The sequence below is a fragment of the Kocuria sp. CH-021 genome (genome assembly GCF_049716185.1).
In the GTDB taxonomy this organism is placed as follows: Bacteria; Actinomycetota; Actinomycetes; order Actinomycetales; family Micrococcaceae; genus Kocuria; species Kocuria cellulosilytica.
Genome location: NZ_JBNAFK010000012.1, coordinates 57672 through 112034, shown reverse-complemented (window position 1 = coordinate 112034; position 54363 = coordinate 57672). Strand labels below are relative to the sequence as shown.

Here is a 54363-nt window from a genome sequence, read left to right as displayed (position 1 = left end):
GCCCCTGACCCCGCAGTACCGGGCGGGGATCGACGCGGGGATCCTCGTCTCCGCGGGACCGTTGCGGGCGGTGACGCCCGAGGGCGTCCTGCTCGCCGACGGCCGTGCGGTCCGGGCGGACGCGATCCTGTGGGCCACCGGGTTCCGCCCCGCCCTCGACCACCTGTCCCCCCTGGGGCTGCGCGAACCGGGCGGCGGCATCCGCACGGACGGGATGCGGGTGCTCCGGGAGCCGCGGGTGCTGCTGGTCGGCTACGGCGCCTCGGCCTCGACCCTCGGCGCCACGCGCGCGGGACGGGCGGCCGCCCGCGAGGCGGTGCGGCTGCTGTCCACGGCTCCGGCCGGGGCCGTAGGCTGAGGGCACCAGCCCTCCCGACGAAGGAGCCCCCAGTGAGCGAGCAGCCGACCTCCGGCCCGGATCCCATCGAGGACGCGGCCTCCAACGACGACGCCGACATGTCCACCGAGATGACCCCAGTGCCGCACGAGCACGGGGACGCCAAGAACGAGGAGTCCGACCAGCAGGACTGAGCCCGTTCCGGGCCCCGCGGTTCGAGGCGGGCCCCCGGTCACGGCGGAGCACGGACGAGCCCCGGCGCAGCGGTGCGCCGGGGCTCGCGCATGGGTGCCGGGCGTTCCGTTCCCGTCCCGCCCGCGACGTGACGCGCGCTCGGGACGCCGGATCCCTGCTGCCGGCACGGGCAAGTGCAGGCGGGCCGGACCGGCGTGCGTGGTGGGAGCGGTTCCACATGCAGACCGTGGGAAACAGCCCTCGTCAGGGCTCCCCCCTTTATCAATAGCTATCGCCATAGGTCAATTCTCGTGCTTGACAATGTGGTGCACCTCACGCACAGTAGGCACACGGGTGAGAGCGCTCCCACACTGTGGGCGCCGCTGTCGACCGGCACGTGCGGGGCCGCGGGAAGCAGCCTGTGCGCGGTCCGGTGCCGGCAGGACCCGTCCCGTTGACGATGAAGGAGTCACCTGTGCGCACCAGAGCACGCACCACCGCCCTCTCGGCCGCAGCGGCCTGCCTGACCCTGACGCTGACCGGCTGTGGTGCCGGGGCCGCCTCCGAGGACGCCGGGGTGGACGGCGAGACCGGCACCGAGGACGTGACCCTCACGGTCGCCACGTTCAACGAGTTCGGCTACGAGGAGCTCTTCGAGGAGTACGAGGCCGAGAACCCGAACGTGACCATCGAGCACAAGAAGGCCGCGACCTCCAACGAGGCCCGCGACAACCTCACCACCCGCCTGGCCGCGGGCTCGGGCCTGTCCGACATCGAGGCCATCGAGGTGGACTGGCTGCCCGAGCTGATGGAGTACCCGGACCAGTTCGCCGACCTGACGGACCCCGAGGTCGAGGGACGCTGGCTGGACTGGAAGACCGAGGCCGCGACCACGACCGACGGCCGGCTGATCGGCTACGGCACCGACTCCGGCCCGGAGGCGGTCTGCTACCGCGCCGACCTCTTCGAGGAGGCGGGCCTGCCGAGCGAGCGCGAGGAGGTCGCCGAACTGCTCAGCGGGGACTGGGAGAACTACTTCTCGGTGGGCCGGGACTTCGTGGCCCAGAACGAGGACGTGGCCTGGTACGACTCCGCCGGGGCCACCTACCAGGGCATGATCAACCAGGTCCAGAACGCCTACGAGGAGGAGGACGGCACGGTCATCGCCGCCGAGAACCCGGAGGTGAAGGCCGTCTACGAGCAGGTCCTGGAGGCCTCCACGGAGGACGACCTCTCGGCGCACCTGGGCCAGTGGAGCGACGACTGGGCCGCCGGCTTCCAGTCCGACGCCTTCGCGACCATGCTGTGCCCGGGCTGGATGCTCGGCATCATCGAGGGCAACGCCGCCGGCGTCGAGGGCTGGGACATCGCCAACGTCTTCCCCGGCGGCGGGGGCAACTGGGGCGGGTCCTACCTGACGGTGCCCACCCAGGGGGGGCACCAGGCCGAGGCGAAGAAGCTGGCCGACTGGCTGACCGCCCCGGAGCAGCAGGTGCAGGCCTTCACCGCGAAGGGCAACTTCCCGAGCCAGGTCGAGGCGCTGGAGAGCGAGGAGCTGCTGAGCCAGACGAACCCGTTCTTCCGCGACGCGCCCTCGGGGGAGATCTTCGCCGAGCGCGCCCAGGCCGTGGAGGTCACCCCGTTCAAGGGGCCGAAGTACTTCCCGATCAACGACGCCATGCAGCAGGCCCTGACCCGCGTGGACGTGGACCGCACCGACGACGCCGCCTCCTCGTGGGACAAGTTCGTCACCGCGGTGAACGCGCTCTGACCCGTGGCTGTCACCGATCTCCGACCTGCGCCCCCCGCCCGGCAGCGTCGGCCGGAACGGCCCCCGAAGGCCGTCCGGCGCCTGGCGTTCTCCCAGCGGATGTCCCGGTGGGACGTCAAGCTCTCGCCCTACCTGTACATCTCGCCGTTCTTCGTCCTGTTCGCCCTCACCGGGCTGTTCCCGCTGCTCTACACCGCGTGGGTGTCCCTGCACGACTGGGACTTCATCGGCGGGCAGGGCACGTTCACCGGCCTGGAGAACTACCAGTTCGTCCTCGCCCAGCCGTTCTTCTGGAACGCCCTGGGGAACACGTTCAGCATCTTCGTGCTCTCCTCGGTGCCCCAGGTGGTCCTCGCGCTGACCATCGCTGCGGCCCTCGACGCGAACCTGCGCGCCAGGACCTTCTGGCGGATGGGCGTGCTCGTCCCCTTCGTGGTGGCGCCCGTGGCGGTGGGCCTGATCTTCAACAACCTCTACGCGGACCAGTTCGGCCTGGTCAACGAGCTGCTGACGAGCGTGGGGCTGGACCCCGTCCGGTGGCACTCCGAACCCCTGGCCAGCCACTTCGCCATCGCCACGATGGTGAACTTCCGCTGGACCGGCTACAACGCCCTGATCTTCCTCGCGGCCATGCAGGCGATCCCGCGGGATCTCTACGAGGCGGCGACGATCGACGGCGCCGGGCGGCTGCGCCAGTTCCTGTCCATCACCGTGCCGATGCTGCGGCCCACCATCATCTTCGTGGTCATCACCGCCACCATCGGCGGGCTGCAGATCTTCGACGAGGCCCGGGTCTTCGACCAGTACGGCCTGGGCGGGGCGGACCGACAGTGGCAGACCCTGACCATGTACATCTGGGAGCTGGGCTGGGGCCAGCGCGACTTCGGAAGGGCCTCGGCCGTCGCCTGGCTGCTGTTCCTGCTGATCGTGCTGATCTCCCTGGCCAACTTCCTCATCACCCGGCGGATCGCCCACCAGGGAGGCCGAAGATGAGCACCTCTTCCCCCGAAGCACCGCTCGAGCGCATCGCGGGCGGCGACGCCGTGCGCGGCGCCGCCCGCGGCCTCCGCGGCCGGGGCCCCCGCGGACGCGGACGGCGCCCCGGCCCGGGAGCCGGGATGCGCCGGCCCGGGTTCCTCACCTACGGCTTCCTGGGCGCGGTGGTCCTGGGCGCCCTCTTCCCGCTGTACTGGTCCCTGCTGGTCGGCAGCCACGACAGCACCGTGCTGAGCCGGGGCGTGCCGCTGGTGCCGGGCGGGAACTTCCTGGCCAACGCGGCCCAGGTCATGGACAGCATCCCGTTCTGGAAGGCCATGGGCAACAGCGTCCTGGTCTCCACGGTCACCGCGGCGTCGGTCGTGCTGTTCTCCACGCTCGCCGGGTTCGCCTTCGCCAAGCTCCGCTTCCGGGGCAGCAAGGGGCTGCTGGTCTTCGTCATCGCGACCATGGCCGTGCCCACCCAGCTCGGCGTGGTCCCACTGTTCATCGTCATGGCGAAGTTCGGGTGGACCGGGTCCCTCTGGGCCGTGATCGTGCCCGGCGTCGTCACGGCCTTCGGGGTGTTCTGGATGACCCAGTACCTGCGGGACGCGCTGCCGGACGAGCTCATCGAGGCCGTCCGGATGGACGGCGCGTCGATGATCCAGGCGTTCTGGCACATCGGCCTGCCCGCCGCCCGGCCGGCGGCGGCGATGCTGGCCCTGTTCACCTTCGTGGCCACCTGGACCAACTTCTTCTGGCCCTTCATCGTGCTGGACCCCTCCAACCCCACCCTCCCGGTGGCCCTGCAGCTGCTGCAGTCCGCGCACTTCGTGGACTACTCGGTCGTCCTGACCGGAGCACTGCTGTCCACCGTCCCGCTGCTGCTGCTCTTCGTGGTCGCAGGCCGTCAACTCGTTTCCGGAATCATGCAAGGAGCAGTCAAAGGATGAGCACCACACCGCTTACGTTCCCCGAGCACTTCGTCTGGGGCGCCGCCACCGCCGCCTACCAGATCGAGGGCGCCGCCCACGAGGGCGGCCGGCAGGACTCCATCTGGGACGTCTTCGCCCGGGTCCCCGGGGCCGTGGCCGACGCCCACAACGGGGACGTCGCCTGCGACCACTACCACCGCTCCGCCGAGGACGTGGCCATGATGCAGGAACTGCACCTGCAGGCCTACCGCTTCTCCACGTCGTGGGCGCGGTGCGTGCCGGACGGCGTCACGCCCAACCCCGAGGGCATCGCGTTCTACTCGCGCCTGGTCGACCAGCTCCTCGAGGCCGGGATCCAGCCGTGGCTGACCCTCTACCACTGGGACCTCCCGCAGGCTCTCGAGGACCGGGGGGGCTGGACGAACCGGGAGACCGCCCACCGGTTCGCCGAGTACGCGGCCGTCATGCACGAGGCCCTCGGGGACCGCGTGCGGATCTGGACGACCCTCAACGAGCCGTGGTGCTCGGCCTTCCTGGGCTACGCGGCCGGCGTCCACGCCCCGGGCCGGCAGGAGCCGCGGGCGGCGCTCGCGGCGGCCCACCACCTGCTGCTCGGGCACGGCCTGGCCGTGCAGGAGCTGCGGCGGCGCGACCCGGAGGCCACTCTCGGGATCACCCTGAACCTCACGGTGCCCGATCCGCTGGACCCGGCCAGCGCCGCGGACCGGGACGCCGCCCGCCGCATCGACGGGCAGTTCAACCGCATCTTCCTGGACCCGCTGTTCCGGGGGGAGTACCCGGCCGACGTCCTCGAGGACGTGCGCCACCTCGGCCTGGCCGACCACGTCCAGGAGGGTGACCTCGGCGTCATCGCCGCACCGCTCGACGTGCTGGGCATCAACTACTACCACGGGGAGGCCCTGACCACGGCCGCGCCGGACGCCCCCTCCGCGCCGGACGCCCCCTCCGCGCCGGAGGGCCACACTCCGCCGAGCCGTCCCGTCTCCTCCCCGTACGTCGCGGCCGACGGCGTGCGCTCGGTGCCGCGGGGTCTGCCGGTCACCGGGATGGGCTGGGAGGTGCAGCCCGAGGGACTGCGCCGGCTGCTGAACCGGGTGCAGCAGGAGTACACCGGTCCCGCCGGCATCCCCGTGTTCATCACGGAGAACGGCGCGGCCTACGACGACGCCCCCGACGCCTCGGGGTTCGTGGACGACCAGGACCGGCTGCACTTCTTCGACGCCCACCTGCGGGCCGTCAAGGACGCCATCGACGACGGCGTGGACGTGCGCGGATACCTCGCCTGGTCCCTCATGGACAACTACGAGTGGGCGTGGGGCTATCACCAGCGCTTCGGCCTGGTCCGGGTCGACTACGAGACCCAGCGCCGCATCCCGAAGGCCAGCGCCCGCTGGTACGCCTCCGTGGCCGCGGCCAACGCGGTGCCGGCGGCGGCCTCCCAGGAGCCCGCGACGCCGGCGGGTGTCGTATCGTCTGCATGATGAACACTGAGCGGATCCGGCCGGGCCACGCCGGCGCGGGGCGGTCCAGCCCCACCCTGGAGGACATCGCCACTGCGGCGGGCGTGTCCCGGTCGACCGCCTCCCGCGCCATCAACGGCGGGGACCGGGTCAGCCCGCAGGCCCAGGCGGCCGTGGACGCCGCCGTCGTCGAGCTCGGCTACACGCCCAACCGCGCGGCCCGCAGTCTCGTCACCCGGCGCACCTCCTCGATCGCGCTGGTCATCCCGGAGCCGGACATCCGGATCATGGCGGACCCGTTCTTCGCCGTGATCATCACGGGCATCACCGACGCACTCCGGGAGACCGACGTGCAGCTGGTCCTGCTCATGTCCCGCATCGGGGACGACTCGGGACGGGCGCTGCGGTACCTCCGCGGCGGCCACGTGGACGGCGCCATCGTGGTCTCCCACCACGAGGCCGACCCCTGGTCCACGTCCCTGCCGGGCACGGGCCTCCCCACGGTGTTCGTCGGACGCCCCTGGGACGCCCAGCCGGGCGTCACCTACGTGGACACCGACAACTACCAGGGCGGCCGGCTGGCCGCACGGCACCTCGCGGCGCAGGGCCGCTCCCGGGTCGGGACGGTCGCCGGCCCCCCGGACATGACGGCGGCCGCGGACCGGCTCGCCGGGTGGCGGGAAGGACTGCGCGAGGCCGGTCTGCCCGAGGGGCCGGTGGCGCACGGGGACTTCACCACGGCCGGCGGCAGGGCGGCCGCCCTGCGGCTCCTCGAGGAGGCTCCCGAGCTCGACGGCGTCTTCGCCGCCTCGGACCTCATGGCCCTCGGGGTCATCGAGGCCGTGCGCGAACAGGGCCGGTCGGTCCCCGAGGACGTCGCGGTGGTCGGCTACGACGACCACGCCCTGGCGGCGACCGCCGTGCCTCCGCTGACGACCGTCACCCAGCCCATGCAGGCCATGGCCGCCAAGGCCTGCGAGATGCTCCTCGAGGAGATCGACTCCCCGGGGGTGCACCCGGCGCCGTGCGTCTACCCTGCCCAGCTGGTCGTGCGGGAGAGCAGCGGTGCAGCGCCGGCCCCCGCCTCCTGAGCGGGCAGGGTGCGGTCCGGACGCGGCGACGTCCTCGTGCCCGGACCGCGGGCGGACCGTGCCCGGGGACGGGCGAGCAGGTCCCTCCGGTCAGGCGGCCGTCCCGAAGAGCGAGGCGCGGAGCTGGGACAGCGGCGGTGCGTGCTCGGCCAGCTCCTCGAGGTAGCCGAGATCGTCCAGGTCGCCCAGGGCGGCGGCGAGCTCCTCGCGGGTCAGCTGGGTGTTCTCGGCGACGGCGTCGAGGGCGGGGGCCTCCTCGGCGGTGACGTGCTCGGCCAGGGCGTCGAGGACGACCACGGCGTCGACGCTGACGTGCTCGTCGTGGATGGCCTCGGCGAGCAGCCGCTCGGCGGCGTAGAGCGGCGCGGCGAACATGTGGGGGACCGGGGTGTGCATCGAGGACTTCACTGCCGGAACACTACTCCGGGTTCATAAGAGTTCGCTGAGACGGCACGGGCCGCCGCGGGCCCAGGGCATCACCGGGAGATCGGCAGCGTCCCGTCGCGGCGCTCGCCGTGGGCCCGGCACCGCGCCCGGAGGGTCCGGCCGAGCACCAGCAGGAGCACGACGACGACGATCGGCGCGACCACCCACGGCTGCTCCAGCCACGCCCAGACGACCGCCATGCCCACGGTGCCGTAGACGACTCCCCAGATGAGGGTGCCCACGAGCATCGCGGGGATCCAGCGGCGCAGGGGCATGCCCGTGACGGCGGTGGTGAGGATGACGGCGGTCTGCAGGCCCACGGTCAGGAAGCACGCCGGGACGGCCAGGACGCCCCAGCGGTGCACGAGCTTCTGGGCCCGCCGGTAGACAGCGGTGTCCATGAGCCCGCGGACGCGGTCGGAGCGCCGGCTCCCGCCGGTGGCGGCGGCGCGGCCCAGGGCGAAGATCGTGGTGGTCCGCACGACGGCCCCGGCCCAGAAGAACAGGATCGCGGCGCCGAGGGGGAGGGACTCCAGCCAGGCCTGCACCCGTCCAGTCTAGGGAGGGGCCCTGACACCCGCTGACGACAGGTTGTCACTGCGAGCGGGGTCCGCCCGGGCCGGGGAGGGGCGGATCCGGCCCGCCGAGGAGGGTCGGCTCCGGTCCCGCCGCGGCGGCCGGGGGTACTCTCGCCCTACGTCCGGCCGGCTCCGCAGCGCCGGAGACCCGACCGAGGAGGACGCATGAGCGTGGAGATCGACGAGCACGGGACCGTGACCGCCAACGGACGTCCCGTGGACTACGCGACGGCCTACGCCTGGTGCGTCGACTCGCCCGAGACGATCACCGAGCTGGTCCAGGACACGAAGGCCTTCGCCACGGTGATCGCCGCCGCCGAGCACGCCGGCCCCGAGGAGCAGGCCGAGGCCGTCCGGCAGGCCTTCGTCGCGGGCGTGCCCCGGGAACCGGGCGCCTCGTGGACCGACGCGGTGCCGCCGGAGCCGGCCACCGGAGAACCGGCCGCCGACGAGCCGACCGCCGACGAGCCGACCGCCGGAGAGTCGACCACCGACGAGTCGACCACCGACGAGTCGACCACCGACGAGCCGACCACCGATGCACCTTCCGCCGATGCACCGTCCACCGGGGAGCTCGGTCCCACGGGCGGCGACCCCGTCCCGACGTCCTCGGGACCGGAGTCCTGACCGGGCCCGCAGGAGCAGGAGCGCCGGTGGGCCGGGACGGTGGCCTCAGCCCCGTCAGCCCCGGACCAGGTTGACGGCCAGGGCGAGCATCACCAGCCCGATCACCAGGTCCACCACCCGCCAGGTGCGCGGGCTGCTGAGCACTCCGGACAGTGCCCGGGCGCCGTAGCCCAGGGCCGAGAACCACACGACGCTGCCCACCACGGCCCCTGCCGCGAAGACCCACCGCGTGTCGGGGCCGTGCTGGTTGGCGAGGCTGCCCAGCAGCACCACGGTGTCCAGGTAGACGTGGGGGTTGAGGTAGGTCAGGGCCAGGGTGGTGGCGACCACCGATCCGCGGGACCGCGGGGCCTCGGCGGTCAGGGACGACGGCTTCACGGCGGAGACGAAGGACCGCACGGCCCACCACGCCAGGTAGGCGGCGCCGCCCCACCGCAGGACGTCCAGGACCCCCGGGAACCGGGACACCAGTGCTCCGATCCCGGCGGTGCCGCCGAGGATCAGCACCGCGTCGCTGACCATGCACAGCGCCACCACCACGCCCACGTGCTCGCGCCGGATGCCCTGGCGCAGCACGAAGGCGTTCTGCGCGCCGATGGCGATGATCAGTGCCAGGCCGCTCATCAGCCCGGTGCCCCAGATGCTCCACATGGCCTCGACGCTAGTGAGCCCCGCGGGTTCAGACAAACGAATGATTTGACGGGTGCGTTAGCTTTGCTTCATGAATCTCGAGCACCTGCGCGCCCTGACCGCGATCGTCGACGAGGGCACCTTCGAGGCCGCGGCCGACGCCCTGCGGATCAGTCCCTCGGCGGTCAGCCAGCGGATCAAGGCCCTGGAGACCTCCGTGGGGCAGGTCGTGGTGCGCCGCGGCGTGCCCTGCGTCCCCACCGAGGCGGGAGCCGTGCTACTGCGCACCGCCCGCCAGATGCAGGTCCTCGAGGCGGAGGCCCTGCACGCCCTGGGCCACGGCGCCTCCTCCCGGACGGTCACCCCGGTGGCCGTCAACGCCGACTCCCTGGCCACCTGGTTCGTGCCCGTCCTGCACGAGGCCGCCGGCTGGTCGGACACCACCCTGGACCTGCACGTGGAGGACCAGGACCACAGCAGCCGGCTCCTGCGCCAGGGCGACGTCATCGGCGCCGTCACCTCTGATCCCGCGCCCGTCAACGGGTGCCGGCTCGAGCGGCTGGGGTTCATGCGCTACATCCCCGTGGCCGCCCCCGCACTGCGGCGGCGGTTCAGCACCGAGGCCGGCGTCGACTGGGCGGCCATGCCCGTGCTCCGGTTCAACGCCAAGGACGACCTGCAGCAGCACGCCCTGCGCGTCCGCGGCGTCGACCGGCTCCCGCCCACGCACACGGTCCCGTCCGCCGAAGGGTTCCTCGCCGCCGTCCGGGCCGGCCTGGGCTGGGGCATGCTCCCGGAGCTGCAGCTGGGCACGGACCTCGCCGACGGGTCCCTGGACCTGCTGGAGGACCACGCGCACCACGACGTCGCGCTCTACTGGCAGAGCTGGACCCTGGACTCGCCGCGGCTGCACCGCATCACCGAGTGCGTCCGCCGGGTCGGCCGCGCGCACCTGCGCGGCAGGGACCAGGACGGCTGAGCGGCTGCGCCTCCCGCGGCGCGGACCGCCTCGACGGCGGCGGCCGCGCCGTCGGGATCGGGGTCGCACTGGTGCGGCGGCGGGGACGGACGGGTCAGGCGTCGTACTGCGCGAGGGGGTCGACCTTCACCGGCGGCTCGCGGAGCGCCAGCTCCCGCGCGATGGCCGGGATCTCGGGATCGGCGAGGAACCCCTGGTAGTCCTCGAGCTCCCAGTCGAAGAGGACCCACACCCGGTGCGGGTCATCGGGATCCCGGAACACGTGGGCGCCCCGGCACCCGTGCTGCCTCCGCTTCTCGACGCCGATGGTCGAGAAGGTCCTCAGGAACTGATCGAGGTCGGCGACCTCGGCGACGGTGGCGAACACGGCCCTCTCACCTTCTCCTGCGGGGGGGACCGCTGCCGGGGTGCCCGAGCGCGGGCGGCCCCGGGGCTCGGTCCGGCGGTCCGGCTACATCTTCTCGCCGGGCAGCCCGGCGGCCTGCTCGATCCAGGACCGCAGCCGGGCCTCGTCCAGCTCGTCGGTCTCACGGATGTCGAGGTAGCGGACCTCAGGGTGCTTGGAGGCCTTGGGCGGCGGCGGCTCCAGTGCGGCTCCCTTGAAGAACTGCACCTGCACGTAGTGCGTGTAGCACCGGAAGGCCAGGAACCAGCCCTCGTCCTGGAGCCCGTAGAACGGCTGGTTCCACTTCACGGCCTTGTGCACCTGGGGGACGGCGCGCACGATCAGGTCGTCGAGGCGCCGGCCGAGGTCCCGTTTCCACCCCGGCATGGCCGCGATGTACTCCTGCACCGGGCCGTCCCCCTCGCCCTTGGGGATCTGGGGGTTGCCTCCCGAGAGCAGCTTCGGTCCCGCGTCGTCCTGGTTGCGGTCGGTCATCGGATCACGCCCCTCGAAACGGTTCGTGGCAGCCGCCGAGCTGTTCCGCAGCTGCCTCGACGCCACCCAGTGTAGTCCCGGGGTCCGCCTCGGCTCAGTTCGCGAAGACGTCCTGGAGCCTGTCCTCGTCGGTCCACAGGGCGACGGAGTCGCCGCCGTTGTTGAGCACGGACCCCGTTCCGCCGTTGTAGTAGGCGCTGCCGGTGTCGGTCCCGGGCCCGGTGTGCACGCGCAGCTGCGCGCCCGGGGCCAGGGCGTAGCCCTCGCCCACCACCAGGGCGTTGTTGGCGGCGTCCCGCAGGAGCCATCCGCTGACGTCCACGGTGCGGTTCCCGGTGTTGGTGAGCACCACGTGCTCACCGGTCTCGGGCTGGACGTCGTTGCCCGGGACGTCGTTGACCGCGTCGGTGATCTGCACCCCGTGGTCGGCGGGGTAGGGGTCCTGCCCGTCGAGGTAGCGGTCGGTCTGGATCGGGAAGTCCCCGGTGATCATGTCCACGCCGAGATCGATGACGTGCTGGACGGCCTCGGGCGAGTTCACGGTGTAGACCCCCAGATCCAGGCCGGCGGCGTCGACGCGGGCGACGCCCGCGGCGTCCAGGGCCCGGTAGTTGGTGCCCACGGAGTCCACGAACCCGGCCCACCGTTCCAGCGTCGCGGAGTCGGGAACGGTGCCGGTGAGCTGCTGCAGGGGCACCTCGGGGGCGAGCTCGGCGAAGGTCCGGTTGGAGGTCTCGTCGAAGCCGATGACGGTGACCTTGCCGGCCTCGAGCAGCTTCGCCCAGTCCTGGTCCTGTTCCAGCGCGTCGGCGACGACCTGTTCGATGCCCGGGGAGTGGGTGGGGGACTTGATCTCGATGTAGACGCCGGTGTTGACGGTGGCGATCCTCGCGGCGTCGTCGAGGTGCGGGATCCGCTCGCCGGCGAACTTCCCGTCGAAGGAGGAGCCGGCGTCGAGCTGCTGGAGCTCGGCCCAGGTGAAGGACGTGATCGGGTCGTGCTCACGGCCGGGGAAGACCTCGGCGACGTCCGTGGTGCGTGCCGGGGTGTTGTCGTGGAACAGGAAGGGCACCCCGTCGGCGCTGAGCTGGACGTCGATCTCGAGGTAGTCGACCCCGGCGGCGCGGGCGTCCTTGAACGCGGACACGGTGTTCTCCGGCGCGGTGCCGGCAGCACCCCGGTGGCCGATGACCAGAGGGCGGTCCTGCGTGGTGGTGGAGGCGGCCGGGGGCTCGGCGACGGCGGGCCCGGTGGGGGCGGCCGCAGCGGGGGCCGCCACGCCGAGCAGGCCGGCGGCCGTCAGGGCGCCGGCGGCAGCGGCGTGGAAGGGGCGGAACGCGGGGCGGGGGATGCTCATGGGGGGTGTCTTTCCGGTCGGCAGTGGTGGCACAGCCAGCCAACGGGACGGAGAAGACAGCAGGATCAACGCGAGGTGAAGCGCAGACGAGGTCCGGGCGACGTCGATCCGACGAGCAGGCCGGGCCCGAGCGGTGGGACGAGCGGGCCGGGCCCGAGCGGTGGGACGAGCGGGCCGGGCCCGAGCGGTGGGACGAGCGGGCCGGGCCCGAGCGGTGGGATCAGGCGAGGACGACCACGACGTAGAGGCCCAGGCAGCCGAGCACGACCGTGGCCGCCGTGACACCGAGCACGCCGCGGACGTCGGCGGCGACGCGTTCGGTGGTGATTCCCGAGGAGCTGCGGGCGTAGCGGGCCCGCTGGGTGAGATAGATCGCCGTGCCGGTGAGGACGGCGACGGCGAAGAGCGCCAGGACGAACGGCCCGTGGTGGGAGACCCAGCGCAGGCAGACGGCGGCGGCGGTGATCAGCGCCAGCACGGTGCGCCCCCAGGCCAGGACGGTCCGTTCGGGCTGCAGGCCGGGGTCGTCGTGCGCCGGCGCCGGTGTCCGCGTGCCCGGGGACTGCGGGGAGGAGCTGATCATCGAGTGGTCCCGGTCAGGTCTGCAGGACGAACACGACCAGGGCCCCGGAGGCGATGGCCCCGCCGATGCCCAGCAGGGGCGCGATCAGCGGCAGCGGCAGGGGCGTTCGGCGTCGCAGGCTGCGCTCCACCCCCACCCAGCGCCAGGCGGCGCCGGCGCTGATGAGCACCCCGAGCAGCAGCAGGACCACGGCCAGGGAGGTGCGCATCGGTTCGGGGAAGAGATCCTCCGTGAACGCCTCCACCGCGATGCCGCCGGCCAGGAACGCCAAGGAGGTGCGGATCCAGGCCAGGAAGGTGCGCTCGTTGGCCAGGGTGAACCGCGGATCCGGTTCCGTCCCGCCGCCCAGCACGCGTGCCGAGAAGCGGGGGCGTTCTGCCACGGACTCATCCATGCGATGCCTCCCCGGCTCGTGCTGGACGCGACGTCCGCGCCCGGGGGACCAGCAGGAGGCGCATCAGCTCGTCCGGGTCAGCGGCGTCAAGCGCAGGGGCATGCGGGCGAAGCCGCGCAGCACGTTGTGGACCCACGGGGAGGGCTCGCCGGTGAGCTCGATCCGGTCCACCCGCTTGGCCAGTGCCTGCAGGACGAGCTCGATCTCGATACGGGCGATCGGCTGCCCCACGCACTGGTGCAGGCCCATGCCGAAGGCCACGTGACCGGAGGCGCTGCGGTCGAGGTCGAAGACGTCGGCGTTCTCACCCCACTTGCGGGGATCCCGGTTGGCCGCGCCCATGAACAGCAGGATCTTCGCGTCCGCGGGGATCCGGACCCCTCCGATCTCGGTGTCGACCGTGGACGTGCGGTGGAACATCTGGAACGGGGACTCGACGCGCAGGGCCTCGTCGACGGCGAACTTGGCCAGCTTGGGGTCGGCCTTGAGCTTCTCCCACTGCTCGGGGTGCCGGGCGAGGCTGTAGAGGGTGTTGCCGATGCCGAACACCGTGGTGTCGACTCCTGCCGAGAGCAGGGCGCGCACCAGCAGGGTGGCCTGCTCCGGGGCGATGCGCCCCTCCTCGGCGACCTTCCAGATGTCGGCGCCCAGACCGGTGATCGACAGGTTCTCGCGGGCGCAGCTGTCCATGATCCAGGCGGCGACCTTCTCGCCCTCGGTGAAGGCCTCCGCGCGGATCTCGTTGTCCGCGCCGAAGGCGTTGAACACCATCGCGCCGTAGGGGAGCAGGTTCTCCCGGCCTTCCGGGCGCAGGCCGACCGCGTCGGGGAACACCTTCAGGGGGTAGGGCTCGGCGATGTCCTTGATGCCGTCGACGTCGCCCCGGGCCACCACCTGGTCGGCGAGCTCCTCGGCGAAGGGGCTGAACTGTTCCCGCAGCCGGCGCATGGTGGACGGGGAGATGACTCCGGCCAGGCCCCGGCGCATCACGGTGTGCGTGGGCGGGTCGGACTCCAGGATCGAGGGCGGGCGCCACTCGGCTTCCTTGCGGATGTCCTTGGGGCCGAGCCCGCCACTGGAGCAGTAGGACTCGAAGTCGGTGAGGATCTCGTAGACCCACTCGTAGCGGGTCACGGCGTAGCAGTCGTACTTCTCCAGCCAGACCACGGGACCGGCGTCCCGGAGCTTCTCGTGCAAGGGGTAGGGGTCGGAGATGTTCTCGACGGAGAAGGGGTCGTCGGGCAGGGACACGGCCTCGTGCCTCGTGGCGGTGACAGTCATGGTGGCTCCTGTGGCGGGTCGGTGGTTCAGAGTTCCAGGGTGAGCTTGCGGCACCCGGCGGCGGCTCGGGAGACGCAGATCATCATGGCGTCGCCGGAGTGCTTCTCCTCCTCGTTGAGGATGGCGTCCCGGTGCTCGACCTCCCCTGACACCACACGGGTCTCGCAGGTGCCGCACACCCCGGCGCGGCAGGAGGAGAGCACGCGGACCCCGTGCTCCTCCACCACGTCCAGGACGGTGCGGTCCGGGGGCACGGTGACGGTCCTGCCCGTGTCGGTCAGCTCCACCTCGAAGGGCTCGGCGCTGGCCCCGGCATCGAGGTTGGCCGCGACGAAGCGCTCCAGGTGCAGAGCACCCGGGGGCCAGCCCATGCAGTAGTCCTCGATCACGCGCAGCAACGGATCGGGACCGCACGCGTAGACGAGCATCTTCGCCCGGGGCAGGGCCAGCAGGCCCTCCAGGTCGATGCGGCCGACCTCGTCCTCCGGGTAGAGCAGGACGCGGTCCCCGTACCTGGCCACCAGCTCGTCGGCGAAGGCCATCGACGCCCGGCTGCGTCCGCCGTAGGCCAGGCGCCACTCGCGGCCGGCGGCCTCTGCGGCCTCGATCATCGGCAGGATCGGCGTGATGCCGATGCCCCCGGCCACGAACAGGTACTTGCGGGAATCGAGGAAGGGGAAGTTGTTGCGGGGGCCGTTGATGTGGACGGTGTCGCCCTCGGCCAGATCCTCGTGCACGTAGGCGGAACCACCACGGGAGTCCCGGGTGCGCAGCACCGACACCTGGATCCGGCTGCGGTCGGCCAGCGGCGAGCACAGGGAGTACTGGCGCATGTGGTGGGGCAGGATCAGGTCGATGTGCGAGCCGGGTTCCCACTGCGGGAAGTCGGAACCGTCGGGCAGGCGCAGCGTCACGCGGCGGACGCCCTCCGCCACGGTCTCGAGCCGGTCGACGAGGACCTCCTCGACCTCGTGCCGGTAGCCGTTCGCGGGCTGACCCCCGGTGACGGGGCTGGGAACGGTGTTCACGGTGGTCATGATTCCTCCACTCAGGCGGTCACGGACAAGGACGCGGCCACAGCGCGGTGCGCGCTCAGGCCGCCGTCCACGCAGACGTCGGTGCCGTTGATCCAGGCGGCCTCCGGGCCGACCAGGAAACCGATGGTGCGGGCGATGTCGGCCGGCTGACCGGCACGGCCCAGCAGGGCGACGGCGCCCTCGACCTTGTCCCGGCCGTGGTCCGTCTTGAAGTCCTCCAGGATGGGGGTCTGGACGGGACCGGGGCTGACCGAGACGACACGCACCGTCCCCAGGGCGGAGGCGGCGGCCTCCAGGGTCAGCCAGCGGACGCACTCCTTGGAGAACCGGTAGGAGTTGCCGGTGACCTCGGGGTCCGCGCCGGCCAGGTCGAGGGCCGCCTCCCGGTTCTCGGCGGCCGTGAACGCCATGATCTGCTCGCGGCGCTCCGCCCAGCCGCTGGCCACGTTGGAGGCCAGGTTGACGACCACACCGCCCTGGACGAGCTTGGGCAGCAGGGCCCGGGTCAGGTCGCGGACGCCGAAGACGTTGACGGACAGCACGAGGCGCCACGGGGCGGTGCCGGGGACGCCGGCGATGTTGAGCAGGCCGGTGATGCCCTCCGGGATCTGCCCGGCGGCCGCGGCGACGCCCTCGGCCGTGGAGAGGTCCGCCTGGACGAAGGCCCCCGGGAAGTCGGCGGCCGTGTTGCGGTCCACGCCGATCACCTCCGCACCGGCATCGCGCAGCAGGGCTGCGGTGGCAGCACCGATGCCGGAGGCGGCGCCGGTGACGACGAAAGTCTGTCCGTCGAGAGTCATGGACGTGGTCCTTCCAGGAGGGTGGCCCCGCAGGCTCGAGAGGTCCGTCGCGTGCGGTTCGGCTGTTCTCCTCCACTATGTGGCGTGGCGCACCCCGGTTCATCTCTGCTTTTCACTGGGTGGAAGATGGCGTGTGTCCGGTCACAGGGGAGCTCGATGCTGGAGACAGGGAAGTCCGTCCGCCGGCCGGTGGGCACTTCCGGAACACGATCGAGAAGGAGATCCGGTGCCTGCCACCTACGAAGTCATCGACCCGGCCACGCTGGACCCTGTCGGAGAGGTGCCTCTGCACCGGCCCGAGGACGTCGAGCGGGCCATTGCCGCCGCGGCCACGGTCTCCCGCCCCTGGGCCGCGGACCGTGAGGCCCGCCGTGCCGCACTGCGCCGGGCCTCCGAGGCCGTGCTGGCCGAGGCGGACGACCTCGGCCGGATCCTGTCGCTGGAGCAGGGCAAGGTCTGGGCCGAGGCCACCCAGGAGTTCAAGGCCGCGGCGGGGCTGCTGCGCCACTACGCCGACCTCGACTGGGACCTGGTCGAGACGCTGCCCCAGCGCGACGGCCGCTCCGTCCAGGTCCAGTACGCCCCCGTGGGGCTGGTGGGCGCCATCACCCCCTGGAACTTCCCGATCTCCCTGCTGGCGGTGAAGCTGGCCCCGGCGCTGGTGGCAGGGTGCACCGTGATCGCCAAGCCGTCCCCGTCCACCCCGATGTCCACCCGCGCGCTCGCCGAGGTGCTCAACCGGTTCCTGCCCGAGAACGTGCTGCAGGTCGTCACCGGCCGCGGTGTCCTCTCGAAGGCGCTGTCGGAGCTGCCGGGGGTGCGGAAGATCTCCTTCACCGGGTCCACGGAGATCGGCGCCGCCATCATGGCCCAGGCCGCACCGACCGTGAAGAAGGTGACGCTGGAGCTGGGCGGCAACGATCCGGCGATCGTGCTCCCGGACGCGGACCTCGAGCTCACGGCCGCCCGGATTGCCGGTTCGGCCTTCCGCAACGCCGGCCAGGTGTGCATGGCGGTCAAGCGGGTCTATGTCCCGCGTGCGCAGGCGGCGGCCCTGACCGAGGCCCTCGTACAGGCGGTCTCCGCCCTGCGGGTCGGCCACGGTGTGGCCGAAGGGACCACCATGGGGCCGATGCACACGAGCGGACAGCAGCAGCTGGTGAAGGACTACGTGGCGCGGGCCGTGGCCGAGGGCGGGCGCATCGCCCACGGCGGGGACCAGGGCACCGATCTGCCGGGGTACTTCCTCGAGCCGACCGTCGTGGCCGACGCCCCGCAGCACACGGATCTGGTGGCGTGCGAGCAGTTCGGCGCGGCGCTGCCGGTGGTGGCCTACGACGACCTGGACGCCACCGTGGACGAGCTCAACGCCCAGGAGTTCGGTCTGGGGGCCTCGGTGTGGTCCCCGGACCTGGAGCGCGCCCACGAGGTGGCCTCACGGCTCGAGGTCGGCACGGCGTGGATCAACCAGCACACCGTCGTGGAGTTGGACGCCCCCTTCGGAGGGTGGAAGGGCTCCGGCCTGGGGCGTGAGCGCGGCCGGTGGGGGCTGGAGGAGTACCTGGAGCCCCGCACCGTCAACGCCCGCCCGCACGCCGGCTGACGCCGGCGGCACGGACGACGAAGGGGCCGCTCAGGCCTCGATGCCCAGCCGGAGACGCTGCTTCTGCTGGTTGACGAATGCCAGGGCGAGCACGCCGAAGACCGCCAGCAGGACGGCGGTGACCTGGAAGGCCAGCCGGTAGCCGTCGGCCGGGGTGGCGGCTCCGCCGATCAGGAAGCCGCCGACGGCCGGGGCGAACACGCCGCCGGTGGTCAGCACGGCGTTGGCCACGTTGAGGTGCCCGCCGCGCTGGGAGATGGTGGTCAGCTCGCCCACGACCAGGTAGGTGATGGCGAACATGGCCGGCGCGGTGCCGAAACCGATGCTCATGAGCGCCACCCCGAGCACCGGGGAGGAGACGAACGTGGAGGCCAGCAGGGCTGTGCCGGCACCGGCCCCGGCCAGGCCCAGGGTCCACCCGCGCGAACGGCGGCTGGGCACGCCCCGCTGGTCCATCCGCTGGATCAGGATGCTCAGGCCGATCGTGGCGACGACGCCCCAGGCGGCCGGCAGGGCGATGAGGGAGCCGGCCTGCTGCCCGCTGAAGCCCATGACGTTCTGGAAGTACGCCGGGCCCCAGGACATCGCCAGGGTGAAGGTCCAGTAGGCGAAGAACGAGGCCATGACGGCGAAGATCCACGTCGGGTTCATGATGCTGCGGAAGAAGGGGACCTTCTCCTCGTTGACCCGGGAGGCCCCGGGTGCGGAGACCACGATCTCGGTGCCCTCGATCTCGCGCTCGGCCGCCAGGGAGGTGTACGGCCCTTCCTTGCCGAGGATCATCCACGCCGTGCACCACACCACGCCCACCACGGCCAGGGCGACGAACGCCGTGCGCCACCCGTGCTGGGCGATGACCCAAGCGAGCACCGGCGCGAACGCCACGATGCCCAGCGTCACTCCGGAGGAGGCCACCGCGGCCGGGGTCGCCCCCTTCTTCGAGGGGAACCACTTGTAGACCGCGTGCATGAGCACCGGAGCGAGCGGGCCCTCACCGGCGCCCAGCGCCAGCCGGGAGACCCACAGCGCCGGCAGGGTGGCGAAGACCACGACCGGCATCACGGACAGCGACCAGATCAAGCACAGGACCAGCAGGATGCTCTTGGCCCTGAACTTGTTCGCGAGCGGGGCGGCCACGAGTTGGGCGAGCCCGAAGGTGAGGAACATGGCGCTGGCGACCAGGCCGAACTGCTCCGGGGTGATGTCCAGCTCCTCCATCAGCGGCACCGCGGCCAGGCCCAGGACGGCCTTGTCCGCCCAGCTGAGCATCATGAGGAACAGCAGGAGGAACGTCAGCATCCAGGCGTAGCGGGAACGCTTCTTGCTGCTCCAGCGGCTCGGGTCCTTGGGGTCGATGCCCGCTCCCGGCGGGGCCGGCTGGGCGGATCGAGGTGCGGCAGTGGTGGTCATGGTGGTGATCTCCCGTCGTGCACCCACAGGAGTGCGGGCCGTGGTGAAGTGTCCCTGCGAATCTAGGAGCCTGTGAACTGGAGCACATAGGACGTTTTCCGGTCAGTGAAAATCGCGCATTTCCCCGCCCCGGCGGCTCGGGCAGAGTGGGACCACTTCGCCTGCCCGTCCGTGCAGGACGCGTCCCGATCGGAAGGCCCCCCCATGACTGACCGCGCTGCCCTCGACACCCCTCTCGACCAGGCCCGCGGGCTGCACGTGGTCACGCTCGGAACGGCCGCCGGGCCCGCGATCCGTTCGGAGTGCCCCGGCATCGCGACCGCCATCGTGGTGGACGGCCGGTTCTACCTCGTGGACTTCGGTCTCGGGGTCACCCGGGCCGCCCATGCGGCGGGCCTGCGCGGCGAGAACCTGATGGCCTGCTTCGTGACCCACCTGCACTCGGACCACGTGGCCGAGATCCCCGCCTACCTGCTGTGGAACTGGGGCCGGCCCGTGCAGGGCTTCACCGGGCCGGTGCAGATCCTCGGCCCCGGCCCGGCCGACCCCCGGGCCGGGGCGGTCGGGATCGCGGGTCTCGTGCAGCACGTGCTGCAGGCCTACTCCTACGACATCGACGTCCGCATCGTCGACGAGGGCCGTCCGCCGCTGTACGACCTCGTGCAGGTCGAGGAGATCGAGCTGCCGGCGTCCGCGGCCGGAGCCGACGGCGAGCACACCCCGGAGATGGACCCGTTCGTGGTCTACGAGGACGAGTTCGTGCGGGTGAGCGCCATCCTCGTGGAGCACCCGCCGATCTTCCCGGCCTTCGCCTTCCGCTTCGACACCGCCTACGGGTCGGTGGTGGTCTCCGGGGACACGACGGAGAGCCGGAACACCGCCACGCTGGCCGACGGCACGGACCTGCTGGTGCACGAGGCCGTCAACCTCGACTTCTACCGGGCCCGGGACTTCGGCCCGGAGTTCCTCAACCACCAGGAGATCTCGCACACCACCCCGGCCGGGGTGGGCCGGGTCGCCGCCCGTGCCGGGGCCGCCCGGGTGGTCCTGTCCCACCTGGCCGGGGTCGCCACCGACGCGGAGTGGACCGCCGGTGTCGCGGCGGAGTACGCCGGGCCCGTGAGCGTGGCACGGCCGGGCGAGGTCTACGCCGTCGTGCCTGCCGAAGCCCCCGCGACCAGTTCTGCCTGACCCGCCGGGCGGGGTGTCAGGCGGGGACGCCCAGCGAACGGGTGATCGCCGCGGACGCCACCTGCAGCGCAGGAACGATGCGCTGGGAGTCCTTGATCCTCGCCAGGGTGACGATGCCCAGAGCGGCGATCACGTCGCCTCCGGCGTCCCGGACCGGCACCGCGAGGCCGTGCGCACCGGGGGAGTGCTCCCCGTCGGTCGTCGCGTAGCCGCGTTCGCGCACCGAGGCCATCTCCCGCTCCAGCCGGGAAAGGTCCACGATGCTGCGCGAGGTCTCCCGCACGAGCGCCTGGGTGCAGGCCTCCCACAGCTCGGCGGGCCCGTAGGCCAGCAGCACCTTTCCGCCGGCGCTGGTGTGCAGCGGCAGCTTGTCCCCGGGGCGGGCGATCGGAGCGCCGACGTGGGTGCCCGCGATCCGGTCCAGGAGCAGCGCCTCCGTGCCGTCCAGCACGAAGAGGTTGACGACCTGGCGCGTGGCGAAGAGGACGTCCTGCATGTAGGGAGCGGCCACCTGGCGGAGCCCCCGCTGCATCGGGGCGAGCATCCCCAGCTTGGCCAGGCGGGGCCCCACCGTGTACGTGCCGTCCGGCCGGCGGCTCACCGCTCCCCACCCGGACAGCTCCTTGAGGAGCCGGTGGCAGGTGGCCACCGGAATCCCGCTGCGCCGTGAGATCTGGGACAGGGTCTGCCTGGTGTGCGTGGGATCGAAGGATCCGAGCACCTCCAGGACCCGGGAGGTGACGGAGCGCCCCGGGGTGTCCGCGTTCCCAGCCATGCTTTCCTCTTCCACTGGATGGAAATCTGGGGCCAGTCTAGTGCGGCGCCCGCCCACAATGAGCCCCATGGACCTGCAGACCGCCACCGACGCCGTGGCCGCCGTCGCGGTGCCGCTCTTCGCGGTCACCAGCATGGTCGCCGTGGGCCTGGGGCACACGGTCCAGCAGTTCCTCGCACCGCTCAAGGACGTGCGGCTGGTGCTGGCGGGCATGGCGGCGAACTTCGTCGTCGCCCCGGCCGTGGCTTTCGGCGTCGTCTCCGCACTCGGCATCCCGGACGAGGCCCGTATCGGGCTGATGGTGCTGGCCTGCGCCGCCGGGGCGCCGTTCGTGCTCAAGCTGTCGAAGCTCGCGCGCGCGGACATGGCCGTGTCCTCGTCCTTGCTGGCGGTCATGCTGCTCGCCACCATCGGCTACATGCCCGTGGCGCTGCCGGTCCTGCTCCCCGGTGTCGAGGTCGCCCCGGGCGCCATCGCCTCCGTGCTGCTGCTGACCATGTTCCTGCCCCTGGTCGGGGCGGTGCTGCTGCGCCAGTTCACCCCGGCGGCCGCGCGTCTGGCGCAGGGGCACGTGGGGCGGCTGAGCCTCGTGGCCATGGTCGTGATGCTGGTCAACCAGTTCGTCGCCGACCACCGCGAACTGGCCGGTCTGGCCGGCACCGGGACCTTCGCGGCGATCCTGGCCTTCATCGCCCTGAACTTCGGGCTCGGGTGGGTCCTGGGCTCCTGGAGGTCGGGCGGTGGGGCTGTCCTGGGCATCTCCGCCTCCCAGCGGAACATGGGCGCGGCCACCGTGGTGGTGCTCGCCAACTTCGAGGACTCCCTGGCGGTGCCGACGGTGGTGCTGGCCGGCTTCCTCGCCCTGATCGTGCTGGTGCCCGTGGCCCGCTGGCTCGGGCGTGGCGCCGAGCCGCCGGTCGGCGAGGCGCTGGCCGCTCACTGAGCGAGCCGTCCCGAGCGTCTGTCCGCAGGAGTGCCGCCGGCTTCCCAGGGCGGCGCAGGAGGTGCCGGCCACGACACGCGTCACTCGCAGGCCAGGCCCTCGACCCCACCCCGGTCCAGCGCGGGGCGGTAGCCGGGCTGGTCCGAGCGCAGCGGGGCCGCGCCGGCCGCGCGCACGGCGGCGCAGTCCGCGTAGTAGACCTCGCCCGTGGCGGAGGAGCCCGTGGCGGAGGACCCGGCGGCCGCGGATTCCGTGGCCGGGGAGCCAGTGGCCGAGGACTCCGCGGCGGACGGCTCCGCCGGGGCGGCGTTCCCGGCGGGCGGCGTGGCGCCGGGCAGCTCCTGCTCCGGGCAGCCGGCCAGCACCTCCGCCATGGCGTCCCGCTCGGCGACCGTCACGGACAGTTCGTAGCGGGTCTTGACGGCGATCTGCGTGGCCACGTACTCGCAGCGGAACGCATCGTGCGGCGGCAGCCACTCGGCGGCGTCGGAGGCGGACTTCTCCCCGTTGGTCGGCCCGTCCACGGCCCGCAGGTTCAGGGGGTCGTTGGCCAGGGCCGTGCGCCCGTCCGGGTCCAGCCGGTCGGCCCCGGAGACCCACGCGTTCCGCAGCGCCACCACGTGGTCGATCTGCACGTCGGAGGAGGTCAGAGGACCGCGCTGGAACGCGATCGTCCGGCCCGTGTAGGGGTCCTCGAGGGTCCCGGAGAGGACCGTGCACCCGTCGTCGTCGACCACGTCGCCGGTCAGGTCCCGGGCCAGGACGTCGTTGCGGGCGTCGCAGCCGTTGCCGTCGGGATCGGCCCAGTCCCCGAACTGGTCGAGCCGGTCGTAGTCCTCGCCGCCGGCGGCGTCCTCGACGGACAGGGCGGCGAGCGCGCGCTCGGCGGGGGAGGAGCCCTGCGGGGCCGGCGGGGTGCACCCGGCCAGGACGCCCACGGCGAGCGCGAGCGGGACGAGCACCGCCCTCCGGGTACGGGGCTGCGGGGCTGCGGTCCTGCGCACGGTGCTCCCTCCGCTTCGGCCGGTGCTGTCGGGTCTCCCATTCTCGCAGGTCAGCGTGCAGGGTAGATTGCAGCACCGGAGGGGGGCAGGAATGAGACGAGGCTTCGCCGCGGCCCGCGTGCTGGCGGGCCTGGCCCTGCTCGCGGCCGTGGCCGGGCGGCTGCAGGCCTATCTGCGGTTCTGGATCGAGCGCGGGGACCAGGCCCTCGCGGTCGACGTCGCGAACTTCTTCTCCTACTTCACGATCCAGACGTCGCTGTTCCACGCCGTGGTCTTCGGGATCGGGGCGTGGTTCCTGCTCGCCCGGCAGGGCGCCGAGCCGGGCCGGTTCGCCGCCCTGCGGGCCGCGGCCACGACGTACACGGTCACCACCGGGGTGGTCTACAACGCGCTGCTGCGCAGCCTGCCGCAGGAGGTGGGCCTGGAGCAGCCGTGGGCCAACGAGGTGCTGCACACGATCGTGCCCGCCTACGCGCTGCTGGACTGGCTGTTCGCGCCGGGCCGGAGCCGGGTCCGGTGGCGCACGGTCGCGGGCATCGTCGTCTACCCGGTGCTGTGGGCGGTCTACACCCTGGTGCGGGCGCCGTGGGTGCTGGACGAGGGCACGGGCAACCCCTGGTGGTACCCCTATCCGTTCCTGGACCCCAACGAGGCGGCCGGCGGCTACGGGGCGGTGGCGGTCTGGATCGCGGTGCTCGCGGTGGCGATCACGGCGACGGCCGCGGTCCTCGTCGGCGTCTCCCGACGCGGAGCACCGGCTGCCGACGGCCACGAGGACGACGGGGGCGGACGCCGCCGCTGACGGACCGGGCTGCCCAGGCCCCGCCCGCACCGGGTCACAGCTGCGGCACGCACTCCCCGGCGCCCAGCTCGGCGAGTCCGGCCCGGTCCCCGGCCGCGAGCACGGTGGCCCCGCCCCCCGGGTGCATGAGCTGGGCGGGGTCGTCGACGTGGGTGAGCCCCACGACGTGCGCGAGCTCGTGCACGATGGTCGCGCGGACGTGGGCCGCGCCGTCCGGGCGGTCCAGCACCTCCGTCAGCCCGGGGGCGTCGAGGGTGACCTGGCCGGTGACGTAGACGAACGGCCGCCCGGGCGCCTGCCGGGGCGTGCTGCCGCCCAGCCCCACCACGTTCCCGGCCAGGTCCGGGACCTCGGCGGCGTCGGACCACGTGATGAGCACGGGCGCCCACTGCCGCCCGTAGCGGTCCGGCTGATAGGGGGCGCGCTGGGCGGACGGGGCCTCCGTCGTCGTCCCGTCGGCGACGAACCGCAGCCCGGTGGCCGCGGAGATCTCGGCCACGGCTTCCTCGACGAGCCGCTGACCGCCCGGCGGGGCGCCGTCCGGGCGCACGACGTAGTGCACGGGGCGGCAGGGGTCGTAGGCGACCATCGGCTGGCCGGGGTCCGGGGAGTCCATGAAGCGGTAGCCGCCGGTGTCCGCGACCGCCGGGGGCGTGCCGAGCGGCGCCCGCGCGGCCTCGACGCCGGGCGGGGGCGCCGACGCGCCGGGGAAGTACGGGCGGAGGACCGGCAGCGCGTAGTCCTGGAAGAGCCCGGGCGTGAACCAGAGCATCAGCAGCACCACCACGCCCACGGCCGGCGTGGCCCGCCACGCCCTGCTGCGGCTCCGGGGCACCTTCGCCCAGCGGCGGGCGGAGCGCCGGGCGGCACGGGCGGCGCGCCGCGCCCGGCGCCGCCGTGCGCCCGGGCTCAGCAGGGCCTGCTGCCGCTGCTCCAGGGCGTCGTCGAGCACCCACTGCGGGGTGCGCCCGCTCGGTGACGTCCGGAGGCGTGCGCCGGCAATGCGCTCGTCGCGGTTGCGGGGCGACGCTCCCCGATGCGGCGTGGCGCCACCGGGCTGGGGCATGCTTCCTGGCTTCTGTGCGCGGGCGGGCGGTCGTGCCGGCCGTCTTGAAGTGTACGAAAGCAAATCACCGGGGGCATCCTCTCCGCGCTCTGTAACGGGGATCCGCCTGTCCACAGTCCTGCCTACACTGGCCCGACGCAGCCCCGACCGCGAAGGAGCACCGCAGTGCAGACCACCCCGCACCAGAACGTCAGCTTCCCCTCGGCCGGCGGGCAGGCCCACGGCTACCTGGCGCTGCCGCCCGCCGGACGGGGGCCCGGGGTGATCGTCATCCAGGAGTGGTGGGGGCTGACCGACCACATCCGGGACGTGGCCGACCGGCTCGCCGCCGAGGGCTTCGTGGCCCTGGCCCCCGACCTCTACGGCGGGTCCGTCACCCACGACGGCGAGGAGGCCGCCGAGATGATGTCCCGGCTGCCCGAGGCCGAGGGCGTCCGGCTGCTCGCCGGGTCCGTCGACTTCCTGCTGGGCCACGAGGCGGTCACCAGCTCCACGGCGGGGGCCATCGGCTTCTGCATGGGCGGCGGCTTCGTCCTCGCCCTGGCCGCCGACCAGGGCGGGCGGATCGGCGCCGCGGTGCCGTTCTACGGGGTCGGCCAGGGCGTGCCGGACGCCTGCCACGGGGTGCGCGCGGCGGTGCAGGGCCACTACGGCCGGGAGGACACGGCCTACCCGGTGGAGCAGGCGGAGGCGCTCGAGGAGCAGCTGCGCCGCGAGTCCTCCGCGCCGGTCGTGGAGTTCCACTACTACGACGCCCCGCACGCCTTCCACAACGACCGGAACCGGCCGAACCACCGCCCCGAGGCGGCGACCGCGGCCTGGGAGCGCGCGGTCGCCTTCCTCCGGGAGCACGTGCGGTAGCCGACGACGACGCCGGTCCCCGCCGGCCGGTGCGGGCGCGGTCCCGGCGGCGCCGAGGCGCGGTCCTGGCGTAACCGGGCGCGGAGCCGGCGCGGCCCGGCCGTTCCCAGGGCGGGCCCGCCCCGGTAGCGTGCGAGGCACGGCCCTGAGCTGAGCGGAGGCGGCATGACCGAGATCTGGCCCGTGGTCCACGCCGAGCGCCGGGCGCTGGCCCGGGACCTGGCGAACGTCCCGGCCTCGCGGTGGGCCACCCCCTCGCTGTGCCCCGGCTGGGACGTGCACGACGTCCTGGCCCACCTCGTCGACGACGCGAGCACCACGCGCCTGGGCTTCCTCCGCCGGCTCGCGGCCGCGGGCTTCGACTTCGACCGCTGCAACGCCCGGGGCATCGCGCGGGAGCGCCGCGCCGACCCGCGGGACACGCTGGCCGCGTTCCGTGCGGTGAGCGGCCGCACGACGAGCGCGCCGGCGCCGCCGGCCACCCGGCTGGTCGAGGCGTTCGTGCACGGGGAGGACATCCGGCGCCCGCTCGCCCTGACCCGCCGATATCCGGCCGGGCCGGTCCTCGAGGCCCTCCGGCACCAGCTGCGGACCAGCGGCAGGCTCGGCGGCGGCAGGGACCGGGCGGCGGGGTTGCGCCTCGTGCCCGCCGACGCCGACCCCGGCGCCGTCCTGGGCGGCGGGATCGGCATCGGGACCGGCCCGGAGGTGCGCGGCAGCGCCCTGGCGCTGCTGCTCGCGGTCTCCGGTCGCCCGGTGGACCCCGGGGAGCTCACCGGCCCCGGGGCCGGTGAGCTGACGCGCTGAGCACCGGCCTCCCGACGCCGCAGCCGGACGACACACCACACCCGCTCCCGAGTGTGATCCTTGACACCCGCACCGGGATGTCCCTACTCTCCTAACACGTGTCAGGAACCTGACACGTGTTAGTTCAGCAAAGTGAGGACACGCGGATGACTGCAGCGAGCAGCATGACCCGTCGCGCGCTACTGGGGGTCGGCGGCGTCGCCCTGGCCGGAGCCACGGTGGGGGCGTGGCCGCGGCTGACCGGCTCCGACATCCCCGGCCGTGGTGAGGACGTCCTGACGATCGCGATCCAGGGCACGTCCCAGGACGCCGCGAAGCGCCAGCAGCTGGTGGACGAGTTCCGGGCCGAGCACCCGGACATCCCGGTGCGGATCCAGGCCGTCCAGAGCGCCGACTGGGGAGACTTCTTCTCCAAGATCCTCACCATGGTCGCGGCCGGCCAGGCGCCGGACCTGGTGTACGTGGCCACGGAGGGCACCCAGCTGTTCGCCGACCGGCTCGCGGTGCCCCTCGACAGCTTCGTCCAGCGGGACGCCGCCACGATGGGCGAGTACTTCCGCGACGTGCACCCCAGCCTCGTGGAGGCCTTCATGTACAAGGGGAACCTGTACCAGCTGCCGCTGGAGTTCAACGCGGCCAACATGTACCTCAACACGGCGGCGCTGCGCCGGGCCGGGGCGGAGCGGCCCGCCGACGACTGGACCAAGGACGACTTCACGGGGCTCATGCGCGCCATGCAGCGCTCCAACGAGGGCTCCTTCCGCCCCTACTACTGGACGAACCGCCTGTTCGGCGGCGTGGTCCCGTGGCTCTACGCCAACGGCACCAGCTTCCTCACCGAGGAGAAGGCCCCGGGCGGCGGCTGGCTGTGGAACAGCTTCTACGGGGACCACCCGGCGGGTGCCGACCGCAGCGGCGGCTACCTGTGGACGGGCTCGAACGTCCGGGACGAGCGGGTCACGGAGACGTTCGACCACCTGCGGGAGCTCGTGCAGGAGGACCTCGGCGTGCGCCCCGAGGAAGGCGGCGGCAACGCCCTGATCGGCCTGTTCGCCTCCAACCGCGTGGGCGCCACCCCGGCCGGCGGGTACTGGGCGCAGGGGCTGAACGAGGCCGGGATGGGCCCGGAGGCCTTCGACGTGCAGTTCTTCCCCCGCTGGCGCACGCAGCGGCACCAGTTCGGCGGCGCCGGCTACGCGCTGATGAAGACCTCGGAGCGCAAGGACCAGGCGTGGGAGTGGATCAAGTTCACGGCCCGCAAGGAGTCGATGCAGCTGGCCATGCCCCACCCGAACACCACCCCGAGCCGGCGCTCCATGGTCACCGCGGACTTCTACCGCGGGGCCGGCCCCGAGCACTGGCAGGTCTTCTACGACACGCTGGACCGCTTTCCCAGCACCGGGCCCATACCCGCCCCACCGCAGCAGGCCGCCGTCGAGTCCGCGCTCATGAAGCACGTGGCGGTCGCCATGGGCGGCGGGGCCGGCCAGATGACGACGGCCCTCGACCGGCTCGACACCGAACTCGCTCTCATCCTCGGGGAGGACGCATGACCACCATCGCACCGGCGCCGGCACCGGACGTCGCACGGAAGACGGCCTCCGCACCCGCGCCGCCACCGCGGCGGACCCGGTCCCGGGCCGAGAAGTGGATGACCGTCGTCTTCCTGGCCCCGACCGTCATCGGGATGGGCGTGTTCACGGTGCTGCCGATCCTGGCCTCCGTGGTGCTGGCCTTCTTCCAGTGGGACATCATCTCCGCACCCGAGTTCGTGGGGCTGCGCAACTTCACCGAGCTCGTCACGGACCGGACCGTGCGGGTCTCGTTCCTCAACACGATCGTGTTCGTGGTGGTCGCGGTGGCCCTGCAGCTGTCCCTCGCGATGACCCTCGCCGTGCTGGTGCAGGGGAAGATGCCGGCCTGGCTGCGGCTGTTCTTCCGCTCCACGTTCTTCTTCCCGCTGATCCTCTCGGCGGCCAGCGTCTCGATCTTCATGCGCTACATGTTCAACGAGCAGTTCGGCGTCGTGAACTGGCTCCTCGGCATCGTCGGCCTGCCCGCGGTGCCCTGGCTGACCACCACCACCGGGGCCTCGCTCGTGGTGGTGCTCGTCTACGTGTGGCAGAACTTCGGCTTCACGTTCCTGATCCTGCTCGGCGGGATCGCGTCCATTCCGAAGGAGCTCTACGAGGCGGCCGACCTCGACGGCGCCAAGGGCTGGTCCAAGTTCCGCAGCGTGACCCTGCCCCTGGTCAGCCCGACCCTTCTGGTGGCGTCCGTGACGGCGATCATCACGGCGCTGCAGGTCTTCGACCAGCCCTACGTGCTGACCCGCGGCGGACCCGGGGACTCGACCCGCTCCGCCGTGATGGTCGTCTACCAGACGGCGTTCCAGCAGCTGGAGTTCGGCAAGGCGTCCGCCGTCGGGCTGGTGCTCATGGTGCTCATCATGCTCGTCACCCTCGCGCAGTTCCGCCTCTCGCGGCGCTACGTCCACTACCAGTGAGCTCTCCCGACCGACGAAGGAACATCTCATGTCTGCACCCGCTCACACCCCGCCCCGGACGGCCGGTCCGGCGCCCCGCCGACGCCGGCGCCGGGCGCTGCCCACACCGGGACGTGTCGCCGGTCTCCTCTTCCTGCTGGTCGCCACCGTCGCGGTCCTGGGCCCCGTCATGTGGACCCTGTCGACGTCGCTGCGCAGCCCCAGCGAGGCCTTCGACCTCCCGCCGAAGTTCCTCCCGACCGACCCGGACACCACGGCCTACGCCGAGGTCGCCCAGCAGATCGACCTGGTGCGGCTCGTCCTCAACAGCGCACTGGTCACCGCGCTCATCGCCGCCGGGCAGATGCTGACGGCGGCCATGGCCGGGTACGTCTTCGCCCGCATGCGCTTCCGGGGCTCCGGGCTGATGTTCGGCGTGGTCCTGGCCACCATGATGGTCCCGGTCCAGGTGACGATCGTGCCCGTGTTCATGCTGGTCCGCGGCATGGGCCTGGCCGACACCCTCCTGGCGCTGATCATCCCGGCCGTCCCCACCGCATTCGGCACGTTCCTGATGCGCCAGTACTTCATGGGGCTGCCGAACGACTTCGCCGAGGCCGCCGCCCTGGACGGCGCGAGCCCCTGGCGGACCTTCTTCTCCATCTACGCGCCGCTGTCCCTGCCCGGCATGGCCATCGTGGGCATCCTGGCGTTCAACTACCACTGGAACGAGTTCTTCCGGCCCCTCATCCTGACCATCTCGGAGCAGAACTTCACCCTCCCCCTGGGCCTCGTGTCCCTGCAGGGGAACCTGGGCACGGGCTCCATCTCCGTGGTCCTGGCCGGCGTCGTGATCTCCATGATCCCCGCACTCATCGTCTTCGTCTTCGGGCAGCGCTACCTGCGCGAAGGCCTCACCGCAGGAAGCAGCAAATGACCCTCTCTCCCAGCACCGCCTCCTCCGTCCTGCCCGCGAGCCGGGCCTTCCCCCGGACGCACCCCCGGCCCGCCCGGGGCTGGCTCAACGACCCCAACGGGCTGTGCCGGGTCGACGGCACCTGGCACGTGTTCTTCCAGTACAACCCCGGCTCCGCCCGGCACGACGCGATCCAGTGGGGACACCTCTCCTCACCGGACCTGGTGACCTGGCAGGAGGAGCCGGTGGCCCTGCGCCCGCAGCAGCACGGCCCCGACGCGTTCGGCTGCTGGTCCGGGGTGGTCACCGTCGACGACGGGCGCCCGACCGCGGTCTACAGCGGTGTCGAGGCCGGCGACGACCGGTCCCGGGTGACCCTGGCCACCGGCTCGGAGGACCTGCGGTCCTGGCGGCAGGAGGGCGTCACGGCGGCGGAGATGCCCGCGGACCCCGGCGTCGTCGCGGTCCGCGACCCGTTCCTCTTCCGCTGGGCGGGGCGGCGGTACGCGCTGCAGGGCGCGGGGCTGGCCGACGGCCGGGCGGCGATCCTGCTCTACGACGCCGCCGACCTGGAGCACTGGACCTACCGGGGCGTGTGGCTGGCCTCGGACCACCCCGTGCTCAGCGCGGACCTCGACGCCTCGATCTGGGAGTGCCCCCAGCTCTTCGAGGTGGTCGAGGGCGAGGTGTCCCGATGGGTGCTGATCGTCTCCCGGTGGATGCGCCAGGAGGACGGGACGGGCCGGCTCCAGGACGTCCGCTACGTCGTCGGGCACATGGACGAGGAGCCCGACGACGACGGGGGCCGGGTCCGGGGAGCTGCACCCCGCTTCACCCCCGAGGCCTGTGGCGCCGTGGACACGGGGCCGGCCTTCTACGCGCCCCAGGTGCTGGCGCTGGAGGACCGCACCCTCCTGTGGGGCTGGTCGTGGGAGACGCGCCCGGAGGAGATCAGCGACGAGGAGGGGTGGGCCGGCCTGCTCACCTGGCCGCGCGAGCTCCGCCTGGACGGCGACGTCCTCGTTGCCGCCCCCGCCGCCGAGTGCACGGGGCACCGGGGGCGGCCCCTCGAGCTGACGTCCGCGGACGGGACGATCGAGCTGCCGGACGCCGCCGAGCTCCGCGCCACGGGCCCGGACGCCGCCGTGCGCCTGCTGCTGCGCGGTCCCGCCGGCGAGCGCGAGGTCTGGTCGGGGCGCGCGGGGACGGTCGTGGTCGACGGCTCCGTGGTGGAGCTCTACGCCCAGGACGGGCCGTCCCACACCCTCCGGGCCTATCCGCAGGACGGCGAGACCTGGTGCGCGGTGGTCGAGCCGGGCGCGGTCACCGGGTGGGCGCTGGGCCCGTCGACGCCCTGACGATCAGCGGGCAGTCGATGCGCTCCACGGCGGGCGGGACCTCGAGGCCTTGGAGCTGCTCCAGGAGCAGCTCCACGGCGCGGGCCCCGATCCGCTGGTGCGGCAGGGCGACGGTCGTCAGCGCGGGGACGAGCTGATCGGCCACGCTCTGCTGGTCGTCGACCCCCACGAGGGAGAGGTCCTCCGGGACCCGCAGGCCCGACGCCGCCGCGCAGAGCAGCACGCCGGTGGCGGTGCGGTCGTTGGAGGCCAGGATCGCCGTCGGCGGCCCGGGGCGGGCGAGCAGGTGCTGGGCCGCCCGGTAGCCGTCCTGGATCTCCCAGCCGGTCGGCTCGACCGTGAGCCGCAGGCCGTCCCGGCCGAACTCCTCGCAGGCCGCCTCGAAACCCTGACGGCGCAGCGGCGTGGCCGGCGAGTCGGACGTGCCGGTCAGCAGCGCGATCCGGCGGTGCCCGAGGCCGAGCACGTGCTCCGTGGCGCGGCGCATCCCGGTGACCTCGTCCGGGATCACCGCGGGAAGGCGCTCCTGCGGGTCGTAGCAGTTGGCGAGCACCGCGGGGCGGTGCAGCAGCGGCTCGGGCGGGTCCAGCTCCACGAGACCGCCCGTGGCGTAGACCAGCCCGTCGACGTGCCGGTGGATCAGGGCCTCGGCGAGCTCGAGGTCGCGTCCGGGCACGCCCTCCGTGTCGGCCACGGTGAGCACGTAGCCCGCCGGGCGGGCGACCGAGCCGGCGCCGCTGATGATCCGGCCGGCGAAGGGGCTGGTCACGATCTCGTCGGTGATGACGCCGATGGTGCTGGTGCGCTGGCTCTGCAGGGCGACCGCCACCGCGTTCGGCACGTAGCCCAGCCGCTGCACGGCATCCCGGATCCGCTGCTGGGCCGTCGGCGACACGTTGCCGTCGGCGTTGTTGTTGAGCACCATCGACACCGCGCTCCGGGAGACCCCGGCCTCGCGCGCGACGTCGGCGGCAGTGGGGTTGCGGGCCATGTTCCTCCGGCAGTAGCACCGGTCTCGAACCGGGTCGGTGTGCGGCCCTCAGTCTATCGGGGACGGCCCGCCCGGCGCCGGGGAAACCGCCGTGGTGCGGTCTCCCCGGCGCCGGGGGCGCAGCGGACTCAGCGGACCAGGGCGAAGAGGATGCCGCTGATCGCCACGAGCCCGGCGACGGTCACGAACACGTTGGACAGCTGCCCCCGGTAGGGCGCCAGGGCGGGGATCCGGCGCACGGCGTACATCGGCATGAGGTACAGGATCACGGCGATGACGGGCCCGGCCAGGGACTCGATCAGGGACAGGATGCTCGGGTTGAGCACCGCGGCCGCCCACGTGGTGAGGAAGACGAACACCGCGATCCCGCGGCGCAGCGTCCGCTCCTGCGGCTGACGGGCCTGCGCGGGCAGCATGCTGCGCACGATGCCCGCCGCGCCCTCGGCGGCGCCCAGGTAGTGGCCGAAGAACGAGGAGACGATGGCCACGATCGCCACGGCCGGGCCGAGGTAGCCGATCCAGGGGCTGTCCTGCACGTTGGCCAGGTGGGAGAGCACCGGCAGGTTGGCGTCGCGGGCCTCCTGCAGCCCGGTGGTGCCCAGGGACAGCACGCAGGACCAGACGAACGCCATGGTGAACAGCACCAGCAGCACCGTGGTGCGGCGCAGCACCCGGGACGCGGCCTCCGGCGCGCGCACCCCGTGCTCGCGCTGCATGGCCAGGGAGAACTGCGAGATGGCCGGGGAGTGGTTGAACGCGAACACCATCACCGGGATGATCAGCCAGACCGACAGCGTGAGCTCGCCGGCGGACGGCACCACGGCGAGGTCGCCCAGCTGCCAGGTCGGCACGAGGTAGACCGTCACGCCCAGCAGGGCGAGGATCAGCGGGTAGACGAGCCACCGGGTCACGGCGAGCATGAGGCGCTGGCCGGCGACCATGACCAGCATCATCAGGGCGATGAGCACCCCGGAGAGCAGCACGCGGGGCACCGGGGGCAGGCCCAGCTGGTTGACCAGCAGGCTGTCGACCGTGTTGGTGATGCCCACCCCGTAGATCAGCACGATGGGGTAGATCGCGAGGAAGTACAGGACGGTGATGACCCGCCCGGCGCCCTCCCCGAAGTAGTCGCGGGCCACGACCGTGATGTCCTCGCCCTGCTTCGGGGAGGCGCACACGAAGCGGGCGAGCGCCCGGTGGGAGAGGTAGGTCATCGGGCCGATGAGGACCGTGACGACGAGCAGCGGCCACAGGCCGCCGGCGCCCGCGTTGATCGGCAGGAAGAGGATGCCCGCGCCGATGGCGGTGCCGAACAGGCCGAGCATCCAGCCGGTGTCGACCGCGGAGGGCCGACTCCGGGGCGCAGCGGGCGCGGCCGGGCGGTCCTGGGCAGGGGTCGTGGTCGTCGGGGAGAGGGCGGTTTCTGCATCGGCGGAGATCGTCCGCGGGGCAGGGGAGCGCGACATGGTGGTCCTCGCTGGATGTGCACAGTGGGGTGGACCACAGGGACGATACCAGCCGGACAGGGCCGCTCCGGGCCTGCGGCGACCGCCCGGAGCGCGACACGGGCGCCGGGTGCCGCCCGTGGACGGCCGCCGTGCCTACGGTGAGCGCATGAGCGATCGTGAAGCACCCGGCAACGAGCTGTTCGTCCTGGGCATCGCCCTCGGCCCGGCGTTCGGCGTCCTCCTCGGCGTGCTGATCGGCAACGTCGGTCTGGGCGTGGCCGTCGGCGTGCCTGCCGGGCTGATCCTCGGGCTCATCGGCCGGACCGTGGTGCAGAACCGCCGCCGGAACGACGACGGGGAGCCCGTTCCGCCCGAGTGACGCACCGGGGGCTGTCGCCCCGGGAGATCAGTGCTGCCGCAGGGGGCGTCCCACGATCCCGGTGGAGACCGCGAAGTACGCGGCGGCCGCGAAGAGCAGCGTGGCCCACCCGTAGGCCTGGGAGCCCAGGGCCAGGACGGCGCCGTTGGCGACGAACAGCATGACGGCCGCGACCGTCAGCCACTGTGCCACCTGATTTCCGCGGACCTCTCGTACCCCTGCCACTGTCTTTCCCTCCGTCGTTGCTCCACCGGCCTGCTGCTGCAACCGGGTGAGCCCAAGTTAGGTGCCGGGCGGGGCATATGTCTGGCTACTTAAGTCCAGACCTCCACGCCGCCGCGGAAACATCGCACCTGGTCAGGGGCGGGAACCGAACATGACGAAAGATGGCGCCGCCGGCACCCGGCCGAACGTCCCGGAACGGGCCGGGGCGGGGACGTGGTGTCCACGTCCCCGCCCCGGCCCCGTTCGCGAGGTCCCGGCTACGGTGCCGCCGGAACCGCCCCGGCGTCGGCGCCGGTCACGCCCGGCTCCGCGGCCGCGCCGGCGCCCGCCTCACCGGTGCCGGTCTGGCCGCTGTCCAGCTGCTGGCCGCCCGTGGCCGGGAGCTCCTCGCCGGACGTGCTGCCGTCCCCGGTCACCGCTCCTGCCGTGGGGGCCACCTCACCGGGCGCGACCTCACCGGGGGCCGCGGGGGTCTCCGCGGTCGGGGCGGTGCCCTCCGCGGGGGCGACCTCGCCGGTGCCCGCGGCCGGGTCCTCGGCCGGGGCCGGGGTGGCGGCGCTGCGCACGGCGATCGACTCGCTGCCGGTCACGGAGCGCTGGATCGTGCCCGTGCCGCCGGACAGCTCCGTGCCGGTGAGCGCCTGGACGCCGAAGACGGCCGCGACCGCCAGGCCGAGGATCACGCCGGTGCTGACCAGCAGCGGCTTGAGGCGGGGGCGCAGGACGCTCCAGCGGCTGCCGCCGGTCACCGCGGTGCTGCCGTCCGAGCCGGAGGCGTCCAGGCCCGGGCGGGCGAGCACGCGCTGGGCCACGGTGGTCTTCACCTTCTTCAGCCCGTGCCGGCTCCTCTCGAGGGAGGTGGAGTAGACGACCACGGCGATGCCGGAGACGATGCTGGTCAGTGCCGCGCCGAGCACGGTGCCGACCACGCTGAGGTGGCCGCCGATCACGGACATGGTCGCGGCGGTGGCGGCGCCGGCGAGCAGGCCCGGGATGTTCAGGGCCGGGCTCTTCTTCTCGGGCTGCTCCTCGGCCTCGGCCGGGATCGGGGCCCGGGAGTGGTCGTCGGGCGCGGGCGCCTCGGTGCGTGGTCTTTCCAGAGTCATGCTGTCCTGCTTCGTTTGCGGGGAAGGGGGTGCTGTTCCCCGCGACGTTGCTCGGGCCAGCCTTCCCCATTATCCGGACGGACCGGGCAATGCCCAGGCCGAGTGGGCACTCTCACACCCGGCGGTCCCGCTCCGGCGCAGTGTGACGTCGGGGGACCCGGCCACCGCCCGGCCGGCGGCGAGCGGGAGATCCCGCTCAGCGCAACGGCAGCCGCATGAGGACGCGCGGGAACGTGTTGAGCGTCGAGGCGGTGTCGGCGGCCTTGCTGAAGCCGGCGCGCTCGAACATGGCGCGGGTGCCGACGTAGGCCATGGTGGTGTCGACCTTCCGGTCCTCGTTGTCCACCGGGTACCCCTCGACGGCCGGCGCGCCGTGGCCGCGGGCGTGCTCCACGGCGCCCTCGAGCAGGGCCTGGGCCACGCCCCGGCCCCGGTGGCCGCCGCGCACCCGGAAGCACCACACGGCCCAGACCGGGAGGTCGTCGACGTGCGGGATCGTCCTCCCGTGCGTGAAGGCGTGCAGCTCGGCCCGCGGGGCGACACCGCACCAGCCGACCACCGTGTCGTCGTCGTAGGCGAGGACGCCCGGCGGGATCGGCCGGGCGCAGAGCTCCCGCACCACCCGGGGGCGCTCCCGGGCGGCCAGGGCGCGGTTCTCCTTCGACGGGAGCCGGTAGGTGAGGCACCAGCAGACCGCCGAGTCGGGGTTCCGCGGGCCCAGGACGGCGGCGACGTCGTCGAACCGCTCGCTCGTCGCCGGTCGGATCGTGAACGGGGTGGACGTCATGGTCGTTCCTCGGTGCGCTGTGGGGCCGACTGGGGCTCTCAGCCTAGGAAGAACTGGGTGCACGGACCACCCCGGGGACGGCGCCGGCGTGACGCGGCGCGGCGGCAGCCGTAGCGTGGTGGGTGCACGGACTGCTCGAGACGGAGGAGGTCCCGTCGTGAAGATCGTGGTCACCACACCCACAGGGCACGTCGGCTCCCGGGTCGTGCGGCTGCTGGTGCAAGCCGGGCTGCGGCCCACGGTCCTGGTGCGCAGGGCGTCCCGGCTGGACCCGGCCCTGCGGTCCCGCTGCGAGGTGGTCGAGGGTGACCAGGGGGACCTCGCCACCGTGCGCCGGGCGACGGCCGGCGCCGACGCCCTGTACTGGGTGGACCCGCCCACCGGCGAGGGCGACCCCGTGGCCGGCTACGCCCGGATGGGCGAGGTCGCGGCCGCCGCGGTGAGCGAGGATGCCGTGCCGCGGGTGGTCTTCCAGAGCAGCGTCGGGGCCGAGGCCCGCGGCGGCTTCGGGGAGATCGACGGTCTCGCCCGCACGGAGGAGCTGCTCGATGCCACGGGCGCGCACGTCACCCACCTGCGCTGCGGGTACTTCTTCACCAATCTGCTGCTGGACCTCGAGTCGGTGCGCTCAGGGGTGCTGAGCACCACCCTGCCGGTCGACCACCGGATGCCCTGGGTGGACCCGCGGGACATCGGGGACGTCGCCGCCGTCCGGCTGCTGTCCGGCGACTGGACCGGCCGGCACACGCAGGGGGTGCACGGCCCCGAGGACCTCTCCTTCGCCGAGGTCGCTCGGATCGTCGGGGAGGCGCTCGGACGCCCGGTCACCGCCGTGCAGGTGGCCGAGGACGAGGTCGCCGCGGCCCTGCGCGCGGCCGGCTTCACCGACGCGCAGGTCGAGGGGGTGCTGGGGATGTCCCGGGGACAGCGGGGCTTCACGCCGGAGGACCCGCGGGGGCCGGCCACCACGACGCCCACGCCGCTGGGCGCCTGGGCCCACGCCGTGCTCCGGCCCGCGCTCGCGGCCTGAGCCGGTCCTCGGTCCCGCGCTTCCCGGGCGTTGCCGGATCGAGACCGACGGGCCCTGGCGTCCTCTGACCGTGCGTACGAGAATTTGACCATGCGGTCAGAACGGGGGGCGGGCGCGGCGGAGGCCGGACCGGGAACGTTCACGGAGCGGGCCCGCCGGGAGCAGATCCTGGCATGCGCGGTCGAGGCGATCGCGGAGCTGGGCTTCGGCCGGGCCTCTCTCGCGGAGATCGCCCGCCGGGCGGGGGTCAGCAAGGGCGTGGTGTCCTACTACTTCCCCGGCAAGAAGAGCCTGCTGGAGCAGGTCGTGGCCGACGTCTACGCCCGGGCCGGAGCCGCCGTCGCCGCGGCGACGGCCGGCCGCACCGGGGCCGCGGCCCTGCGGAGCTATCTCGAGGCCAACCTCGGCTTCCTCGCCGCCCACCCCGCGGGCATCCGCGCGGTGACCGAGATCGTGCTGAACCTGCGCGGACCCGACGGCGCGCCACGCTTTGCCCCGACGGGGGAGGACCCCGTGCTGGGGCATCTGGAGCAGATGCTGCGGGACGGCCAACAGGCCGGGGAGTTCCGCGACTTCGACCCCCGCAGCATGGCCGTGCTGCTGCGCGGGGCGATCGACACGGCCTCCGGCCGACTGGTCACCGATCCGGGGTTCGACCTCGCCGCCTACACCCACGAGCTCGTGACCACGGCCGAGCTCGCCACCCGCGGAGCGCCCTGAGCGCACCGTGGTCGAGGAGGACGCCATGAGCAGGAGGACCCCATGAGCACGGCACGAGCTGCCCGTCCCCGCGGCGGACCGGACGTCGGCGCCGACGGGACCACGCACGGGCGCGGCAGCGCGGCCGGATGGCTGGGCGTGGACCTGGTCCTGCCGTTCGTCCTCTACTACGGCTCCCGCCTCGCCGGGGCCGATGCGTGGACGGCGCTGATGCTCGGGGCGGTCGGTCCCCTGGCGCGGGTGGTGGTCACGGCCGTGCGCGCCCGGCGGCTGGAGCGGCTGGGCCTGTTCACGCTCACCGTGCTGGGAGCGGGCACCGTCGTCGGGCTCCTGAGCCCTGATCCGCGGCTGCTGCTCGTCCGGGAGAGCTGGCTGACGGCCCTGGTGGGCGCGTGGATCCTCGCCTCCCTGCTGGGGGAGAAGCCGGTGCTCTACGAGGCGACGAGACGCCTGATGCCCGTGGCCGCCGCCGAGGGGTGGCGCCGGGACTGGGAGACCCGCCCGGCCTTCCGCCGGGTGCTGCGCCGGATGACGGCCGCCTTCGGAGCGGCCTTCCTGCTCGACGCCGCGGCCCGCGTGCTGATGGCCTACACGCTGCCCGTCGACGTCGTGCCCGCGGCCGGCACGGGTCTGCTCGTGCTGCTCCTGGTCGTCGTCGTGCAGACCGGCAAGGCCTGGGGCCGGCGCCACCTGGGACCCGGCATGGAAAGCGCGGCCGGCGGACCGGGAGGTCCTCCGGGAACGGCCGCGGGCACGGGGTCCTGACCGGGGAGCCCGCCGCCCGGGTCACCGGCCGCCCCGGACGCGGTCGAAGGTCTCCCGGGCGACCTCCCACGAGGTCTTGCCGACGTCGAAGTGGTCGGTGAGCATGTACACCGCGATCCAGCACTGGTAGGTCCAGGCGCGGTCGAGGAGCCCGGGGTCCCCGGGGCCGGTCCAGCGCTCGTGCACCGCGCGGACGAAGGCCTCGCCGTACTCGTACAGCTCCGCGAAGTCCACGGCCGGGTCGCCGAGGCACATGTCGCTGAAGTCGATCACCCCGAGGCGGGCCGCGGCGTCGTCCCAGAGCAGGTGCCGGCTGTAGACGTCGTTGTGGACCACCACCGCGGGCAGCTCGGCGGCGAGCAGCGCGTCGACGTCCGCGAGGATCCGCTCCACCTCCTCGAGCTCCGCCGCGGTCAGCACGGCCGGCAGGTGCGCGGCGGCCGCGCTCCGGACGTCGGCCTGGTCCTCGGCCAGGGAGGACGCCGGCACCTGGGCCAGGGGGGTGCCGGGCACCGGCGCGGTGTGCAGGGCGGAGAGGAAATCGGCCAGCTGCGCCACGAGCGCTCCGCGCGCGGCGGCGTCGAGGGAGGCGAGGACCTCCGGCTGCAGCGTCCGTCCGGGCAGGAGGGGATAACCGGCGAAGGAGCCGTCCGGCGCCACCCGGTCGTAGCGGGGGATCCGCACGGGCAGCCGCGGCGCGAGGTGGTCCAGGACCGCGATCTCCCGGCCGAGCGCCTCCGTGTAGGGCGGCTCCTGCGGGAAGCGGAAGACCAGGGCGTCGTCCAGGACGACGACGACGTGGTCCCAGCCCTCCGTGATCCGCCGCGCCCTCGACCACCGCAGGTCCGGGAAGGCCGCGGCGATCCGCTCCAGCTCGTCCATGAACGTTCTCCCTGTCTCCGTGATCCGGTCTCAGCGGCCCGGGGAGATCAGCCCGGTCTCGTAGGCGAGCACCACCAGCTGCGAGCGGTCGCGGGCGCCGAGCTTGGCCAGCAGCCGGGACACGTAGGTGCGCGCGGTGGCGGGCGAGAGGAACAGGGCCTGGGCGATCTCGTCGTTGGACAGCCCCCGCCCCACCTGCTCGAGCACCTCCCGCTCGCGGTCGCTCAGCACCCGCAGCGGGGTGTCGTCGAGCACGGTCTCGGGCCTGGCCGCGATGGAGCCGAGCACGGTGCGGGTCACCGAGGGCGCGAGCAGGGCATCCCCGGCGGCGACCACCCGGATTGCCCGGCGCAGGTCGGCGGGGGACACGTCCTTGAGCAGGTAGCCGGCGGCCCCGGCGCGGATGGCCTCGAAGACGTGCTCGTCCTCGTCGAAGGTGGTCAGCACCAGCACCCGGACGTCGCCCAGCGCCGGGTCGGCCACGATCCGGCGGGTGGCCTCGAGGCCGTCCAGTTCGGGCATGCGGATGTCCATGAGCACCACGTCCGGGTGCAGCTCGCGCACCCGGGCCAGTCCGGTCCGGCCGTTGGCGGCCTCCCCGACCACGGCGATGTCCCCGTCCCGTTCGGCCAGGGCCCGCAGCCCGGTGCGCACCAGTTCCTGGTCGTCGACGACGACGATGCTGATCACGGCTCCAGCCTCCTCGGCAGCGTCGCGCGGACCTCGAAGCCACCCCCGCCCCGGGCGCGGCTGTCCCGTGGACCCGCGGCGAAGGAGCCGCCGAGCAGGCCGGCGCGCTCGGCCATCCCGGCCAGGCCGCGCCCGCCGCCCGCTGCGCCGGTGTCCGGGGACGCGCCGCGCCCGTCGTCGGCGATCCGCAGCTCCAGGGTGCCGTCCCGCAGCCGGGCTTCCACCAGGGCGTGCCGGGCCCCGGAGTGGCGCAGGACGTTGGTGAGGGACTCCTGGAGGATGCGGTAGGCGGCGGCGTCGATGGTGGCGTCGAGCTCGTCCGGGTCGACGTCGATCCGCGCCGTCACCTCCACGCCGGCGTCCTCGGCCGTGGCGACCAGCTGCGGGAGCCCGGCGAGGCCGATGCTGCCGCGCTCCGCCGGGTCCGCGCCGGGGGAGCGCAGCAGCTTCACGGTGGTCCGCAGCTCTCGCAGCGTGGTGGAGGCCGCCGCACGGATCTGCTCGAGCGCCCGGGCCACGGCCTCGTCGTCCCGCCCGACCGCCTCGGTGGCCACGTTGCTGTGCACGGCGATCACGGACATCGTGTGTCCGATGGTGTCGTGCAGATCCCGGGCGATCCCCGCCTTCTCGGCCTGCATCCGGCGGCCGGCCTCGTGGCGCTCCTCGGCCGCGGCGAGCGCACGCAGCCGCTCCTGGTGCGCGCGGAGCTCCCGGCGGGCGCGGACGCTCACCCCGAGCGCAATGGCCGCGGCGACCAGGGCGACGTCGGTGAGCAGGTCGTAGCTGACCAGATAGGCGGCCGGCAGCCCTTCGTCCACGCGGAAGTAGGCGGCCACGGACACCAGCACCGCCCCGGCGGCGACCGCCGAGCGGGTGCGGTCCGCCTCGGCGGCCGAGAACAGGGCGGCCACGGCCGGCAGGGCGATGCCGATCGGCGGCAGCTGGAACACGTAGTAGACGAAGATGCCGAGCACCGTCAGCACCAGCACCAGCCGGGGCGCGTGCCGCCGGGCCAGCAGCAGGGCCCCGAAGCCGGCCGCGAAGAGGTAGGCGAGGGCACCGGCGCGGCCGGTGCCCTCGAGGTCCGCGGCGGCGATGACGGCGACGAGCACGGCCATCGCGGCCGCGAGCGCACCGTCGACCAGCCGGGGGTCGGCCTCCTCGGCCGCCCGGCGCACGGGACGGGCCGCCACGGTGCTGGGCATGCTCCCAGGGTAGCCACGCCGCCCGCGGCCGTCGTGGGCCCCGGCGCGACAGGCGGGGTCACCCGCAGGCGACCGGGGCCATCGCCCCTCGGCGACGCAGGAGACGCGCTCCGACCGATGACCGCCGGGACGGTACTCCGTAGCGTCGAGGCCATGACGAACCGACCCGGAACTCCTGCGAGCACCCGACCCGCCGTGAACTGGCTGCTGGTGCTGGGCCTGGGCGCCGTCGCCCTGGTCCGTCCCCTCGCCCGGGTCACCGGGGCGGCGGACGTCCTCGGGGCGCCCGCCGGGCCGCTGCTGCTGACGGGCCTGGTCACCGCCGTGTGGATCGGCGTGGTCGGGCTCGGTTGCGTGCCCCGCCCCGTGCTGACCCTGGTGCTGGCCGGTCTCGCGTACGGCGTCTACGTCATCCCGCTGAGCGCCGTCCTCTCGACCGTGCTGACCGGCACGCTGCAGGGCCCGGTCGCCGTGCCGGTCGCCGTCGTGCCGATCCTGCTCGGCAACGCCCTGTGGGGTCTCGTGGCAGGCCTGCTGGCCCTGGGCGTCCAGCGCCTGCGGGGAGCCCCGCGATGACTCCCGCCCTCGCCGCTGGCCGCGCACGTGGCCCTCGCCCTGAGCGCGTCCGACGAGGCGCTGCGCGTCCTCGAGGCGGCGCCCGCCCACTCGCGGCATCCCACGGTGGTCCTCGCCGCGCTGCACGATCTCGCCCTCGCCGGACGCGCCCCGGCACGGACGCGGTGGGGCTGGTCGATGTGGGCTGCTCGACCGCTCGGGCCTGCGGACCGAGGCCCTGGGCCGCTGCTGGTCGCGGGGCCGTCTGCCGGCGTGGACGGCGGGATCCTAGCGTCCGAGCCCGCGGCCCGGCCCCCGTGCCGGGGCAGGGTCGTACCCGTCGGGGTTTCTACGCCGGGGTCGCCTCCTCGGTGCCGTGCAGGTGGGCGCGCTGCTCGTTCTGGTTCAGGGCCAACTCTTGCGTTACCGGCAAGAGTGCATGCCATTGAAGCACTGTCTCGCTAGGGTGAGGGCATGACCGAGCACACGCATTCCCTGACCTCCACCGACTCCTCCCACGGGCACCGGCACGAGGAGGGCCTGGCCCGCCTGCTGGACCTGGACGCCGCGATGTCCGGCACCTCCTGGGACGAGGTGGCCGGCTGGGCCACCCGGTACGCCGGAGGCAGTCCGGACCGGATCGCCGACCTGGGGAGCGGAACGGGCACCGGCGCCCTCGCCCTGGCCCGGCGCTTCCCCGCCGCGGAGGTGCTGGCGGTCGACCGATCCCCCGTCATGCTCGAGCGCGTGCGGGCCGCGGCCCGCGAGCAGGGACTGGAAGGCCGGGTGCACGCGGTGCCCGCCGACCTGGACCAGGAGTGGCCGGCCCTCGGAGCGGTGGACCTGGTGTGGGCTTCCTCGTTCCTGCACGAGGTCGCCGACCCCGGCGCCGTCCTGGGCCACGTCCGCGGCGCACTGCGGCCCGGCGGGCTGCTGGCGGTCGTCGAGCTGGACGGCCTGCCACGCTTCCTGCCCGAGAACCTCGGATTCGGCCGCCCCGGCTTGGAGTCCCGGTGCCACCGGGTCCTGGCGGACGCCGGGTGGAACGCCCACCCGGATTGGCGGCCGCTGCTGGAGGCGGCCGGGTTCGAGGTCCACGGCCCGCACACCGTCAGCGCCTCGGGACACGAGGATCCCGCGGCCACCGCTCACTACGCCCAGGCCTGGCTCGCCCACATGCGTCCCGCCCTCCAGGAACGGGTCGGCGCCGACGATCTCGCGGTCCTGGACCGCCTCCTGGCCCCGGACTCCCCCGAGACGCTGCGCCACCGCCGGGACCTGAGCTTCCGGGCCGGCCGCACCGTCTGGGCGGCCCGGCGTCCCTGAGCGCCCGTCCGCCCCGGACGACGAGCAGGGTCGCCGCACGGCGACCGGAACCCTCCTCCGCGCGCGACCGAACCGACGCCTCCCGCCTGATGCCGGAGCAGGGCGCTGCTCCGTAGCGTCGGCGGCATGAAGCACCTGCCTGACACCCCCGCGGCGACCCGCACGCCCGGCCGCTCGCCCGGAGAGCCCACCCGGCCCGTCGCACACCGTCTCGCCCTGCCGGTCCTGACCGCCTACCTGTGGATCACCATGACCCTCTTCGGCGCCATCGTGCTGGAGACGTTCATGGTGTACCCCAATGTCTTCCACGACCCGCCGGCCTCCCTGGAGCTGGGCATGGAGTTCCTCGCCGTGAGCGGCCCCTCCGACTTCTTCCCCCCGCTCGGCCTCGCCGCCTGGGTGCTCGGGGCGGCCTCCCTGGTCCTGTGCCGGCGGATGCCCACGGTGCGCTGGTGGGTGCTGCTGAGCCTGACCATGTTCGTGGCGGAGGGGGTGGTCTCGATGCTGTACTTCTGGCCGCGCAACGACATCATGTTCCTCGAGGGCACGGCCGTGCACTCCGCCGAGCACCTCCGCCAGGTCGCCGACGAGTTCGTGACCTGGCACGCCCGCTCCCGCATGGTCCTCAACTCGGTCGCGGCAGTCGCCGCCTTCACCGCCTTCGTCAAGGCCTACCGGCACCGGCTCCTCGCTCCGGAGGCGACCGGCGGGCGCCGTCGCCACCCATCGGGCGCGCGAGCGTAGACACTGGAACGGGGTGTCCACGGCCGGACGCGGACACCCCGGTTCCCCGAGAGGATCTCCCGGCCCGGACGCGAGGCCCGGCCGGGGACCACCGACTCCAGGAGGTCCCGTGCGCGGATCAGCCGTCGTCGTCGGGGCCGGCATCGCCGACCTGGCCGCAGCCCGCGGCCTGCTCGGCGCGGGCTGGGACGTGCACGTGCTCGAGCGCTCGCCGGGCCTGCCCGGCACCGGCACGGCCCTGGGCATGTGGCCCGAGGCGATGCGGGCCCTGGACCGGCTGGGCGCGGGGGAGCACGTCCGGGCCGCCTCCGTCGAGCAGCGCGGGGCGCGGCTCCTCCGGCCGGACGGGACCGAGATCGCCCACGTCGACCTGGACCGGGCCGCTCGGCTGGTCCCGCGCCCCGCGCTCCTGGCGGCACTGGCCGAGGGCCTTCCCCCGGGCCTCGTCGCGTGGAACGCCCCGGTCGCCGACCACCGTGCGCTGCCCGCGGCCGACCTCGTGGTCGCCGCCGACGGCGTGCACAGCCCCGTCCGCGCCGCGCTCTTCGGCGTCGCCCCGCGCCCGCTGGGCACCGTGGCCCTCCGCGGCACCGTCCCGGGCCGGGCGGCCGGGACCACCGAGACCTGGGGGCCGGCGCGGCTTTTCGGCATCACCCCGCACGACGACGAGCACACCAACTGGTTCGCCAGCGTCCGCGCCGACGTGCTCGCCTCCGCGGGGCGCGGCTGCACCGACCCGGAGGTCCTGCGCCATCTCTACGGGGACTTGCACCCGGCCGTGCGGCGCGTCCTGGCGCCCTCGGGGACAGTCCGATCGACCGGCGCACGCTGCTCGACGTGCCCCCGCTGCCCTCCTGGGTGAGCGGGCGGACCGCGCTCCTCGGCGACGCCGCCCACGGCATGGCGCCGAACCTCGGCCGGGGCGCGTGCGAGGCGCTGCTCGACGCCACGGCCGTCGTCGATGCGCTGACCGCGGCCCCGGACGTGCCCGGTGCCCTGCGCCGGTACGACGCCGCGCGCCGCCGGCGGGTCACCCGCACGGTGCGCGTGGCCCGCCTGGCGAACGGCGTCAGCACGGCCCGGCACCTGCTGCCCGTGCGCAACGCCGTCGTCAGCGCGGCGGCACGGCTGGTGTGACCGGCCGCGCGCCCGCGTCCCCGGCCGGTGACACTGCCGTCCCCGGCGGAACCGGGCGTCAGTTGCTGACGGCCGGGGCGTCCCGGATGTAGGCGGTCTCCAGGATCTGGGAGGTGGTGAACCGCGCGATGTCGGCGGCGGTGGCCGAGGAGCCCACGGCGCCGGGGCCGAAGAACCCCACGTACTTCAGTCCCCGGGCGCTGCCGCCGGTGACGTGCATGAACCGCACGATCGTCCAGTCCAGCCCGGACTCTGCGACCACCTGCAGCATCCCTGCCATCTGCCGGTAGGCGCGCGGATCGAGGTGGCGGGCCAGGAACCGGTGGACCTTGATCCGGGTGGTGGGCCTCTCCTTGGGGCACAGGGTCACCACCGGGGTGCCGTGGCCGATGTAGCGGCGGATGCCGCGCCGGCGCATGCCGGCCACGATGTGACCGGCGCCCTCGACCAGGTCCAGGCCGCGGGCACGGGGCCGCACGCGCGGGTCCAGGGTGTTGATCACCGCCTCGGCACCGTCGAGTGCGGTGTCGACGGCCGCGGGGTCGGTGATCTGCCCGGTGACCAGCTCCACGGCCTCGCCCCAGGCGGGCGGCGCGTGCGCGGCGTCGGTGACGAGGGCGACGACCTCGTAGCCGCGGAACAGCAGGTCCTCGACGAGCTCCTGGCCGATGGGACTGACAGCCCCGAACACGGTGACCTTCATCTGTCCCCCACCCGGTCCCGTTGTACGGACGAATTGCTTGCACCCTAGATCACGGCATTTTCAAATGAAATGCCATGGAGGACGTGTGACGTCCACAGATGGGGGCGCCGGCCGTCGAGCGGCAGGGCGGACCGGGACGTCCGCGGCAGGCCGGGGCCGCCCCACCAGGGGCGGAACCGGATCAGGGGCGGGTGTCCCCGGCGCTGACGGCGTCCCAGCCCGTGGGCTGTTGTGGGGACAACGCGGCCGAATTGTGACTCATCGGTAGCCAGTAGGCTGATGACAACACATCGACCGGGCTTCTCTCCCCTCCCACCCACGAAGCGAGACGACGATGATCACCCCCGAGATCCTCCAGGCCGTCAAGGACCTGGTGCAGACCCCGCCCCCGGCCGGCGTGCGGGTGGACCGGTTCGAGATCGTCGACGAGGTCGCCGAGCTCTCCCTGTCCTTCCGGGCCGACGTGCTCGAGAGCGTCCTGGCCTCCGAACTGGCCGCCACCGGCGGCCCCGCCGACTGGGACGACCCCCGCGCCCCGATGGACGAGGGCTCACCCACCTGGGCCTATGCCGGCGGGATCGCCGCCCTGCTGCACCACGGCTACTTCAACCAGACGATCCTCGCCCAGCACGAGGCCGCGCTGCAGCAGATCCTGACCGAGCACGGCCATCCCGGGACGCCGGTGACCGCCACCGCCACCTACACCGCCGCCGAGCTCATGCCCCACTACCGCAAGCTCAAGGCCGAGCACCTCGAGCAGCTGAGCGCCCCGCAGGGCTGAGGGGCGGGACGGCCGGGCGGTGGGCACGGGGCTCCGCCGCTCCGGGCCGTGGGTCCGGTCAGGTCCCGGGCGGCCGGTACTTGATCTGCTGGGCCTGGTGCAGGGCCTCCAGCGTCTCCTCGACGCTCATGAGCACCGTGGTCTCCAGGGAGCTCACGGCCCCGCCGCCGGTGATGGCCAGGGCCACCGCGGCCATGGACACGTCGTCGGGCGCTTCCCACAGGCTGTAGCCGTCGTGCGCGCCGAAGGCGTACCAGAACCCGTGCAGCGTCCCGCCGACCGATTCGATGCAGTCCTGGCCCGCCGGGCGGCGGTCCTCGGGGTGGGAGATCAACCGGGCCCAGGTCTCGGGGGTGTAGCGGAATTTCGACAGATAGAGCGGCATCGTCCTGTCCCCTCGTGTCCGTCCCGTCGGATTCGATCAGGAGTGTGCTGACCGTAGGCACGCGGCGGGGCCGGCCCCAAGGGGGTCCGCCGGATCGTCGCCGGTCCGTGACCCATGGCGTCTCCGTGTCGGAGCCGGCGGCGTCCGGTCAACTCGAGGTGCCGTCGCGGGCGCGGTCCGTCCACGGGCCGTCGCCGAGCTTGGCGTAGGACGCCGCGACGATCTGCTCGAGGACCTCCAGGTCCACGGCGTCGAGGTCCTTGAGGTAGATGCAGCCCACGCCGGTGGTGTGCGGGCCCAGGCGGGCCAGGTTCTCCTGGTGGGCGTCCACGCCGTCGTACACGTAGACCGTCGTCGCCGCCTTGCGTGCGGCGAAGCCGGCCGCGGGGGCATCCCCCTCGTGGCCGCTTGCGTACTTGTAGTGGTACTGGCCGAAGCCCACGACGGTGCCCCACATCTCGGCCGGCTGCCCGGTGACGCGGGTGAACAGCGGGACGAGGCGCTCGGCGTCGGCCCGCCGCCGCTTCGGCGTGACCCCGGCGAGGTGTTCCTCGACCGATTGTCCTGTCTTCTCCACGGCGGGCTCCTCGGGGTCGCTGGGACGACGATCGTCTCAGGGACCAGGGTCCCCGGCCCGTCCGACACGGCAGCGCAGGGATGGCCGATCACGGCCGCCGGGGTGGCTGGAGGCGGAACGGCCCCCCAGCACGTTCCGTCCCCAGCACTGTCCCCCCGTGGGCGGATGACCGGCCGCGGGGCGCGGACTGCGTTGTCCGGGCAGCCCCTCTGCCGGTCAGGAAGGTCGCACCGGGGCCCTGGTCGGCCCATGGATGGCGCCCCTTCCGCCCACCATGATGTGGACCAGGTCACAGCCGAATCAAGCCGGCGTGCAACATCGGCGGCTTTGGACGAGACATTCATGTGCACCAGCAAACAACCCCTCGGGCCCGATGGCCGCTCCTTCCGCGCGGGCGCGCCACGGTGTGCCATGGACCCGGCCCGTGCCGTGCTCCGGTCCCCGGCGGGCCGGCCGTGGGGTCAGCGGTACAGGGTGGTGCTGGGCGGCACGCCGTAGATGGCGCGGTAGCGGGATGCGAAGCGCCCGGAGTGGGCGAAGCCCCACCGGGCGGCGATGCCGGCCACGGTCTCCCCGGTGGTGGGATCGGCGTGCAGGAGCTCGGCGTGGGCGCCGGCCAGCCGTGCCTGGGCCAGGTACTCGGTGGGGCTGAGTCGGTGCGGGTGATTGGCGCGGAAGGCCTGGACCAAGGTGGGGGTGGGAGTGTTCGCCGCCCGGGCGGCGTCGTCGACGGTGATCGGCTGGTGGGCGTGGTCGTCGATGAACTGTTTGGCGATGCGGTAGCGGCGGGTCTGGGCGGCCATGGACAGGGCGCGCAGCTCCTGGTCCCCGACCAGGGGGAAGCACTCGAGCAGCGCCACGGCCAGGTGCCGGGTGAGGCCGGCGCGCACCAGCGGGGCGTCGAAGGCCCCGGAGTCCACGAGCTCCTGGGCCAGGCGGGTCAGGGAGGACCAGTACTGGCCCAGCCGGGGGGTGAGCGGGTGGGCGGAGGCGAACGCCACCGGGGTGTTCTCGGTGCCGTAGACGGTCTCGGCGATGTCCTGCACCACGTCCGCGGTGAGGTAGACGTTGCTGGCCCGCAGGGAGTCCACCACGAACAGGGTCGGGCTGGACGGGGTGATCAGCACCGGGGCGCCGATCCCGGTGCCGGACTCGGTGCGGGTGGACCAGTCGCACCGGCCGGCGGTGCGCTGGACCACGCTGAACATCTCGGTGTCCCCCCAGGAGGAGTAGGACCCTTCCACCTCCACCCGCGCCAGGGACACGTCCTCGTCCCCGGTCCTCTCCTCCCGGTAGGACAGGCCGCGCTCGGAGGGCTGGAAGGAGAAGCGCGCCCCGATCGTCTCGAACAGCAGCATCACGGCGTCCGGGTCCTCGGCTGCGAGCTCGAGATGGAAGGCCTCGCTCACCGGATCCACCCCCCTGGCCCGGGCCGCGCACCGGGGGCGGCGAGGACCGACCGGGTGTCCCGGCGGGACAGGGGCGCGTGGATGGTCATGTCAGGACCCTCGTCATGGAGGTGCAACGGGGCAGGGGTCGTGCTGGGTCCTATGATCCTCCCCGGCTCCGGCTACCACCAGCGGATCCCGGCCCGTGACGCCGGGCCGTCACCCGGGCTCCGGGCCATCCGGGCCCGTCGAGGTCAGCAGGGCTTGAAGAACTTCCCCCCGGGCGCGTAGCACCGCGAACCGGTGTAGCCGGGGATGTCCGCGTAGTACCCCGGAGGGGCCTGGTTGACGATGTTGGCGCCCGGGTTCGGGGCGGGCTTCGGCGCAGGTGCGGGAGCCGGGGCCGGTGCGGGCGCGGGCGCCGGCCTGGGTGCGGGCGCAGGAGCCGGTGCGGGCGCAGGAATCGGTGCCGGCGCGGGCGCGGGCGCCCGTCGGGTGGCGTCGGCTGCCGCCCGACGGGCCGCTTCGGCCTGCCGGTCGGCCTCCGCCTGGCGTGCTGCCTCGGCCTGCCGGCGCTCCTCGTCTGCCGCCGCGCGCTCTGCGGCCTCCGCCTCCGCCGCGCGGCGCTGCTCGGCGGCGCGCTCCTGGAGGGCGGCGACGTCCTGGCGGACTCCGGCGATCCCGCGCTTCATCGACGGCAGCCCGACCAGGTGGCGGACGTGCGGGTGGGCGTCGCCGTCGATCGCGTCGAGGGCCGCCAGGAAGGCGACGGCGGCCGCGACCTCACCGGCCGGGTCGGCGAGGTCCGCCGGCGCGGCGTCGGCGAGCGCGCTCGCAGCCTGCTGCACCTGCGCCGGGACGGTGCAGCCGAGGGCGGGATCGAGGAGGCCGGCCTGCTGCTGCTCGGCCTCGGCGAAGGCCTCCTCCACCGGCGGCAGGAAGCGGTCGTTCGGCGCGATGTAGAGCGGCGTGCCCAGGCCCTGGCGGGCGATCTCGGCGTTGACCAGGGTGCCGTCCTGCAGGAACACCCCGGCCAGGGTGCGGTCGTAGGAGTCGGTGCGCTCCTGGTCGTACTCGAGGCCCACCACGGTGCCCGGCGGCAGGAGCTCCTCCAGCAGGGCGGTGGCCTCCGGCCCGAGGCACTCGACGATCTCGTTCGGGTCCTTGGTCTCCGGAGTGTCGATGTTGAGCAGCCGCACGCGGACCACCTCGCCGCCCCGCCGGACGTCGACGGTGTCGCCGTCGACCACCCGCTCCACCACGGCGCGCTCGCCGCGCAGCTCCGGGGCGGCGGACGTCTCGGTCGAGGAGGTGTTGGACGACGACGGCGTCGCGTCGCTGGAGGCCGCCGACCCGCCGCAGCCGGTCAGGAGCAGGAGGACGAGCGCCGAGGCGCCCAGGCGGAGGGAAACCGGGGGAGGTGTCACGGGGGGGTCCTGTCAGGAAGTCGTCAGTTCCCCTCCAGCTTATGGATGCACATGCAATCACCGGGGGAGGCTGATGTCCCCAGTTCAGGGGGTGGAGCTTCTTGCGCGGGGGAGTGGTGCGTCCGTCCTGCTCCGGGCGAGCGTCACAATGCGGGGTCCAGCGGCACCGGCTTGTCGTATGCGAATGCAAAGACATGAAATACAGGGACACCGTTCTGCTCTGCTCGAAAGCTGTCCACCATGACGCCCTCCACGGACCCCACTTTTCAGCCTCCTGTGCCCATCCGCACCTTGGGGTTCGCCGCCTTCCGGCTCCTCGGCCCGGTGGCGGGTACCACCGCCCAGGAGTTCTCGTCGAGTCCGTCGAGCCTGTTGAGCCGGAGCCCAGGGCAGTCGGTCATCGCCGAGACGCTGCGCCTCCAGGGTGACGAGCCGCCCCGGGCGTGGTGGCAACGACTGGTCGGGAGCAGTCCCCTCGGTGCCTCCGGCCGATCCTGGTTCCATGGTGCACTGGGAGAGATCGCGGTCGGTCAGATCCTCCGCGGCCTGGGCTCGGAGTGGACGGTGCTCCACGCTGTTCCGGTCGGCGCCGGGGCCTCGGACATCGACCACGTCCTGGTCGGCCCCGCGGGAGTGTTCACGCTCAACACGAAGAACCACGCGGGCAAGAAGGTCTGGGTCGGTGAGCGCGCGATCCTCGTCGACGGGCACAGGCAGCACTACCTCTCCCACGCTCGTCATGAGGCGGCGCGGGCGGCCAAACGGTTGAGCGCGGTGGTGGGGGAGCAGGTGCCGGTCACCCCGGTGCTGGTGCTGATCGAACCGAAGGACCTGACGATCAAGCAGCGACCCGCGGGAGTCCACGTCATCACCGACCGGCGACTGCTGCGCTGGCTGCGGCGCCGTCGCCCCGCCCTGGCGCCTGAACAGGTCGCCCGGATCACGGCCGCAGCCGTGGTCCCGAAGACCTGGCACAACAGCCCCCCGCCGTCCGAAGACCCCATCGCGCTGCAGGAGCGCTTCGACGGGCTTCGGGCTTCCGTGCGGAGCGCGCGGCGCCGGCGTGCGCTGTGGGAACTCGCACTGCTCGTCGGGGGCGTTGCTGCCGCCGTCAACACCGGCCCGGACCTCCTGGCGGCCCTGCTCGGCGCCGGTCCGGGGTTCGGAGCGAACGCATAGTCCCAGTCCCTTCAGTGCGTGTGCTGTGTGACACCAATACCGCGCCCCTGATCGTTCCTGTCGGACCGGTTTCGTAATACGATTCATGGTGTGGAGATCCACCGATCCGCCCGCAAGCACGGCATCGGCGACGCCATGAAAGCCGAACCCCGGTACTTGGACCTGTTGCCATGAGGAGGAGAGCCGTGGCCAGCACACCGCGGACCTCTAAGGGCCGCCCTGTCACCGAGAACCAGATCGATCGTCTCGCTCGGGAGGCGGAGGCCGGATACGATCCGGCGGAGCTCCGGCGATCCGGCGGACGCAGGCCGATCGGCTCCGCCGCGGCCCGAGTTGTTCCCGTCCGCCTGGACCCCGAGCTGGACGCCGCCCTGAAGCAGCGAGCGCTGTCCGACAACACCACTGCCAGCGAGGTCATCCGCGACGCCCTCCATGCCTGGCTCAAGAGCGCCTGACGGGGCTGTGGCCCCTCTGAGCGACGGGCAGGTGGCGATCAGGAGCGCAGCGAGTCTCACGCCAGGCGCGCCGCCACGGCCTCGGCGGACCTCGAGTTCGCAGCGGCGGGCCGTCATCTCCCGTCCGTCCGGGCCATCCCGGCGGCCCGGACCTAAAATGGAGACCCGCAACGGACTTTTCCGGAGGAGCGTGCGTGATGGCTTTCGTGCAGCTGATCGAATACACCACCTCGAGGCCGGAGGAGGTGGCCGAGGTCCTCGCGGATTGGCAGCAGTCCTCCCAGGGGAAACGCACGGCTCGCCGCGTCCTGTCGGCGAAGGACCGCAACGATCCGAAGCGCTTCGTCGAGATCGTCTTCTTCGACTCCTACGAGTCCGCCATGGAGAACTCGCAGCTCCCGGAGACCCAGGAGTACGCCCGGAAGCTGACCGAGCTCATGGACGGGGAGCCCGTGTTCCGGGACCTCGACGTCGTGGAGGACCGCGAGCTCTAGGGCCCGGCGGCGAGAGTTCTCCGCGGAGGTGACCGTGACCGCCGACCACGAGATGCACTCCTATCTGACAGCACACCTGCCCGAGTTGCTGGACGGGCTGAAGGAGTGGGTGCGGATCCCCTCGGTGGCCGCGGCCCCGGAGCACGAGCACGATCTGCTGCGCTCGGCGCACTGGCTGGCCGGGGCGCTGCGTGACACCGGCTTCCCCACCACGGAGATCTGGCCGGGCGCCTATGGCCCGGCCGTCCACGCCGTCTGGTGCGAGGCTCCCGGTGCACCCACGGTGCTGGTCTACAGCCACCACGACGTGCGGGCGGTCAAGGAGGAGAACTGGGACCAGACGTCCCCCTTCGACCCGGTGGCCCGGGACGGGCGGCTCTACGGCCGGGGCGCCTCGGACGCCAAGGGCCAGGTCCTCGCTCACTTGTGGGGCGTCCGGGCGCACCTGGCCGCCACCGGACGAGAGGTGCCGGCCGTGAACCTGAAGTTCCTGGTCGAGGGCGAGGAGGAGGCCGGGTCCCCGGGTCTGGCCCAATTGATCCAGGACCACCCGGAGGAGCTGGCCGCGGACGTGGTGATCTTCTCCGACACGCTGCTGTGGCGCGCCGATCACCCGGGACTGTGCACCGGGGTGCGTGGGATGCTCAGCGCGCACCTGGAGATCCACGGGCCCTTCACCGACATCCACAGCGGGGCGGTGTCCGGGGTCGCCCCCAACCCGGCCCTGGAGATGGCCCGGGTCCTCGCCCAGCTCTACGACGAGGACGGCAGGATCACCCTGCCCGGCTTCTACGACCGCGTCCCGGAGATCCCCGACGCCCGGCGGGCGGAGCTGGCAGCGCTGCCTTTCGACGAGGGGGACTGGCTGGCCCGCACCCACACGCGCAGCATCGGCGGGGAGGCCGGCTACACCGTGCTGGAGCGGCTGTGGGAACGCCCTGCCCTGGAGGTCATTGCCCTGATCGCCGGCGATCCCACGGAGGTCTCGAGGGCGGTGATCCCCTCGATGGCGGCGATGGACCTGAGCATCCGCACGGTGGTCGGCCAGAAGGTGCAGGAGGTGGCCGAGCAGCTGCGCACCTGGGTGGCCGAGCGGGTCGGGGACGGCTACGAGTACGAGCTGACCGTGTCGACCAACACCTCCCAGGAGGCCTACCGCACCCCGGAGCACCCCGTGGTGGAGGCCCTGGCCCGGGCCATGGCCGCCGGCTTCGGGGTGGACGAGGTGGGGCGGATGGGCAACGCCGGGGGCGGGCCGGCCGACCTGCTCGCCACCGCGCTGGAGGCACCGGTGGTGTTCTTCGGCACCGGGCTGCTCGAGGACAACTGGCACAACAGCGACGAGAGCGTCCGCACGGACCTGCTGCTGGCCGGGGCCGCCACCCTCGCCCACCTGTGGGGCGAGCTGGGCCGGACGTAGCGGG

Annotated in this window: 62 protein-coding genes (1 of these 62 cut by a window edge); 34 read left to right on the top strand and 28 right to left on the bottom strand. The window is 73.2% G+C overall.

The genetic code is table 11. The features are described 5' to 3' along the window. The 7 genes from ACPYN7_RS11220 to ACPYN7_RS11190 all read left to right on the top strand — a co-directional run. Positions 1-358 carry the 3' portion of an FAD-dependent oxidoreductase gene (locus ACPYN7_RS11220; RefSeq protein WP_424347692.1) on the top strand. 710 nt of this gene lie to the left of the window's left edge, so 358 of the gene's 1068 nt are visible here — the last part of the coding sequence; the start codon falls outside the window, past its left edge; the stop codon is at positions 356-358. A gap of 32 nt (positions 359-390) precedes the next feature. Further along, on the top strand, positions 391-531 hold the full coding sequence (locus ACPYN7_RS11215) for a hypothetical protein (protein ID WP_157571263.1): 141 nt from the start codon (positions 391-393) through the stop codon (positions 529-531). 440 nt (positions 532-971) lie between these two features. Then, positions 972-2282: an ABC transporter substrate-binding protein gene (locus tag ACPYN7_RS11210; protein ID WP_424347691.1), complete on the top strand. Its 1311-nt coding sequence runs from the start codon at positions 972-974 to the stop codon at positions 2280-2282. A gap of 3 nt (positions 2283-2285) precedes the next feature. Beyond that, positions 2286-3275 carry a carbohydrate ABC transporter permease gene (locus ACPYN7_RS11205; protein ID WP_424347690.1) on the top strand — a complete coding sequence of 330 codons (990 nt, stop codon included), beginning with the start codon at positions 2286-2288 and terminating at the stop codon, positions 3273-3275. Further along, positions 3272-4213 (top strand): carbohydrate ABC transporter permease, encoded by a 942-nt coding sequence (locus ACPYN7_RS11200; RefSeq protein ID WP_058872838.1) that lies wholly within the window; start codon positions 3272-3274, stop codon positions 4211-4213. Before ACPYN7_RS11205 ends, ACPYN7_RS11200 begins: the two co-directional genes overlap by 4 nt. After that, entirely contained in the window at positions 4210-5697 is a 1488-nt protein-coding gene (locus tag ACPYN7_RS11195) for a glycoside hydrolase family 1 protein (protein WP_424347689.1), read from the top strand. Before ACPYN7_RS11200 ends, ACPYN7_RS11195 begins: the two co-directional genes overlap by 4 nt. Next, entirely contained in the window at positions 5697-6767 is a 1071-nt protein-coding gene (locus tag ACPYN7_RS11190; RefSeq protein WP_424347718.1) for a LacI family DNA-binding transcriptional regulator, read from the top strand. Before ACPYN7_RS11195 ends, ACPYN7_RS11190 begins: the two co-directional genes overlap by 1 nt. 90 nt (positions 6768-6857) lie before the next feature. Here ACPYN7_RS11190 and ACPYN7_RS11185 read toward each other — a convergent pair whose 3' ends face one another. Both ACPYN7_RS11185 and ACPYN7_RS11180 read right to left on the bottom strand, forming a co-directional pair. Further along, the gene (locus tag ACPYN7_RS11185; protein WP_058872840.1) at positions 6858-7175 is read right to left on the bottom strand and encodes a hypothetical protein; all 318 of its coding nucleotides are present in this window, start codon (positions 7173-7175) and stop codon (positions 6858-6860) included. Between the two features lie 68 nt (positions 7176-7243). Further along, complete coding sequence (locus tag ACPYN7_RS11180; RefSeq protein ID WP_424347688.1) at positions 7244-7741, bottom strand: DedA family protein; 498 nt, start codon at positions 7739-7741, stop codon at positions 7244-7246. Between the two features lie 195 nt (positions 7742-7936). On the opposite strand from ACPYN7_RS11180, the gene ACPYN7_RS11175 reads away from it, so the two are divergent. Beyond that, on the top strand, positions 7937-8398 hold the full coding sequence (locus tag ACPYN7_RS11175; RefSeq protein WP_424347687.1) for a hypothetical protein: 462 nt from the start codon (positions 7937-7939) through the stop codon (positions 8396-8398). A 54-nt stretch (positions 8399-8452) separates the two neighbouring features. Here the strand turns inward: ACPYN7_RS11175 and ACPYN7_RS11170 are convergent, their stop codons facing one another. Continuing rightward, positions 8453-9049: a LysE/ArgO family amino acid transporter gene (locus tag ACPYN7_RS11170; RefSeq protein WP_058872843.1), complete on the bottom strand. Its 597-nt coding sequence runs from the start codon at positions 9047-9049 to the stop codon at positions 8453-8455. A gap of 70 nt (positions 9050-9119) precedes the next feature. Between ACPYN7_RS11170 and ACPYN7_RS11165 the strand changes: the two genes are divergently transcribed. Continuing rightward, positions 9120-10007, top strand: coding sequence for a LysR family transcriptional regulator ArgP (locus tag ACPYN7_RS11165; protein ID WP_058872844.1), 888 nt, complete (start codon positions 9120-9122; stop codon positions 10005-10007). A gap of 94 nt (positions 10008-10101) precedes the next feature. Here the strand turns inward: ACPYN7_RS11165 and ACPYN7_RS11160 are convergent, their stop codons facing one another. The 8 genes from ACPYN7_RS11160 to ACPYN7_RS11125 all read right to left on the bottom strand — a co-directional run bounded on the left by ACPYN7_RS11160 (position 10102) and on the right by ACPYN7_RS11125 (position 16339). Continuing rightward, a complete protein-coding gene (locus ACPYN7_RS11160) occupies positions 10102-10374 on the bottom strand; it encodes an antibiotic biosynthesis monooxygenase (RefSeq protein ID WP_058872845.1) in 273 nt (90 codons plus the stop codon). Between the two features lie 84 nt (positions 10375-10458). Continuing rightward, positions 10459-10887, bottom strand: a complete 429-nt coding sequence (locus ACPYN7_RS11155) for a DUF1801 domain-containing protein (RefSeq protein ID WP_058872846.1) — start codon at positions 10885-10887, stop codon at positions 10459-10461. A 94-nt stretch (positions 10888-10981) separates the two neighbouring features. Further along, positions 10982-12244 carry a glycerophosphodiester phosphodiesterase family protein gene (locus tag ACPYN7_RS11150; RefSeq protein WP_058872847.1) on the bottom strand — a complete coding sequence of 421 codons (1263 nt, stop codon included), beginning with the start codon at positions 12242-12244 and terminating at the stop codon, positions 10982-10984. A 220-nt stretch (positions 12245-12464) separates the two neighbouring features. Continuing rightward, positions 12465-12827, bottom strand: a complete 363-nt coding sequence (locus tag ACPYN7_RS11145; RefSeq protein ID WP_058872848.1) for a DUF202 domain-containing protein — start codon at positions 12825-12827, stop codon at positions 12465-12467. A 13-nt stretch (positions 12828-12840) separates the two neighbouring features. Beyond that, the gene (locus ACPYN7_RS11140; protein ID WP_058872849.1) at positions 12841-13221 is read right to left on the bottom strand and encodes a YidH family protein; all 381 of its coding nucleotides are present in this window, start codon (positions 13219-13221) and stop codon (positions 12841-12843) included. A 63-nt stretch (positions 13222-13284) separates the two neighbouring features. Further along, entirely contained in the window at positions 13285-14502 is a 1218-nt protein-coding gene (locus ACPYN7_RS11135) for a cytochrome P450 (RefSeq protein WP_058872850.1), read from the bottom strand. Between the two features lie 26 nt (positions 14503-14528). Next, positions 14529-15539 carry a PDR/VanB family oxidoreductase gene (locus ACPYN7_RS11130; RefSeq protein ID WP_082696917.1) on the bottom strand — a complete coding sequence of 337 codons (1011 nt, stop codon included), beginning with the start codon at positions 15537-15539 and terminating at the stop codon, positions 14529-14531. A gap of 11 nt (positions 15540-15550) precedes the next feature. After that, a complete protein-coding gene (locus tag ACPYN7_RS11125; RefSeq protein ID WP_058872851.1) occupies positions 15551-16339 on the bottom strand; it encodes a coniferyl-alcohol dehydrogenase in 789 nt (262 codons plus the stop codon). A 226-nt stretch (positions 16340-16565) separates the two neighbouring features. Between ACPYN7_RS11125 and ACPYN7_RS11120 the strand changes: the two genes are divergently transcribed. After that, a complete protein-coding gene (locus ACPYN7_RS11120; protein WP_424347686.1) occupies positions 16566-17942 on the top strand; it encodes an aldehyde dehydrogenase family protein in 1377 nt (458 codons plus the stop codon). Between the two features lie 30 nt (positions 17943-17972). Here ACPYN7_RS11120 and ACPYN7_RS11115 read toward each other — a convergent pair whose 3' ends face one another. Then, on the bottom strand, positions 17973-19352 hold the full coding sequence (locus tag ACPYN7_RS11115) for an MFS transporter (protein WP_424347685.1): 1380 nt from the start codon (positions 19350-19352) through the stop codon (positions 17973-17975). A gap of 204 nt (positions 19353-19556) precedes the next feature. On the opposite strand from ACPYN7_RS11115, the gene ACPYN7_RS11110 reads away from it, so the two are divergent. Next, positions 19557-20543, top strand: coding sequence for an MBL fold metallo-hydrolase (locus ACPYN7_RS11110; protein ID WP_424347684.1), 987 nt, complete (start codon positions 19557-19559; stop codon positions 20541-20543). A gap of 16 nt (positions 20544-20559) precedes the next feature. Here the strand turns inward: ACPYN7_RS11110 and ACPYN7_RS11105 are convergent, their stop codons facing one another. Next, positions 20560-21318 carry an IclR family transcriptional regulator gene (locus tag ACPYN7_RS11105; protein ID WP_424347683.1) on the bottom strand — a complete coding sequence of 253 codons (759 nt, stop codon included), beginning with the start codon at positions 21316-21318 and terminating at the stop codon, positions 20560-20562. A 67-nt stretch (positions 21319-21385) separates the two neighbouring features. Here ACPYN7_RS11105 and ACPYN7_RS11100 point away from each other — a divergent pair, with 67 nt between their 5' ends. Continuing rightward, positions 21386-22261, top strand: a complete 876-nt coding sequence (locus ACPYN7_RS11100) for a bile acid:sodium symporter family protein (RefSeq protein WP_368824537.1) — start codon at positions 21386-21388, stop codon at positions 22259-22261. 80 nt (positions 22262-22341) lie between these two features. Here the strand turns inward: ACPYN7_RS11100 and ACPYN7_RS11095 are convergent, their stop codons facing one another. Next, positions 22342-23265, bottom strand: coding sequence for a GmrSD restriction endonuclease domain-containing protein (locus tag ACPYN7_RS11095; protein ID WP_424347682.1), 924 nt, complete (start codon positions 23263-23265; stop codon positions 22342-22344). A gap of 91 nt (positions 23266-23356) precedes the next feature. Between ACPYN7_RS11095 and ACPYN7_RS11090 the strand changes: the two genes are divergently transcribed. Next, complete coding sequence (locus tag ACPYN7_RS11090; RefSeq protein WP_058872858.1) at positions 23357-24067, top strand: Pr6Pr family membrane protein; 711 nt, start codon at positions 23357-23359, stop codon at positions 24065-24067. Positions 24068-24101: 34 nt separating this feature from the next. On the opposite strand, the gene ACPYN7_RS11085 is transcribed toward ACPYN7_RS11090, so the two are convergent. After that, complete coding sequence (locus tag ACPYN7_RS11085; RefSeq protein ID WP_424347681.1) at positions 24102-25133, bottom strand: peptidase; 1032 nt, start codon at positions 25131-25133, stop codon at positions 24102-24104. Positions 25134-25298: 165 nt separating this feature from the next. On the opposite strand from ACPYN7_RS11085, the gene ACPYN7_RS11080 reads away from it, so the two are divergent. The 6 genes from ACPYN7_RS11080 (at position 25299) to ACPYN7_RS11055 (ending at position 31560) form a co-directional block, all read left to right on the top strand. Beyond that, positions 25299-25994: a dienelactone hydrolase family protein gene (locus tag ACPYN7_RS11080; RefSeq protein WP_058872859.1), complete on the top strand. Its 696-nt coding sequence runs from the start codon at positions 25299-25301 to the stop codon at positions 25992-25994. A 165-nt stretch (positions 25995-26159) separates the two neighbouring features. Further along, entirely contained in the window at positions 26160-26801 is a 642-nt protein-coding gene (locus ACPYN7_RS11075) for a maleylpyruvate isomerase family mycothiol-dependent enzyme (protein ID WP_424347680.1), read from the top strand. 146 nt (positions 26802-26947) lie between these two features. Next, complete coding sequence (locus tag ACPYN7_RS11070) at positions 26948-28354, top strand: extracellular solute-binding protein (protein WP_058872861.1); 1407 nt, start codon at positions 26948-26950, stop codon at positions 28352-28354. Continuing rightward, complete coding sequence (locus ACPYN7_RS11065) at positions 28351-29307, top strand: carbohydrate ABC transporter permease (RefSeq protein WP_424347679.1); 957 nt, start codon at positions 28351-28353, stop codon at positions 29305-29307. Before ACPYN7_RS11070 ends, ACPYN7_RS11065 begins: the two co-directional genes overlap by 4 nt. A gap of 28 nt (positions 29308-29335) precedes the next feature. Beyond that, the gene (locus ACPYN7_RS11060) at positions 29336-30223 is read left to right on the top strand and encodes a carbohydrate ABC transporter permease (RefSeq protein ID WP_157571266.1); all 888 of its coding nucleotides are present in this window, start codon (positions 29336-29338) and stop codon (positions 30221-30223) included. Next, entirely contained in the window at positions 30220-31560 is a 1341-nt protein-coding gene (locus ACPYN7_RS11055; protein ID WP_424347678.1) for a glycoside hydrolase family 32 protein, read from the top strand. The genes ACPYN7_RS11060 and ACPYN7_RS11055 overlap by 4 nt, the downstream gene beginning before the upstream one ends. Here ACPYN7_RS11055 and ACPYN7_RS11050 read toward each other — a convergent pair. Together ACPYN7_RS11050 and ACPYN7_RS11045 are read right to left on the bottom strand one after the other, a co-directional pair. After that, positions 31526-32551 (bottom strand): LacI family DNA-binding transcriptional regulator, encoded by a 1026-nt coding sequence (locus ACPYN7_RS11050; protein WP_058872863.1) that lies wholly within the window; start codon positions 32549-32551, stop codon positions 31526-31528. The two genes, ACPYN7_RS11055 and ACPYN7_RS11050, sit on opposite strands and share 35 nt — an antisense overlap. A 128-nt stretch (positions 32552-32679) precedes the next feature. Then, on the bottom strand, positions 32680-34017 hold the full coding sequence (locus tag ACPYN7_RS11045) for an HAAAP family serine/threonine permease (RefSeq protein ID WP_424347677.1): 1338 nt from the start codon (positions 34015-34017) through the stop codon (positions 32680-32682). 148 nt (positions 34018-34165) lie between these two features. Here ACPYN7_RS11045 and ACPYN7_RS11040 point away from each other — a divergent pair, with 148 nt between their 5' ends. Further along, a complete protein-coding gene (locus ACPYN7_RS11040; RefSeq protein ID WP_424347676.1) occupies positions 34166-34378 on the top strand; it encodes a hypothetical protein in 213 nt (70 codons plus the stop codon). A gap of 27 nt (positions 34379-34405) precedes the next feature. Here the strand turns inward: ACPYN7_RS11040 and ACPYN7_RS11035 are convergent, their stop codons facing one another. From ACPYN7_RS11035 to ACPYN7_RS11025, 3 genes are all read right to left on the bottom strand, one after another. Further along, positions 34406-34570, bottom strand: a complete 165-nt coding sequence (locus tag ACPYN7_RS11035; protein ID WP_017834952.1) for a hypothetical protein — start codon at positions 34568-34570, stop codon at positions 34406-34408. Positions 34571-34860: 290 nt separating this feature from the next. Continuing rightward, on the bottom strand, positions 34861-35709 hold the full coding sequence (locus tag ACPYN7_RS11030) for a hypothetical protein (protein ID WP_424347675.1): 849 nt from the start codon (positions 35707-35709) through the stop codon (positions 34861-34863). A gap of 196 nt (positions 35710-35905) precedes the next feature. Beyond that, positions 35906-36496, bottom strand: coding sequence for a GNAT family N-acetyltransferase (locus ACPYN7_RS11025; protein WP_424347674.1), 591 nt, complete (start codon positions 36494-36496; stop codon positions 35906-35908). Between the two features lie 157 nt (positions 36497-36653). Here ACPYN7_RS11025 and ACPYN7_RS11020 point away from each other — a divergent pair, with 157 nt between their 5' ends. The 3 genes from ACPYN7_RS11020 to ACPYN7_RS11010 all read left to right on the top strand — a co-directional run bounded on the left by ACPYN7_RS11020 (position 36654) and on the right by ACPYN7_RS11010 (position 39011). Then, entirely contained in the window at positions 36654-37526 is an 873-nt protein-coding gene (locus ACPYN7_RS11020) for an NAD(P)H-binding protein (RefSeq protein ID WP_058872868.1), read from the top strand. Between the two features lie 90 nt (positions 37527-37616). Beyond that, the gene (locus ACPYN7_RS11015; RefSeq protein WP_058872869.1) at positions 37617-38246 is read left to right on the top strand and encodes a TetR/AcrR family transcriptional regulator; all 630 of its coding nucleotides are present in this window, start codon (positions 37617-37619) and stop codon (positions 38244-38246) included. Positions 38247-38288: 42 nt separating this feature from the next. Continuing rightward, positions 38289-39011 (top strand): VC0807 family protein, encoded by a 723-nt coding sequence (locus ACPYN7_RS11010; RefSeq protein WP_424347673.1) that lies wholly within the window; start codon positions 38289-38291, stop codon positions 39009-39011. A gap of 21 nt (positions 39012-39032) precedes the next feature. On the opposite strand, the gene ACPYN7_RS11005 is transcribed toward ACPYN7_RS11010, so the two are convergent. From ACPYN7_RS11005 to ACPYN7_RS10995, 3 genes are read right to left on the bottom strand one after another with little or no spacing between them, the layout of a single operon-like run. After that, the gene (locus ACPYN7_RS11005) at positions 39033-39893 is read right to left on the bottom strand and encodes a phosphotransferase family protein (protein ID WP_424347672.1); all 861 of its coding nucleotides are present in this window, start codon (positions 39891-39893) and stop codon (positions 39033-39035) included. A gap of 30 nt (positions 39894-39923) precedes the next feature. Beyond that, positions 39924-40583, bottom strand: coding sequence for a response regulator (locus ACPYN7_RS11000; RefSeq protein ID WP_424347671.1), 660 nt, complete (start codon positions 40581-40583; stop codon positions 39924-39926). Continuing rightward, positions 40580-41788, bottom strand: a complete 1209-nt coding sequence (locus ACPYN7_RS10995) for a sensor histidine kinase (protein WP_424347670.1) — start codon at positions 41786-41788, stop codon at positions 40580-40582. Before ACPYN7_RS10995 ends, ACPYN7_RS11000 begins: the two co-directional genes overlap by 4 nt. A 153-nt stretch (positions 41789-41941) precedes the next feature. On the opposite strand from ACPYN7_RS10995, the gene ACPYN7_RS10990 reads away from it, so the two are divergent. The 6 genes from ACPYN7_RS10990 (at position 41942) to ACPYN7_RS10965 (ending at position 45550) form a co-directional block, all read left to right on the top strand. Continuing rightward, positions 41942-42364: a hypothetical protein gene (locus ACPYN7_RS10990; protein WP_058873215.1), complete on the top strand. Its 423-nt coding sequence runs from the start codon at positions 41942-41944 to the stop codon at positions 42362-42364. 15 nt (positions 42365-42379) lie between these two features. Beyond that, entirely contained in the window at positions 42380-42808 is a 429-nt protein-coding gene (locus ACPYN7_RS10985) for a DUF2332 family protein (RefSeq protein WP_157571294.1), read from the top strand. A gap of 9 nt (positions 42809-42817) precedes the next feature. Further along, positions 42818-43669 (top strand): class I SAM-dependent methyltransferase, encoded by an 852-nt coding sequence (locus ACPYN7_RS10980; RefSeq protein WP_424347669.1) that lies wholly within the window; start codon positions 42818-42820, stop codon positions 43667-43669. A gap of 126 nt (positions 43670-43795) precedes the next feature. Continuing rightward, positions 43796-44413 (top strand): hypothetical protein, encoded by a 618-nt coding sequence (locus ACPYN7_RS10975; RefSeq protein ID WP_424347668.1) that lies wholly within the window; start codon positions 43796-43798, stop codon positions 44411-44413. A 109-nt stretch (positions 44414-44522) separates the two neighbouring features. Then, complete coding sequence (locus tag ACPYN7_RS10970) at positions 44523-45275, top strand: FAD-dependent monooxygenase (protein WP_424347667.1); 753 nt, start codon at positions 44523-44525, stop codon at positions 45273-45275. Then, positions 45251-45550: an FAD-dependent monooxygenase gene (locus tag ACPYN7_RS10965; RefSeq protein WP_424347666.1), complete on the top strand. Its 300-nt coding sequence runs from the start codon at positions 45251-45253 to the stop codon at positions 45548-45550. The genes ACPYN7_RS10970 and ACPYN7_RS10965 overlap by 25 nt, the downstream gene beginning before the upstream one ends. A 58-nt stretch (positions 45551-45608) precedes the next feature. Here ACPYN7_RS10965 and ACPYN7_RS10960 read toward each other — a convergent pair whose 3' ends face one another. Then, positions 45609-46253: an NAD(P)H-binding protein gene (locus tag ACPYN7_RS10960; RefSeq protein WP_424347665.1), complete on the bottom strand. Its 645-nt coding sequence runs from the start codon at positions 46251-46253 to the stop codon at positions 45609-45611. Between the two features lie 334 nt (positions 46254-46587). Between ACPYN7_RS10960 and ACPYN7_RS10955 the strand changes: the two genes are divergently transcribed. Next, on the top strand, positions 46588-47034 hold the full coding sequence (locus ACPYN7_RS10955) for a hypothetical protein (RefSeq protein WP_058872876.1): 447 nt from the start codon (positions 46588-46590) through the stop codon (positions 47032-47034). A gap of 58 nt (positions 47035-47092) precedes the next feature. On the opposite strand, the gene ACPYN7_RS10950 is transcribed toward ACPYN7_RS10955, so the two are convergent. The 4 genes from ACPYN7_RS10950 to ACPYN7_RS10935 all read right to left on the bottom strand — a co-directional run bounded on the left by ACPYN7_RS10950 (position 47093) and on the right by ACPYN7_RS10935 (position 50811). Then, the gene (locus ACPYN7_RS10950) at positions 47093-47419 is read right to left on the bottom strand and encodes a GYD domain-containing protein (protein WP_424347664.1); all 327 of its coding nucleotides are present in this window, start codon (positions 47417-47419) and stop codon (positions 47093-47095) included. Positions 47420-47567: 148 nt separating this feature from the next. Continuing rightward, positions 47568-47996 carry a DUF1801 domain-containing protein gene (locus ACPYN7_RS10945; RefSeq protein ID WP_424347663.1) on the bottom strand — a complete coding sequence of 143 codons (429 nt, stop codon included), beginning with the start codon at positions 47994-47996 and terminating at the stop codon, positions 47568-47570. A 461-nt stretch (positions 47997-48457) separates the two neighbouring features. Continuing rightward, entirely contained in the window at positions 48458-49405 is a 948-nt protein-coding gene (locus tag ACPYN7_RS10940) for a helix-turn-helix domain-containing protein (RefSeq protein ID WP_058872879.1), read from the bottom strand. 233 nt (positions 49406-49638) lie between these two features. After that, entirely contained in the window at positions 49639-50811 is a 1173-nt protein-coding gene (locus ACPYN7_RS10935) for a thermonuclease family protein (protein WP_424347662.1), read from the bottom strand. Positions 50812-51087: 276 nt separating this feature from the next. On the opposite strand from ACPYN7_RS10935, the gene ACPYN7_RS10930 reads away from it, so the two are divergent. From ACPYN7_RS10930 to ACPYN7_RS10915, 4 genes are all read left to right on the top strand, one after another. Further along, positions 51088-51990, top strand: coding sequence for a nuclease-related domain-containing protein (locus tag ACPYN7_RS10930; RefSeq protein WP_424347661.1), 903 nt, complete (start codon positions 51088-51090; stop codon positions 51988-51990). A gap of 185 nt (positions 51991-52175) precedes the next feature. Further along, on the top strand, positions 52176-52445 hold the full coding sequence (locus tag ACPYN7_RS10925) for a ribbon-helix-helix protein, CopG family (protein WP_424347660.1): 270 nt from the start codon (positions 52176-52178) through the stop codon (positions 52443-52445). Between the two features lie 197 nt (positions 52446-52642). Beyond that, complete coding sequence (locus ACPYN7_RS10920; RefSeq protein WP_424347659.1) at positions 52643-52939, top strand: hypothetical protein; 297 nt, start codon at positions 52643-52645, stop codon at positions 52937-52939. 34 nt (positions 52940-52973) lie between these two features. Beyond that, a complete protein-coding gene (locus tag ACPYN7_RS10915; RefSeq protein ID WP_424347658.1) occupies positions 52974-54359 on the top strand; it encodes a M20/M25/M40 family metallo-hydrolase in 1386 nt (461 codons plus the stop codon). Positions 54360-54363 lie beyond the last annotated feature (4 nt).

Coding starts and splice junctions, on each gene's coding strand:
- ACPYN7_RS11065 (WP_424347679.1), top strand. CDS start 28,351: ATGACCACCATCGCACCGGCGCCGGCACCGGACGTCGCACGGAAGACG.
- ACPYN7_RS10955 (WP_058872876.1), top strand. CDS start 46,588: ATGATCACCCCCGAGATCCTCCAGGCCGTCAAGGACCTGGTGCAGACC.
- ACPYN7_RS11040 (WP_424347676.1), top strand. CDS start 34,166: ATGAGCGATCGTGAAGCACCCGGCAACGAGCTGTTCGTCCTGGGCATC.
- ACPYN7_RS10990 (WP_058873215.1), top strand. CDS start 41,942: ATGACGAACCGACCCGGAACTCCTGCGAGCACCCGACCCGCCGTGAAC.
- ACPYN7_RS11075 (WP_424347680.1), top strand. CDS start 26,160: ATGACCGAGATCTGGCCCGTGGTCCACGCCGAGCGCCGGGCGCTGGCC.
- ACPYN7_RS11125 (WP_058872851.1), bottom strand. CDS start 16,339: ATGACTCTCGACGGACAGACTTTCGTCGTCACCGGCGCCGCCTCCGGC.
- ACPYN7_RS10920 (WP_424347659.1), top strand. CDS start 52,643: ATGGCTTTCGTGCAGCTGATCGAATACACCACCTCGAGGCCGGAGGAG.
- ACPYN7_RS11130 (WP_082696917.1), bottom strand. CDS start 15,539: ATGACCACCGTGAACACCGTTCCCAGCCCCGTCACCGGGGGTCAGCCC.
- ACPYN7_RS11140 (WP_058872849.1), bottom strand. CDS start 13,221: ATGGATGAGTCCGTGGCAGAACGCCCCCGCTTCTCGGCACGCGTGCTG.
- ACPYN7_RS11190 (WP_424347718.1), top strand. CDS start 5,697: ATGAACACTGAGCGGATCCGGCCGGGCCACGCCGGCGCGGGGCGGTCC.
- ACPYN7_RS11175 (WP_424347687.1), top strand. CDS start 7,937: ATGAGCGTGGAGATCGACGAGCACGGGACCGTGACCGCCAACGGACGT.
- ACPYN7_RS11170 (WP_058872843.1), bottom strand. CDS start 9,049: ATGTGGAGCATCTGGGGCACCGGGCTGATGAGCGGCCTGGCACTGATC.
- ACPYN7_RS11105 (WP_424347683.1), bottom strand. CDS start 21,318: ATGGCTGGGAACGCGGACACCCCGGGGCGCTCCGTCACCTCCCGGGTC.
- ACPYN7_RS10995 (WP_424347670.1), bottom strand. CDS start 41,788: ATGCCCAGCACCGTGGCGGCCCGTCCCGTGCGCCGGGCGGCCGAGGAG.
- ACPYN7_RS11050 (WP_058872863.1), bottom strand. CDS start 32,551: ATGGCCCGCAACCCCACTGCCGCCGACGTCGCGCGCGAGGCCGGGGTC.
- ACPYN7_RS11150 (WP_058872847.1), bottom strand. CDS start 12,244: ATGAGCATCCCCCGCCCCGCGTTCCGCCCCTTCCACGCCGCTGCCGCC.
- ACPYN7_RS11115 (WP_424347685.1), bottom strand. CDS start 19,352: ATGACCACCACTGCCGCACCTCGATCCGCCCAGCCGGCCCCGCCGGGA.
- ACPYN7_RS11005 (WP_424347672.1), bottom strand. CDS start 39,893: ATGGACGAGCTGGAGCGGATCGCCGCGGCCTTCCCGGACCTGCGGTGG.
- ACPYN7_RS10980 (WP_424347669.1), top strand. CDS start 42,818: ATGACCGAGCACACGCATTCCCTGACCTCCACCGACTCCTCCCACGGG.
- ACPYN7_RS11010 (WP_424347673.1), top strand. CDS start 38,289: ATGAGCACGGCACGAGCTGCCCGTCCCCGCGGCGGACCGGACGTCGGC.
- ACPYN7_RS11060 (WP_157571266.1), top strand. CDS start 29,336: ATGTCTGCACCCGCTCACACCCCGCCCCGGACGGCCGGTCCGGCGCCC.
- ACPYN7_RS10960 (WP_424347665.1), bottom strand. CDS start 46,253: ATGAAGGTCACCGTGTTCGGGGCTGTCAGTCCCATCGGCCAGGAGCTC.
- ACPYN7_RS11055 (WP_424347678.1), top strand. CDS start 30,220: ATGACCCTCTCTCCCAGCACCGCCTCCTCCGTCCTGCCCGCGAGCCGG.
- ACPYN7_RS10950 (WP_424347664.1), bottom strand. CDS start 47,419: ATGCCGCTCTATCTGTCGAAATTCCGCTACACCCCCGAGACCTGGGCC.
- ACPYN7_RS11070 (WP_058872861.1), top strand. CDS start 26,948: ATGACTGCAGCGAGCAGCATGACCCGTCGCGCGCTACTGGGGGTCGGC.
- ACPYN7_RS11200 (WP_058872838.1), top strand. CDS start 3,272: ATGAGCACCTCTTCCCCCGAAGCACCGCTCGAGCGCATCGCGGGCGGC.
- ACPYN7_RS10975 (WP_424347668.1), top strand. CDS start 43,796: ATGAAGCACCTGCCTGACACCCCCGCGGCGACCCGCACGCCCGGCCGC.
- ACPYN7_RS11110 (WP_424347684.1), top strand. CDS start 19,557: ATGACTGACCGCGCTGCCCTCGACACCCCTCTCGACCAGGCCCGCGGG.
- ACPYN7_RS11030 (WP_424347675.1), bottom strand. CDS start 35,709: ATGACTCTGGAAAGACCACGCACCGAGGCGCCCGCGCCCGACGACCAC.
- ACPYN7_RS11085 (WP_424347681.1), bottom strand. CDS start 25,133: ATGCCCCAGCCCGGTGGCGCCACGCCGCATCGGGGAGCGTCGCCCCGC.
- ACPYN7_RS11210 (WP_424347691.1), top strand. CDS start 972: ATGAAGGAGTCACCTGTGCGCACCAGAGCACGCACCACCGCCCTCTCG.
- ACPYN7_RS11155 (WP_058872846.1), bottom strand. CDS start 10,887: ATGACCGACCGCAACCAGGACGACGCGGGACCGAAGCTGCTCTCGGGA.
- ACPYN7_RS11145 (WP_058872848.1), bottom strand. CDS start 12,827: ATGATCAGCTCCTCCCCGCAGTCCCCGGGCACGCGGACACCGGCGCCG.
- ACPYN7_RS11165 (WP_058872844.1), top strand. CDS start 9,120: ATGAATCTCGAGCACCTGCGCGCCCTGACCGCGATCGTCGACGAGGGC.
- ACPYN7_RS11100 (WP_368824537.1), top strand. CDS start 21,386: ATGGACCTGCAGACCGCCACCGACGCCGTGGCCGCCGTCGCGGTGCCG.
- ACPYN7_RS11025 (WP_424347674.1), bottom strand. CDS start 36,496: ATGACGTCCACCCCGTTCACGATCCGACCGGCGACGAGCGAGCGGTTC.
- ACPYN7_RS11090 (WP_058872858.1), top strand. CDS start 23,357: ATGAGACGAGGCTTCGCCGCGGCCCGCGTGCTGGCGGGCCTGGCCCTG.
- ACPYN7_RS11045 (WP_424347677.1), bottom strand. CDS start 34,017: ATGTCGCGCTCCCCTGCCCCGCGGACGATCTCCGCCGATGCAGAAACC.
- ACPYN7_RS11135 (WP_058872850.1), bottom strand. CDS start 14,502: ATGACTGTCACCGCCACGAGGCACGAGGCCGTGTCCCTGCCCGACGAC.
- ACPYN7_RS11195 (WP_424347689.1), top strand. CDS start 4,210: ATGAGCACCACACCGCTTACGTTCCCCGAGCACTTCGTCTGGGGCGCC.
- ACPYN7_RS11015 (WP_058872869.1), top strand. CDS start 37,617: ATGCGGTCAGAACGGGGGGCGGGCGCGGCGGAGGCCGGACCGGGAACG.